This window comes from Marinobacter halophilus (assembly GCF_003007685.1).
Taxonomy (GTDB): Bacteria; Pseudomonadota; Gammaproteobacteria; order Pseudomonadales; family Oleiphilaceae; genus Marinobacter; species Marinobacter halophilus.
Genome location: NZ_PXNN01000017.1, coordinates 661,143 through 718,813, shown reverse-complemented (window position 1 = coordinate 718,813; position 57,671 = coordinate 661,143). Strand labels below are relative to the sequence as shown.

Genomic DNA, 57,671 nt, shown 5'->3' with positions numbered 1-57,671 from the left:
GCACCTTGCTCCCCGGCCCCTACGCCACCATGATGCTGGCCGACATGGGCGCTGAGGTGCTGCGGGTAGAGGCGCCAGACCGGGTCGACCTGGCCAAGGTGATGCCGCCGTTCGACGGCAAGTTCAGCACCACCTTTTCCTACCTGAGTCGGGGCAAGCAGACCCTCCAGCTGAACTTGAAGCAGCCAGGCAGCGTGGACAAGGTTAAAGAGCTGGTCAAAGACTATGACGTCGTGGTGGAACAATTCCGCCCCGGCGTGATGGACCGCCTGGGCATTGGCTATGAAACCCTCAGAGCCATCAATCCCAACCTTATTTATTGCGCCATTACCGGCTACGGCCAGACCGGTCCCTACAAAGACCGCGCCGGCCACGACATCAACTACCTGGCCATTTCCGGCGTTGCCAGCCACTGCGGCCGCGCCGACAGCGGGCCACCGCCCATGGGCATCCAGGTGGCCGACGTTGCCGGCGGCTCCCACCACGCCGTTATGGGCATTCTTGCCGCCGTTATCCAGCGCCAGCAGACCGGGCAGGGTGCCTTCATCGACATCAGCATGACCGATGCCGCCTTCGCCCTCAACGCCATGGCCGGCGCGGCGGCTCTGGCCGGCGGACAGCCCCAGAAGCCCGAAGGCGGCATGCTCAACGGCGGCACTTTCTACGATTATTACCAGACCAGCGACGGTCGCTGGTTGTCGGTGGGCAGCCTGGAGCCGCAATTCTCAGCGCGCTTATGCGACACCCTGGGCCTCAGCGACCTGAAAAGCTTTGCCCTGAGCCAGAATCCGGAGCATCAGCAAAAAATGAAAGCTGCGATTAAAGAAAAGGTGGCGACGAAAACCTTTGCCGAATGGCGCGCCATTTTCGCCGAGGTGGATGCCTGCGTGGAGCCGGTGCTGACCATCGAAGAAGCGGCGGAGCACCCGCAGATGCAGGCCAGAGGTATGGTTATTAACGCTGACCGTGGCGATGACAAGCTGCAAAGCCAGATCGGGTTACCGATCAAATTCCAGGGTGCTGCGCCAGAAACCCCTGAACTGTAAAATTCCTCGACGCGGGCCAGCAGCGCCCGCAGAAAAATCCCGGTACCCGCCCGGTTTTCCTGGTTGAAGGTGTGCGTTCTGCTAGCTTTATTAAAGTCACCATGCCGGTGACTCCGTAGTGAGCTAACACAAGGACAACACTATGAAGACAAGGAAAGAACCGAGCGGCTACAAAGCCCTCAGCCTGATAGTAGCGCTGTTAGGCAGTAACCTTCTGACGGGCTGTTCTGATAGCGAAAGCCTGGATACCAACCTGTTCCCGGCGGATGGCAAGCTTGAGGCAACCATTCGCCGGACTACGGGTGGCGTTCCTCACATTACCGCCGACAACTTGAAGTCAGCAGCGTTCGGCCATGGTTATGCCCAGACCCAGGACAACGTCTGCATGTTAGCCGAGGCAATCGTTAAGGCGAGAAGTGAGTGGGCCAAGTATTTTGGCCCGGGGCCGGATCTGGAGTTCGGGCCCGACGCCAAGGTGGGGCTGAATATCATCAACGATTTCAGCTTCAAGGCCCAGCAAATCTACGCCGGAGCAGAGACTGAATTAGCGACGTTAAGCCCGGAAAGTCGGGCCCTGATCGAGGGCTTCACCGATGGCTATAACCGTTTCGTCAAAGAGACAGACCCGGCGGATTTGCCGGCGGAATGCGCTGGCCAGGAATGGGTCAAGCCCATTACGCCGGTGGATCTGCTAGCCCACTACCGTGTGATTGGTCAGTATGCCAGCGGATCCTTGTTCGCGACCGGCGCTCTGTTTTTGGCGGTTCCCCCCGGACAAAGCCCGGCGCCAACCGTTGTAAGCTTGGGCACCAATGCCGAAGACGTGGACAGGCTCCTCGAAAACGTTGTGGCAACCGCCCGGGCTGAAGCCAGATCAATCACAAACCTCTCGGATATAGGGTTGGCCAGCAACGCCTGGAGCATCGGCAAGACCATGACCGAGCAGGGGCGTGGTGCGCTTTTGGCAAATCCGCACTTCCCGTTCACCGGACATCGCCGTCTTTATGAGGTGCAGATGACCGTGCCGGGGTATCTGAATGTTCATGGCGCCGGGCTGATGGGCACAGGAATACCGTTGATTAATTTCAACGAAAACCTGACATGGTCTCAGACCGTGACGACAAGTCGCCAGTTCACCTGGTATGAACTGGCCCTTAAGGAAGGCGATGCCCTGACCTATGTTAAAGATGGCATTGAGAAGCCGATTACCAGCGAGACTTACCAGATTGAAGTCCGCATGGCCGGGATGGCGGAGCCGCTGGTGCTGGAGCGCACGTTCTACTTCTCCGAGTATGGGCCGATGATTGCGGCAAACGCCTTCCCCGGTAATTTGCCGGCATGGGGCGATCAGGGCGTGCTCAACGATTCGGTACCTGTAGCGCACACCTATCGGGATGCCAACGCCAATAGCGGGGGACTTCTCGATACCTGGCTTCAGATGAGCCGGGCAACCAATCTTGAAGAGTTTCAGGAGGTATTCCGGAGCTGTGGATCCACGCTCTGGACCAACACAACCTATGCTGACGACCAGGGTAATGCCTTCTATATTGACAGCAGTTCGGTGCCGAACCTGTCCGGGCAAGCCATTGTGCAGGTCAATGCCCGACGTGCCGGGAATCCATTATACGCCGGCCTGTTCGATCTGGGCATCACCCTGCTCGATGGAGGATCGTCGCAGGAGGACTGGGTTGAAACCGCCTGTGGCCCGCTGGTGTCCTATGATCAGATGCCGAAACTGGTGCGCTCAGACTGGGTGCAGAACTCCAACAGCAGCCACTGGGCAACCAATCCGGATGAGTTCCTGACCGGCTACTCCCCGTTATTCGGCCCCGAAGAAGTGCCCGTCAACGCCCGAACCCGGCTGGGCATCACGATGCTGCAGAATCCTCTGGATTCGGGCTTTACGGGTGCTCCAGTACCAGCCGGGCAAGACGGCAGATTCAATGCGAAAGAGCTGTTGGGGGTGATCTGGAACAACCGGGGCTGGTACGCCGAGCAGTTTCTGCCGGAGCTTCTTGAACGCTGCGAGGCGATTGCAGACACTCCGGTCAACAGTGTTGATCTTGCCCCCTGGTGCACGGCGTTGAGCTCCTGGGACGGGCTATACAACATGGACAGCATGGGTGCTCACATCTTCCGGGTGTTCATGGCGAACTATCTGCATGACCTGGCCACCGATCTGACCACGCCCTTCAACCCGGCCGATCCGGTGGGTACGCCTGCAGACCCATCTCCGGTGAATGCGGGTACCCCGGACGACACCATGCTGCGGGCGCTTGCCGATGGCGTCAGTGCCTTGCAGTCCCAGGGTATCTCGCCGACGGCTACCCTCGGTGACCTGCAATTCTACCGCCCGTCCGGCGGCGTGGTGCCGGGCACGGGCGGTACGCCGATATTCCAGACTGACCCCATCCCCTGGCATGGTGGCGATGAACTGGTTGACGGTGCCTTCAATGCCATCGGCGTTGCCCCTGACTTGTTTGCGGAAGACACCCGATTTCCACGGCTTGCCCCTGACACCATCCCGAACACCGCTGGCCTCTCAGACGGTTCGGATGGCGTAGAGGGTTGGTTGGTGGCGCGGGGTACTAGCTGGCACTTCGGACTGGAGTTTACCGACAACGGCCCTGAAGCCTATGGCCTTTTGAGTTACTCGCAGTCGACCGATGCCAGGTCGCCGTTCTTCAGTGATCAAAGTGAGCAGTATTCCAGGAAGGCGTATCGCGAGCTGGTATTCACTGAGGAGGATATTGAGGCGAATATTTTGCTTCAGGGGCGGACGGTGATTAGGCAGGAGTGAGAGATCGGCAACTGCTTGTGGACTCTTTGCGGGGCCTGTGATTCACCATAAAAAAAGCCCCGGCATGTGCCGGGGCTATACTCATTAAGCTAATTTACACTGAGCTTTATTGGGCTTTGTCCTGGTCCAAAGCGCGGTCCAGAGTTGGGCTCACGCCAAGAGACAGGCCGATGGCGCCAGCAGCTTGCGGGCCTACCTGTAACGCTGCGTCAGAGCCAAAGGCGAAGCCTGATCCTGATACGGCGCCAACAGTTTGAGCGATCATGGCAGTGAAGGCAGTGCTGGTGATGGCTTTGCCGCCCTCACAGCTTTCATTGTCGACAATCGGTCCCACGAAAGTGCCGTGATTGGCCTCGGTGCAGGGGTTGGTACCGGCAAAGAAGGAAGCCGCGGGCAACGCCTTGGTTCCACTGCTGTCGGAGTCGACAAGCGCCAATCCTTCAGTTCCATCTGCCAGCTTCAATCCGCCTTTGCCAATATCCATCAGGGCCATCATTGGCTCTGTGCCCGCCAGTGGTGCTGGGTAAGCGTTGCCAAGAGGGTTGACGTTTGCCTCGTTCGGAACCGTGCTGTCACCGGTCACTGAGGTGATGAGTAGATTGTCAGTTGAATTTCCAAGCTCCAGTGAGAAGTTTACCGAGTCAGTACCATCAACCACGGACTGGAATACGTAGAAGAAGTTCTCGAAGTTTGAGGTCTTCTGCGTAATGCCGTTGGCAGCTAGGCCGTCAAGCAGATCCCCGGAACGAGTCTCGGAATTTTCCAGCAAGCGGGTGACCTGGCCTCCGGTATTGTGCAACACAACGGAGTCCAGCTTTGGGTAGGTAATGCTCTTACCCGCTGACTGATACAGGCCATTAAGTGTTCCGTTCAGTGCCGTATCATTGCTGAGTGCGGCAAATACGGTACCTGAGATGCCACCGAGAGAATGGCCGATAAAGTTGACTGATGCCACATCTTTAAGGATGGGGTCATTCAATCCATCCGGCTCACCAGTGGGGGCGCCCGCTTGATCGTAACCCGTCACATCAATTATTGGCATCAATTTTACTGTTGCCGCAACGTTGATGAGGTCAACCACGCTCTGACGCAAGTTGTCTCGGCCATTGAGCATGTTGCCAGGGTTAATAAAGAGGCTTCCAGACGACACTGCGGTAATTTCCGCTGCGCTCTTTGCGGCAATGCCAGCTGCCGCCATATCTCTGGTGAAGCCAAAGTGACGTTCCCCGGTATAATCGGCCGCGAGCAGCTTGCTCATGCCGTCAACTTGCAGGCAGGCGAACTGGGTGGTGTCTGAGGTATTTGGATCTGCAAGGTTTGCATCACTGCAAGCTACAGGAACATTTGCTGCGCCACCAAGAGCTGTAACATAGGCTTGGAGTGTTCCTTGGGCATTTGCCAATACGGCACTTTCATCCAAAGGCGTCAAGCCGGGAACCGACCCGACGGTGCTTCCACCAAGGCCGTGAAGTGGCTGGTCAATAGCGACAACAGCCTGGCAACTTTGTTGTGCCAGGAGAATTGCCGGAAGCATAGACACGCTGCGATCGACAGTGATGCCGTGCTGGAAAATAGTGATGCCGTTAGGTGCGACCGGATCATTACAGATCGTTGGACGCTCATTAATATCTGTCGTATCGGGATCATCCAGCGATGGCAGGAATACAACAACCGGCACAGTAGTATTAGCTTGCTTCTCCGGGAATGGGAAGTTGCCGTTTACGTTTAGAGGGCCAACGGAGCCATCAGCGTTCTTGCCATCGCGTAGGAACTGGAATACGTCGTTGCCATCCGGGCTGAGGGCGCTATTCAGGTTTGCTTCCAGAGTAGTGTTGCCCTGCCAGCTACCGTCGGTAAGGCCGCTACCCGAAGTGCCAGGCAGATGCTGGAAGTACGGCAGTTGGATCGCCCCTTCGGCAACAGTGACCTGTTTTGCAGCTTCTACAATCGGGTTTGGTGTTCCGGTTTGACCTGCCTGAAATGCCAGTCCTTGAATGGTCAGCAGGTCAGTTGCTGGCTTGTTGCCCAGGAACAGGTTCGGGCGTGGCTGTGGTAGGTGAATGGTTCCGTTAAGTACTTCATTCGTAACAGCAGCCGTGAGTTTTGCTTCAGTCGTAATGGTAGACAGTTGACCAAGTTTGCCAATGACCTGTTGCTCCTTGAGCGGCAGTGTGCTGATGTCCAGCTGGCCCGCGCCCACTAGTGCGGCCTTAGCTCCCAAATCTTTAAGTTTTGTGGTCAGTTCAGAAAAATTAAGGTCGGTATAGACGTCTCTGACCGCTTTCAGCTGCGCAGTAAAGCCGATCTGTTGCCCCAGTTTTGTTGAAGAGACAAGAGGGGTCATCATCGTCCGCAGAACCTGTGAGTCTGCGTTCGTCGTAAATGTATAGGCAAGTGCCACTTCTTGACCGGCGGCTGTCAGTATCGAGCTTCCCAGATTATTCAGGCCGCTGACAATGGCCTTGACATTAGCGAGAGCTGGGTTGCCCAGCACGCCTTCTGCAAGAGCTCTACCCTGAACAGATTGATCAATACTCTTGTCATTGGCCCCTTTCACGCCATCGCCAATCAGTACAAGGTACTTGCGTCCTTCTTCGAGTGGTTCGAGTGGGGTAATGCGAATGGCATTATTTGAGCCGTTATCAACGTTTACGGCTTCCGCCCGGAACTTGGGCTGACTCGCATCTGGAGCAAGTCCGGCTATATCGGCAGGATTGACCGCAGGAAGAGCCAGTTCTGCCGGTGTGCCTTTGAGGGGTGAGTCTGTTTCAAGCGCAATGAGAAACACAGTTTGCCCAGCCAAGACAGAGCCTGCATTTAACTCACCGTCAAAACGGACGTTAAAGGCGCTGGTTGTAGAAAAACCCGACAAGCTATTTAGTGCACTTCTTACTGGCTCAGGGCCAGATGCGGGTGCGGTGAAGTCGTGGTGTGGGCTCTGGGTCGCACCCAGTAGCAGCAGCAGGTCAAAATGTGTCGGTACGCTGAAGTTTTCTGATAGCGGGTTAGGATCGAATATCGGACGTACTAAACTGCGATCGATGGTCGTGTCGGTGATCTTATAATCCGGATTCGCATTACCCCCATCGTTGGCGCTATCAAAGCAGCCAGTCAACCCAAGGGAAGAAGCCACGGCAAGACTTATTAGAGTTTTCTTGAACATGGGTGAAACCTTTTCCTGTTGTTGTGTCGTTATATCCGGCGTAGACGGAGCCGGTCTTCCCCGGAAATCCGTGCTTTTGCCTGTTCTGCTTGTTTGTCTGAAGTTGTAGCCAGCACGTAAAGCCAATTACTGTATCGTCGACTATAGCGACAGTCTGGCAAGTGTTGATCAGCCAAAAGTGTGATTCTGCTTTTGGAATCCCTCCTCGCACAGTTGGAGTGGCCTCTCAGAAAAATAGTGGGCGGTGGTGGGTTTGTCGAGTTCCGCAGGGCACAGACTACAGGCTTTTAACAATTTGTTTCGAAACAGTCCGATAACTGCCATTCATTCTGTCTTGGCTGATCATGGATTGTTCGCCTTCCGTCGCATCACTCGCGCGCGGGAATTTCTGGTAAACTCTCGCTTCCTTATATAGCAGGGGCTGCTTTGGCGGCTCCGCGCACTTCCGATAATCAGAAAGCTGATGAGGCGACTATGACCACCGTGATCCGCCAGGACGACCTGATCGAAAGCGTAGCCGATGCGCTGCAGTTTATTTCCTACTACCACCCGAAAGATTTTATTCAGGCCGTGTACGAGGCCTATCAGCGGGAAGAGTCCCAGGCAGCCAAAGATGCCATTGCCCAGATTCTGATCAACTCCCGCATGTGCGCCCAGGGCCATCGCCCGATCTGTCAGGACACCGGTATTGTGACCGTGTTCGTGAACATCGGTATGGATGTGAAGTTTGAGTGCGACATGGCGCTGGACGACGTCATCAACGAGGGCGTGCGCCGTGCCTACACCCATCCGGACAATGTGCTGCGCGCCTCCGTGCTGGCCGATCCGGACGGCAAGCGCCAGAACACCAAAGACAACACCCCTGCCATCATTCATTACAAGATGGTGCCTGGTAACACGGTCGAAATCCACGTGGCGGCCAAGGGCGGCGGCTCTGAAGCCAAGTCCAAGTTTGCCATGCTGAACCCGTCGGATTCGGTGGTGGACTGGGTGCTGAAGATGGTGCCGCAGATGGGCGCTGGCTGGTGTCCGCCAGGCATGCTGGGTATCGGCATTGGTGGTACCGCCGAGAAGGCGATGGAGCTGGCCAAGGAAGCCCTGCTGGAGCCGATCGATATTCACGATCTGCAGGCCCGTGGTGCCTCCAACCGTTCGGAAGAGCTGCGCCTGGAGCTGTTCGAGAAGGTCAACGAGCTGGGTATCGGTGCCCAGGGCCTGGGTGGCCTGACCACGGTGCTGGATGTGAAGGTCAAGGATTTCCCGACCCACGCCGCCAACAAGCCGGTGGCAATTATTCCGAACTGTGCGGCTACTCGCCACGCGCACTTTGTGCTGGATGGTACTGGCCCGTCTCTGCAGACTCCGCCGAGCCTTGAAGACTGGCCGGAAATCACCTGGGAAGTGGGCGCTAACGTACGCCGGGTAAACCTGGACACCGTCACCCCGGAAGATGTGAAGGACTGGCAGCCGGGCGAGACGGTTCTGCTGTCCGGCAAGATGCTGACCGGCCGTGATGCGGCCCATAAAAAGATGGTGGACATGATCGAGCGCGGCGAAGAGCTGCCGGTGGATCTGAAAGGCCGCTTCATTTATTACGTGGGCCCGGTGGATCCGATTCGTGAAGAAGTGGTTGGCCCTGCTGGCCCCACTACCGCGACCCGGATGGACAAGTTCACCCGCACCATGCTGGACAAGACCGGCCTGACCGGGATGATCGGCAAGGCTGAGCGTGGCCAGGTCGCCATCGACGCCATTAAGGAGTTCGGTGCGGTGTATCTGATGGCAGTCGGCGGTGCCGCTTACCTGGTATCCAAGGCTATCAAGGGTGCCGAAGTGGTGGCCTTTGAAGAGCTGGGTATGGAAGCCATCTACGAGTTCGAGGTGGAAGACATGCCGGTGACCGTGGCGGTGGATTCTCGCGGCAGCTCTGTACACCAGACCGGTCCGGTTGAGTGGCACGACAAGATCATTGCGGCTAAAGCGTTGTGATCTGACGTTCTGCGGAGCAAAAAAAACGGGCCCTGATTGTGATGATCAGGGCCCGTTTTGTTTTCACTTCACGCCATCAGGCGGGGCTGACTACAGGCGCAGGGCGCCGTCGACTTCGATCATGCGACCGGAGACGTAGTCGTTCTCAAAGATGAAGGCGACGGCGGAGGCGATTTCGTTCGGCTGGCCCATGCGCTTAAGGGGAATGCCGGCGGTCATTTTCTCCAGGGCTTCGGGCTTCATGGAGGCGGTCATTTCGGTTTCGATGAAGCCTGGGGCGATGCCCATGCAGCGGATGCCGTAGCGGGCCAGTTCTTTGGCCCAGACCGGTACCAGGGCGGATACGCCGGCCTTGGCGGCGGAGTAGTTGCTTTGGCCCATGTTGCCGGCGCGGGAGATGGAGGCGATGTTGATGATCACGCCCTGATCGCCGTTGTCGATCATGCGGGTGGCAGCTTCACGGCCGCACAGGAACACGCCGGTGAGGTTGACGTCGATCACCGACTGCCACTGGCTCAGTTCCATGCGCTTGTCGAGTTTGCCATCCTTGAATTTGACCAGCAGGCCGTCGCGTAGGATGCCGGCGTTGTTGACCAGTCCGTTGAGGTGGCCGAAGTCGTTGACGATCGCCTGGAAGGTTTGTTCGACGTCTTCTTCTTTGGCGACGTTGCAGACGTAGGTTTTGGCGTCGCCGCCAGCTTGTTTGCAGGCGTCGGCGGCTTCGGCCAGTTTGTCTTCCATCAGGTCGATGAGGGCGACGTTGGCGCCTTTCGCAGCCAGGTATTCGGCCATGGCGCGGCCCAGGCCCTGACCGGCGCCGGTGATTGCAATTACGGAGTCTTGAAGTTTCATGGTTTGCCCTTAGTTACTCTTACAACGTATTTAGGTTTAACTGTGCGCCCATGGTCTGCCCGGCCTGTGGGTTTGGCTACAGGCCGTTTTTCGTTTTTAGGGCTGGGAGTATACCAGACCTGACTGAACACACCTTCTTGTCCGTGAGGCCGTCATGCCAGTTTTCCTCTTTCTTTTTATCATCATGCCCATCGCCGAGATGGTGGTTCTTATCAAGGTGGGCGGCTTGATCGGGGTGGTGAACACCATCGGGCTGGTGTTGCTGACCGCGGTGATTGGTGCCTGGCTTCTGCGCCAGCAGGGGTTGGCAACGCTGTTGCGGGCGAATCAGCGGTTGAACAGTGGTGAGTTGCCGGCCAGGGAGGTGGCCGAGGGGCTGATTCTGGCTGTCGGCGGTGCCTTGTTGTTGACGCCGGGGTTCATCACCGATGCGGTGGGTTTTGCCTGCTTGCTACCGGGGTCGCGGCATTGGTTGGCGGCCAAGGCGCTGAAGCGGATGACGGTAGCGGGGCAAAGCCGGGGCTTTACCTTCCGTGCAGGTGGCGGTGCCGGACCATTCGGGCAGGGGCCGTTTGACGGGCATGGCCCATTTGGACCGCAGCGGCCGTTCGATCGGGATGCCAATGGCGACATTATCGAGGGTGAGTACCAGGACCAGACCGAATCCGACCGCGACAAGCTCGAAAAAAAGTGAAATTTTTTCGTCTCAGGGTGTTGAAAAGCCTTTGGTGAGCCCCATTTACATTGCACAGATTCGCTACGGGCTGATAGGCACTATCTTCAGTTGCCTGGCAGTCCGGGCAATTTGTCGGGCCGGAGCTTTCCGGTCAGACACTTTTAAACATGTAACTGTCATTGCCGCATTATTGATGTGGCTATTGGAGAAGCAGAGCAATGAAAATTCGTCCGTTACACGATCGAGTTGTCGTACGTCGTAAGGAAGAAGAAGAGAAAACTGCAGGTGGCATCGTGCTGCCGGGTAACGCCAAAGAGAAGCCTTCCCAGGGCGAAGTGATTGCTGTGGGCAACGGTCGCATTCTGGACAACGGCGAAACCCGTGCACTGGCAGTCAATGTTGGTGACACCGTGGTTTTCGGTCAGTATTCCGGCAACACCGTTAAAGTTGACGGTGAAGAGCTGCTCATTATGAGCGAAAGCGACATTTACGGCGTGCTTGAGTGATCGCGTAGGCGACACGCAGTAACGCTCATTAATCCGATGGGTTCAATTTCGGTTTAAAGAAACAGGAACAGAAGACATGGCAGCAAAAGACGTTAAATTCGGTGATAGTGCTCGTAAGCGCATGGTCGCAGGCGTAAACATCCTGGCAGACGCCGTCAAGGTTACGCTGGGTCCCAAGGGCCGTAACGTGGTTCTGGAGAAGTCCTTTGGTTCGCCGACGGTCACTAAAGATGGTGTTTCCGTCGCCAAGGAAATCGAACTGAAAGACAAGTTCGAAAACATGGGCGCACAGATGGTCAAGGAAGTTGCTTCCCAGACCAACGACAGCGCCGGTGACGGCACCACCACCGCGACGGTTCTGGCCCAAGCTATTGTTCGCGAAGGTATCAAGGCCGTCACTGCCGGCATGAACCCGATGGACCTCAAGCGCGGCATCGATAAGGGCACCATCGCTGCTGTCCAGGCGATCCGTGATCTGGCCAGGCCCTGCGATGACAATCGCAACATCGCTCAGGTTGGTACCATCTCCGCCAACGGCGACGAAAGCATCGGCAAAATCATTGCCGACGCCATGGGGCGCGTTGGCAAGGAAGGCGTGATCACCGTTGAGGAAGGTCGCGGCCTGGAAGACGAGCTGGACGTGGTTGAAGGTATGCAGTTCGACCGCGGCTACCTGAGCCCGTACTTCATCAACAATCAAGACAGCATGTCGGTAGAGCTGGATGACCCGTACATCCTGCTGGTTGACAAGAAAGTGTCTAACATCCGCGAATTGCTGCCAGTACTCGAGGCCGTTGCGAAAGCCGGTAAGCCGCTGCAGATCATCGCTGAAGACATCGAAGGCGAAGCGCTGGCGACTCTGGTTGTCAACAACATGCGCGGTATCGTCAAGGTTGCTGCTGTCAAGGCGCCTGGCTTTGGTGACCGTCGCAAGGAAATGCTGCAGGACATCGCCATCCTGACCGGTGGTACTGTGATTTCTGAAGAAGTTGGTCTGACTCTGGAGAACACCACTCTGGACGATCTGGGCACCGCCAAGCGCATCAATATCACCAAGGAAAACACCACGGTGATCAACGGTGCCGGCGCCCAGGGCGACATCGAAGCCCGTGTTGAGCAGATCCGCAAGCAAATCGAAGACAGCTCTTCCGACTACGACAAGGAAAAGCTGCAGGAACGTGTGGCCAAGCTGGCTGGCGGTGTTGCCGTCATCAAGATCGGCGCCGGTTCTGAAGTTGAAATGAAAGAGAAGAAAGCCCGCGTTGAAGATGCGCTGCATTCTACCCGCGCTGCGGTAGAAGAGGGTGTTGTCGCAGGTGGTGGCGTTACCCTGATCCGTGCCATTGCGGCACTGGACAAGGTGGAAACCCTCAACGAAGAGCAGAAAGCCGGTGTTAACATCCTGCGCCGTGCCATGGAAGCTCCTCTGCGCCAGATCGTGCAGAACGCCGGTGGCGAGCCGTCGGTTGTCGTCAACAACATTCGTGCCGGTGAAGGTAGCTACGGCTACAACGCCGCCACCGAAGAGTACGGCGACATGCTGGAAATGGGCATTCTTGACCCAGCTAAAGTCACCCGCTCTGCACTGCAGGCAGCTGCTTCCGTAGCGTCTCTGATCATCACTACTGAGGCGATGATTGCAGATGAGCCGGAAGACGAGAAGTCTGGCGGCATGCCGGATATGGGCGGAATGGGTGGCATGGGAGGCATGGGCGGCATGATGTGATGCCGGCCAGATCCCGACCAGGTCTCAGCTTCTGAGGCTTGGCCTGATCTACCTTGAAAAACCCCGCGCTGGTTCACACTGGCGCGGGGTTTTTCGTTTTTTTGTCATGAACTTGCGCTAAGGCTTTGTTAGACTCGGCTACCGGTTTCATAACGTGCAAAACTCAATGACTGAACCTCGCTCCAAGCCCTTTCTTCGTCCCGGCAAGATCTTGCTGTTGCTGATGCTTGGCCTGCTTGTCTACGGCGTTGTTCTGGTGTTTTGGGTGCCGGCCGGTTGGGTGTGGTTTCAGGCCTCCCGGTATCTGCAGTTGCCGCCCCAGGTTGAAGTGCGCCAGGTGTCTGGTCGGCTCTGGGATGGTGCGGCCGGCGTGGTAGTGGCGGGTTTTCCGGCGCGAGTGGATTGGCAACTGGGCTGGCCCTCTGTGACCGGGTGGCAATTACCGATCGGTTTTTCTCTGGCCTCGTCACAATCCCGGGTAGAGGGAGCTGTTAGCATCGGTTGGCCAGGCAATCTCGATATAAGTGCCCGAGGGCAGGTGGCGGTGGCCGAATTTGAAGACCTGATTCGCCAGAGTGGCGGCGCCATGATTGAGGGCCTGGTGAGTATTGACCGGTTGCACCTGGTCTGGGACGACAATCGGTTGCAGCAGGCGGAGGGCATCGGGCGCTGGGATGGCGGTCTGGTTACCTGGCCCATGGGCAACCAGACCGGGCAGGCAGAGTTTCCGCCGATGCAGGCTAACCTGGATACTACCGATGGCGGTGTCGCGCTGACGGTGGCAGAACAGGGTGCCAATGGCCCGGCCGCCGATGCCAGTATTCTCTGGAATGGCATGATGGAAATGCGGGTTTATAAACGTATGGTGGATCTGGCCCAGCAACCCTGGCCAGACACGGCTAGCCCTGGTGACGTGGTGTTCCGAGTGCGTCAGCCCATATTGCCGGGCGGTTTCTGAGGTGGCCTGGCTGGCGTTGCGTCATCAGGAAAGGTTGTCCCGGGTGTTGGCCAATCTGCTGCTCGTCGTCCTGGTGGTGTATCTGGGCATTGTATTGGCGAAACTGACCTGGCTGTTTGCGTGGTCTGACCGCCCGGTACCGGAGGTGCCGTCTCAGATGGCAGGGCAGTCCGCGGGGCAGAACTGGGTGCCACAGATGTCCATTGCCGGCTATGACTTCTTTGGCCGCACGGAGAGACAGGTCGGCGTGGTCGAAGCCGTGCGCCGCAGCGCCCCGGAAACCGGGCTCAGATTGCGGCTGGAAGGGGTGTTGATAGGGCAGCGACCAGAAGACTCCGGTGCTATAGTTGCCGGAAGCAATGGTGAGACCGAATACTACCGGGTGGGCGAGAGTTTGCCGGGTAATGCCGAGCTGGCTGAGGTAGAGTCAGACCGGATTCTGATTCGCCGGGGTGGTCGTTATGAGTCTCTGGCCTTTGAAGAGCAGCTGGACTCCGCGGTAATGGTTGCAGAGGCCGAGGTTCAGACGGCAGAATCGCCGGACGAGTTTCTGGCCGGCGCCCGACAACAGCTGGATGCTCAAGGTGCGTCTGCTTTGAGGGCCTACGGTTTGCAACCGGCGGATGACAGTGGTTTCTCGGGTTACGTGTACGATGGCTCTAATCCCATGCTGAATGCGGTCAACCTGCGCCAGGGCGATGTCATTACCGCTATTAACGGTCAGCGCCTGGGTGATCTGGAACAAGACAAAGCCCTGCTGGAAGACTGGCGTAGCCAGGCCCAGCTGGATATCGAAATAGAGCGCGACGGATCCATACTCACCGTCAGCTATGCCATACCCGAACAGTGGCGCTGATCGGGAACATTACAACAGGACGATATCGCCAGATGTACAACCACAAGACCAACTTGCTCCGGACGCTCGTGTTTCTTTTGCTGTTGCCGATCCTGTCGGTGGCACAGGCACAGGATGAAACCTGGAGGCTGAACCTCAAAGACGCGGATATCCGGGCATTTGTGACCCAGGTAGCCGATATTACGGGTTACAGCTTTGTGGTAGACCCTCGGGTCAAAGGCAAGGTTACGGTGCTGTCCAGTGCGCCCATGAACAAAGATGAAATTTACGATCTGTTCCTGGCGGTATTGAACGTACACGGCTTTACCGCCATTCCCGGCGAAGAAGTCATCAAGGTGATACAGCAGGTCGACGCCAAACAGTCAGCTGAGGTGCTTGATCGCTTTGAAGTCATCCCTTCTGAGCAGCTGATCACCCGGGTGATTCAGATCGACAACGCCAACGCGCTTGAGCTGGTGCCCATTCTGCGACCGCTGGTAGCCAAGTATGGCCATCTGGCGGGTGTGGCTGCCGCCAACGCGCTGATCGTCAGTGATCATTCGTCCAACATTCAGCGCATCGAGCAGATTGTGCGGGAGCTGGACAGTCCCTCCAAATACGAAGTGGAAGTGATTCAGCTTAAAGAAGCCTGGGTCGGCGACATGGTGACCTTGCTGCAGGAGCTGGCACCGGATGAATTGCGCCGTGCTGGTGGCGACACCTCCACCCGTAAGTACAGCCTGACTGCAGATGAGCGCAGCAACCGGTTGATCCTGCGTGGCGATGAAACCTTCCGGGACAAAATGCGCGGGCTCATCCGGCAACTGGACCAGCCCTCGGCGACCGGCGGCACCACCAAGGTGTTGCGCCTGAAACACGCCGATGCCAAAAGCCTGACCGAAATTCTCAAGGGCGTGATGGGCGAAGTCGTTCGGGAATCCAGCGGTGGCGGTGGCTCAGCGGCTGGTGGTGCGTCAACGGGCCGGGCCGGCAACTTTACGGTGTTTGCTGATGAGGGGCTGAACGCACTGGTGGTGAGAGGCGAGCCGTCCCTGATGCAGGAAGCCGAGCAGATTGTCGCAGCGCTGGATATTCGCCGGGCGCAGGTCATGATTGAAGCGGCCATTGTTGAGATCAGCGATGAGCTGGGTGACCAGCTTGGTGTGCAGCTGGCCGCTGGTGATGAGTCTGCAGGCTCGTTCCCGGTGATGGGCACCAACCTGACCAGTGGCGAGAGTATGTTGGGGCTCAACTCGGTGATTGGTGCGTTGGTGGGCGATACCCTGCCTCAGCTTGGTGGTGGCATCACCCTGGGCGCCGGTGAACGTAACCGCAGCGGCCTGACCTGGGGTGTGTTGATTCAGGCGCTATCTTCGTCTGCGGCAGCCAACCTGCTGTCAACGCCCAGCATCATCACTCTGGATAACCAGGAGTCCGAGATTATTGTCGGCCAGAACGTGCCGTTTCGGACCGGTCAGTCTGCAGTCACCGGAGATGGCCTGAGCAATCCGTTTACCACCATCGAGCGTCGTGATGTCGGTCTGTCCCTGAAAGTGACGCCGACCATCAGTGCCGATGGCCTGGTTCGTCTGGTGGTCGAGCAGACCACTGAGGACATCTCGACCACCACGGTGGCGGGTGCGTCCGATCTGATCACCAACAAGCGTGAGATCAAGACCACGGTGCTGGCCGACGACGGTGAAACCGTAGTGCTGGGCGGCCTGATCAAAGACGATTTCCAGGTCAACAAGAGCAAGGTTCCCCTGTTGGGCGATATTCCCTTTCTGGGCCGCCTGTTCTCCTCTGAGTCCGAGACCCGGGTAAAGCGTAACCTGCTGGTGTTCCTGCGCCCGACCATCATGCTCGACAAAGGCGACAGCATCGCCGCGACCACCGAGAAGTTCAATCAGTTGTGGGATGTGAATCTGGAAGTGCGCCAGAAGCTGGGTCTGCCCGCACCGACGGATCAGCCGTCGGTGGAAATGCTGTTTCAGGGGCGCAGGGAGTAAGGCGGCATCGGGCAGTCCAGCTGGTCGGTTACCAGCCGCATCAGTTCATACTCCCGTACATCCACGCGGCCATCGTGGGTGACGCAGTAACCGCAGGCATCAATAACCGCGGGTTTCAGGAGCGGAGACAGTCGGTTCAGCACTTCCAGAGTCTCTCGTAACTCCCGCATAGAAACCTTCTCTGCCCGGCGTTCCTCGCTGCCGGTAGCAAACCCGGCCATGGCGCCGCGGTACAGCGTGTCGGCTTCCTCAGGCGACCCTGTGCCCGCGCGGGCAAATAGACTGAGCAAACGCCGTATGGCGGGCAACACCTGGCGATAATTGCGGTACTTGACGGGCACCACGCGTTCCGCGTCGGCGCTCAGGTGCCGGTCCAGAAAGGTGGTTAGCGCCAGTTCAAAAAGGCTGATCCGGTTATCCGCAGTCACCAACGTCTGAATATTCACCAGCAAAGCGTCCCGTTCGTCCGGGTCCAGTTTTCGCAGCGCCGGCATGGCCAACTCCAGTATCGGAAATCTTGCCGCCTCGCCGAGTTTGGCCAGGGCCGGCAGCATCTTGTCCAGCAGATCCTGCTGGGCGCCCAGCAACGGGTGGCCGGCTATCATCTGCAGCCGTTCTTTCTGGATCGTCTGGGACAGGTCGTAGATCAGCAAGCCGTAACACAGTTGAATGGCGCCGGCCCGGGTGTACAGCAGGCTGCGAAAAGTTGCGGGTAGCTGATTGAGCAGATCGATGGCAAAGGCTTCGCTTTGTGGGTTGACCGTGCCCACCCGGGTTGACAGCTTTGTTGGTTGGGGTGGTGTGTCGGCAACCAGAGACGAACGTACAGGGGAGGAGCTGCCCCTGCCAATGCCTCTGGCGGGTTCTACGAACTGGTTGGCCAGGTCGCCCAGGCTGGTTCGGCCAGTTGCCTGTGTCGAGCTGCGCTGGCGCAGATTCTGCCCGGGTTCGGTGTCTCTGAGCCGGCTGCGAAGGCGGGCCAGCATACCCGGTTGAATGGCGTTGATGCGCTGATCGACCGGTGGGTGTGAGGCCAGCAGCGAGGAAAACTTCATGCGTGCCGACTCGCCAAAACACATGTGGTTCATATCGCTGGCGTGGCTGGTGGTGTCCAGGTAGCCCCCTTTCATGCCGATCTTGAACAAGGCGCCGCCAATACCTTCGGGGTTGCGTGTGAACTGAACAGATGAGGCGTCTGCCAGCATTTCCCGCTGCCGGGACACTGCAGCCTGAATCAGTCGACCAAAAAACACCCCGACATAACCGATGATCAGCAGGGCCAGACCAATCAGCCCCATCGCAGCCTGGGCCCGGCCATCCCGGTTGCGGCTGCGGCCGCCACTGTAGAAGCCGACCCTGATCATGAAGTGACCGATCTGGCCGAGCATCAGAATACCGGCGAGCAGGGCAATCAGTCTGATGTTGATGCGCATGTCGCCGTTCAGAATATGGCTGAATTCATGGGCGACAACACCCTGAAGTTCGTCTCGGGTCAGGTGGGTGAGTGCACCATGGGTGACCACCATGACCGCCTCACCAGGGGTGTAACCGGCCACAAAGGCATTTATGCTGGTTTCGCTGTCCATCACATACAGCACCGGCACCGGGACGCCACTGGCGATGGCCATTTCTTCAACGATGTTGCGCAGTTTGCGCTCTTCGGCGTCGGTGGTGTCTGGCTCGATCAGCCGCGCGCCGACCATCTTGGCGACGCGGCTGCCACCGCCGGCCAGATCAGCCCAGCGTACCAGCGAACCTACACCGATCAGTAACACCACGGTGATTGCCGTGGTGAAACCGTGACTGGACACCAGCCAGTGATGAAAGGGCAGGGCGGAGCTTTGACTGCGGGTGACCAGGTAGCCCACCAGGCACACGGCCAGGGTGATCAGGGTCACAGCGGTCAGGAAAAGTAAGACTAACAGACCGGTATTGCGTCGGGCATGGGCCTGGCGCTGAAAGAAACCGGGGTTTGCCATGGTTCAGGCCTCAGAAGCTGACTTTCGGGGCCTGACGAGCTTCCGGTGTTTCCAGTTGCAGCTGCGCGGTTTCTTTGAACGCAAACAATCCGGCCACGAGGTTGTTGGGGAATTTCTCGCGAAAGATGTTGTAGCTCATCACGCCGTCGTTATAGGCCTGGCGTGCAAACGCGACGCGATTTTCGGTGCTGGACAGCTCTTCCATCAGTTGCTGGATGGTTTCATTAGCCTTCAGCTCAGGATAATTTTCCGAGACCGCGTAGAAGTTGGCCAGGGCTTTGGTGAGAAGATTCTCGGCGCTGCCAAGACGCTGGATTTTGGTGCCGTCGCCGGGGTCTTTGGCGGCATCTTTCTGGGCGCTGACCGCGTTGTTACGGGCGTCCATGACCTGGGTGAGCGTGGACTTCTCGTGTTCGAGATAGCCCTTGGCCGCTTCGACCAGGTTTGGGATCAAGTCGTGACGGCGCTGCAGCTGCACATCAATCTGGGCAAAGCCGTTTCTGAACTGATTACGCAGCGATACCAGGTTGTTGTAGATAACTACCAGGTAAATAATGACAACGGCAACTACGATTAGGCCGATGACAGTGGTTCCCATGACAATTCCTCAGAGCTGAAGGTTCAAGCGTCATTTTCCACGATTCGGGCATGGAAAGTCTGTACAAAAATCTCAAAATCTCTAGGTAGCAACGGTTTGCTGAAAAAGTAGCCCTGCGCCAGTTTGCAGCCCCGCTGGCTGAGATAGTATTCCTGCTCGGCGGTTTCGACGCCCTCGGCCACCACGGTCAGATTCAGGCTCTTGCCCAGATCGATAATGGTATTGGCGATGCGGGTATCTTCTTCGTTGACCAACAGGTCACGGATGAACTGTTTATCGATCTTCAGGTGCTGAACCGGCATCTTTTTAAGGTAAGTCAGTGATGAGTAGCCGGTACCAAAATCATCCACGGCAATGCTGATGCCGGCCCTGTGTAGCCGGTGCAGTTTGGCGACGGCATCGGTAAGGTTGGTCATAAAGCTGGTTTCAGTCACTTCCAGCTCAAGGCGGCCGGCAGGTATGTTATGGCGCTTAAGGGTGTCCAGGATATCGTCGACAATGGACTCCTGACGAAGCTGAACCGCTGACAGGTTCACGGCAATCCGTAACGGTGAGCCTTCTCCGGCCCATCGCGCGGCCTGCCAACAGGCCTGATCCAGAACCCACTGGCCAATCTCGACAATGGCGCCGTTGCCTTCCGCCACCGGGATGAAATCGTCCGGCGGAATCAGGCCATGTTCGGGATGGTTCCAGCGCAACAATGCTTCGGCACCAATGACGCGCTTGGTCTCGAGGTTGATCTGGGGCTGGTAAACCAGATAGAACTCATGGTTGATCAGAGCGTTGCCCAGGTCACGTTCCATCTGCTTTCTTTCGCGGATTTCCTGATCGATGCTGGCCACGTAGAACTGGAAATGGTTGTGCCCGTTCTGCTTGGCCAGAACCATGGTTTGTTCCGCGCTTTGCAGCAGGCGGTCTGCCTGGTCGGCATCGGAAGGGTACAGTGCAATGCCGAGGGTGGCCGTCATGGAAATCCGGTGGTTACCGGCATTTAACGGTGTGGCAAAACTGGTGAGCAGCTTCTCTGCCGTTTCTGCCGCCTGGAAGCCATCACGAAGTCGCTTTTCGAGAATGACGAACTGGTCGCTACCCAGCCGGGCAATGCTGAACCGCTCGGTTGGCAGGTGCGCGGTAAGCCGGCTAGCCACGGTTTGCAGGATGGTATCACCGGTACGGAAGCCGCATTGTTCGTTGACTGATTTGAAATCGTCAATGCCGCACACCATCAAGGCCAACGTGCTGTGATGGTCTCGGGCACCGACGATTTCGGCCTGCAGGTCTTCCATAAAGGCATCCCGGCTAGGCAGGCCGGTCAAGGTATCGTAGCGGGCGAGTCGGCTGACGCGATCTTCGGCTTCCCGGTGTTTTTTCTGGCTTTCGCCAATCGACACTAACAGGTTATTGGTGGCGTTCACCCAAAGACCGAGTTCATCAGCGCGGTGGCCATCAGGAACGGCGATCAAACGGTCATCGGGTCGGTCGGGATCAACTTTCCGAACAGACTGAACAATGCGCAACAGCGGGCGGGTCATCAGCAAATAGAATACAACAAACAGAACAACGCCGAGTATCAGTGCCAGGGCAATGCCGGAGCCAAAGGTGACCAGCGCGCGACTGAGCCAGCTTTCGGCAATCGGAGCGGTGTCGTAATGCACTTCCAGATAGCCGTAAATGGTGCCAGGGTTAGTACTCCGGTTAAGGCTTTGACGGTATTCCCGGATGCTGCCAAAAATGGGGTCGGTGATCGGGCGAAACTCTTTGTCTTGAAGCGGCCGCAGACGGCTGCCGAGTTGATCTCCGTCTGGATGAGTTATTCGAGCCAGATGAATGGGTTCGAGCGCGAATAAACCATCGACGACCTGTTGGGCCAAGGTGTCGTCGATACTGAATACCGCCTGTGTGGCCGCATCACGAACCATCGCCATGGTCTGGGAGGCCTGACGTTCCAGCTCGGTGGATACCCGGTTTGCATCAAGCACAACCTGAACCGTGCTGACCAGTATGCCAGTCAATAAGGCGACAAGCAGTACCCATCGCAGTATTCGGTATCCAAGTTGGTTTTCAACTTCGAAGGCTTTTCGCATTTCGGTGTCTGGCGGCTCGTTTGTCCGAATTGTTTTTTGGGGTAGCCTCAATGCTTCCCTCGTATATGCCAAGATACTTCAGGTTATCCGCAACTATAGGGAGTATGGCTGATTTTTTCAGAGAATCATGGCGCGGCATGTTTCGATTTGTAGTGGTTTCGTCGCTTTCAGATACACAAACGCCCACCAGGTTTCCCAGGCGGGCGTTTGCTCGGGTGGCGACGACTGTCACCACCAGATACTGGACTGTAATCAGGCCAGGTTTTTGTTTACGAAATCCCAGTTGACCAGATTCCAGAACGCTTCCAGATAGTTCGGACGGCTGTTCCGGTAATCGATGTAGTAGGCATGTTCCCATACGTCGACGGTCAGTACTGGCTCGTCAGCGCCAGTCAGAGGAGTTTCTGCATTGCTGGTGTTGGCGATGGCAACGCTGCCGTCGGCCTTTTTCACCAGCCAGGTCCAGCCTGAGCCAAAGTTGTTGGCGGCTTTATCGTTGAATTCTTTTTTGAACTCTTCAAACGAGCCGAACGCTTTGTCGATGGCTTCTTTGGCTGCGCCAGTGGGCTCGCCGCCACCGTTCGGGCTCAGACAGTGCCAGTAGAAAGTGTGGTTCCACACCTGAGCGGCGTTGTTAAACAGCGGGCCGCTGGCACTCTTGATGATATCTTCCAGAGACTTGTTGGCGTTGTCGGTGCCATCAACCAGGCCGTTCAGCTTGGTGACGTAAGTCTGGTGGTGTTTGCCGTAATGGAACTCCAGGGTTTCCTGGGAAATGTGGGGTTCCAGTGCGTTCTTTTCATAAGGCAGTGCGGGAAGTTCAAATGCCATGAGGTCGTTCTCCCTGTCTCTCGATTTATATGAATGTACGTAACAGCAATATAGGGGCGATTTGAGCTAAATCAACCCTCTGTTGTGAGAGTACTTTTAAACTCGGGACTGCCGGGCAGGAATTGCACGCAGTTCCGGACTCGCCACACCAGTTCTTCGTAGCTGTCTGCCAGAATGTTTACATGCCCCAGTTTTCGCCCAGGGCGTTCGCTTTTGTTGTAAAGATGAACATGGGTGTAGGGCAATTCCAGTACCCGTTCAATATCGCCATGCTCGCCAATGATGTTGATCATGCAGCTGAGCCCGCGCGCCTGAACGTTGCCCAGAGCATGGCCGCTGACCGCTCGAATGTGATTTTCGAACTGGCTGGTCATAGCGCCTTCGATAGTCCAGTGGCCCGAGTTGTGCACCCGCGGTGCCATTTCGTTGGCGATCAGGCCTTCGGCGGTTTCAAACAGCTCAAGGGTCAGTACGCCGACGTAGTTCAATTCGTTCAGTAGCGATTTGATGTATTTTTCGGCGTCTTGCTGAACGTGAGGCTCCAGCCCGGGTGCCGGCGCGATGGAGTAGCGCAGGATACCCTCATGGTGGGTGTTTTCCGCCATTGGGTAGAAAGCAACGTCGCCGTCTTCTGCGCGCACGGCGATAATGGAGACTTCGCGCCGGAAGTTGACGAATTTTTCGACGATGACCCGTGGGTGGCCGATGCTGGCCCAAGCGGTTTCTGCCTCTTCCGGCGTTTTGAGGACTGCCTGGCCTTTGCCGTCGTAGCCTTCGGTGATGGATTTAGCGACAACCGGGCAGCCCAGCGCTTCAGCGGCGGCTTTCAGAGTGTCGGCGCTGTCTGCGACTTGCCATTCGGGTGTGGGGATGCCGAGGCGTCCGAACAGGGTTTTTTCGGCTTCCCGGTTTTGGCAGACTTCCAGTGCGCGAGGGCAGGGGTGGACGGTGGTGTGTTCGGCCAGTTTTTCGGCGATGGTTACGGGCAGGTGTTCGAATTCGTAAGTTACGCGGTCCACACGAGACAGGAAGTCGTCGAGATATTGGCCGTCGCGGTCGATGATCACTTCACCGAGGCCGGCGCTGGGGCTGCCGGACATGTCGTAGAAGACGAAGTCTTTCGCCAGCGGGTATCCGGCGAGGGCGAGCATACGGCCGAGTTGGCCTGCGCCTAGTACACCAATTCTCATATGATTTCTCCTGCCACTGTTTCGGCTCTGACATTGGTGGTGTGAGCAGTTCGGGGAAGGCTTTCCAAAACACGCTCAAGCCCATCCATGGGGTGCTTGGGCTCCGCCATCCATGGCTCCGCACAGTTTTGGAAAGCCTTCCCCGAACTGCTCATCCAGCCTTGGGAGTTGGCTTCACTGATCTCTGGGATCAGGGTTATCCAGAATTGTTTGTGTCTGTGTTGCCCTGAACTCATCAACGGCCTTGCGGACGTTGTCATCAAACGTGCCAATAATCTGTGCCGCCAACAGGCCGGCGTTGGTTGCGCCGGCTTTGCCGATAGCCAGAGTGCCGACGGCGATGCCGCCTGGCATCTGGACGATGGACAGCAGTGAGTCCAGGCCGTTCAGGGCTTTGGATTGAACAGGAACGCCCAGTACCGGCAGTGAGGTCTGGGAGGCCACCATGCCCGGCAGGTGTGCGGCGCCGCCGGCGCCTGCGATGACGACTTTCAGGCCGCGGTCGGCGGCGGTTTTGGCGTAGTCGAAGAGCAGGTCGGGTGTGCGGTGGGCGGAGACGACCTGGGTTTCGTAGGGTACGCCGAGTTTGTCGAGCATGTCGGCAGCATGTTCCATGGTGGGCCAGTCGGATTTCGAGCCCATGATCAGTCCTACAAGCGGCTGCATATGCAACTGTCCTGAGATAATTGGAAAGCCGGGCATTGTATGTTTTGCCCACTGGCCATGCAACACAGAGCATAGTGCGGTTTGGCCAATCTTTATAAGCCTTCATTTTAACCAGTCGTCAAGTGCGGGTATTATCGCAGGTAACGTTTTTACCATCCCTGTGCAGGAGCTGTAATGGAACCCATCCGTCCGGACGACGACGAGCTGAGAGCTGACCCACCCATTGGTGGTGTGGAGCGTAAAAAGCCCGAAGGGCACAAAAAAGCGTCACCGGTAAAAGATGACGCACCATCGAAACCACCAAAACCACCCAAAACGCCCAAGCCACCGAGGGGGGCAGGTGGTCATAGCGGTGGTGGTTCTGCGTTGGTTTGGCTGCTGTTTCTGGTCGTGGCCGCAGGTGCGGGTGCTGGCTGGTACCTTCAGGAAAAGCGGATTCAGGTTTTGGAGGGGCAGCTGGAGGAGGCTGATTACGGGGCACGGCAAAGCAAGCTGGCGCTGGCGCGATTTGAAGGGGAGTTGTCGGAGACCGGCGAGTCGTTGCAGGAGCGGGGGGCTTCGCTGGAGGAGAGGATTGCAGGCAATGATAAGCGGCTGGATGAGGCGGACAGTGAGATTCGCAAGTTGTGGGTGATTGCCAACGAGCGTAACAAGAAGCGTCTTGATGAACATCAGCAGCTGCTGTCCGGCTTGGATGGACAGCTCGCGGAAACGGTTAAATCGGTGTCTGATCTGAACACGACGATTGAGCAGGCACGTTCATCGCTGGCGGCGGATGTGGCTCAGCTCAAGCAGCAACTCGAAGGGTCTGTGGCGGCTCTGGAGCGGGCGAATCAGGAGGCGAACGCTCAGTTGACAAGTGTCAGCCAGCAGGTTGGCGATGTCGATCAGGTGGTTGAGAGCCAGATCCGGCGCTTTGAGCGGGAGCAGCAACTGACGATCAGTGGGCTGGAGAGTCAGATTTCTGCATTGCAGCGCGATCTGAGTGCGATGGCCGGCGGCGGGGATGTGCAGGCCTTGCGTACCCAGCTGACCGACCTGAAGAGAACGGTGGATTCCGTGGATTCGTCCCGGTCGCAGCTCACCTCCCGGCTTATCCGGTTGTCTGAGGAGGTGAATCAGCTGCGCTCTGAGGTCTCCGCCCGGTAGGGTACGGCATTGACTGCGGGGCTGAATGTAACGGTTTGTATTCAGCCCTTGCGGTAGCTCTCATTTCTGCGAGTGGGCAGTTGTTATCATCAGCCCACTCGATAGGGATGAAGAGCATACAACAATGAAAATCCGAGTGCCTTTCTTGAAGAACGCTATCGCCCTGATCTGTGTGATGGCGTTATCTGGCTGCACCATTTACCAATCGATTGGCAAGAGTGTGGGGTCGTTCCTGCATCCGGTGTCAGGCCATGACTTTGTGCACATTGATTCTGGTAGCTGGGATCAGCGCAATGCGATTCTGTATTTTTACCGTACCCATTCGCAGTGGGCGGCAGATGAAATCGAAGCACCCAGCGTGTACATCGACGATAAGCATTACTTCAATATCCGCAATAACAGTTTCACCTGGCTGGAGGTGAAGCCGGGTGAACGCCATATCGCGATGCGCCGGCCGCTGCTGGGGCTTGAGGGTCTTAACTCGTTCAGTCTCAGCCTGATTGTGGACGCCACTCTGAGCGTCGAGCCCGGCAAAATTTACTATCTCCGTTACAACGAACTGATCGAACCGGAGCGCCGCCATCCGGATCTGGATCCGGATCACCCGCTGGCTTCCGGTGATTTACAGCTGGTGGCCCGGGGTTACGCCATGCAGGCAGACCAGATCGTTTCAACCTTGTTTCTGAACAGTGACCTGTTGGCGCCAAATCATGCGGCAACCTCGATTGTGGAAATTAATGAAGATATGGATTATGAGAACCGCAAGGCGGAGTTGGCGGAAGAGCGTGAGTTGGAGCTCGAAAGGCTCAAGCAGCAAGGCCAATATGAGTCAGCCTCGTGGTTCTGGCCTTTCGGTGGCGGCCCCACGGTGCCGCTTGAGAGTGATCAGGAACTGGAGGTTCTGGAGCGGGATTACGCCGAGCTGGAGTTGGAGCGAGAGCGGCGCCGTGAGGCGGAATCTGGCGGTGGGTGGTGGATTTTCTGAGGCAGGGTTGACTACACTGGAAGTGACGGACTGCAGTGAGATAAAAACAATGTCGATTAAAGATGATTTAGTGCTTCGGTTAGAGAAGATTGCGGGCAGGCTGACGCCTTACCTTGAGGAGTCCTGGCAGGACGTCAGGTCACGTCTGGATAATATCAATCGATCGCTGGCTGATCAGTCCATACCGGGTGAACGCAAGGCTCACGTTAGTGAGCTGGCCTTGCGCAGTAAGGGTAAGCAAGCTGGCCAGAAACGCGGCGTGGTGCGGGCTTTCCCCGGAAACAAAAAAACGGGCTCAAGCTCCTGATTTTGATTAATAAATGTTCAGTTTTGAGTGTGTCAGAGAAAAATCAGAAAATTTCCGAAAAACATTTGACACTGTGGGCGAAATGCTTAGAATGCGCGTCTCACTTGGTTGATGCAGCAACGCTGAATCAGCAAGCGCCAGAGGCGCAACAAGTGGCTGCTTTGAGCTTGAAGAATAGTAAAGCGCGAAGTGGGTGGTTAGCTCAGCTGGGAGAGCATCGCCCTTACAAGGCGAGGGTCGCAGGTTCGATCCCTGCACCACCCACCATTTTTAAAGCAGTAGGCCAGAGAAGTTTTCTGGTTCGGGTTTAACGTAAGTTGAGCCAATGCGGAGCGGTAGTTCAGTTGGTTAGAATACCGGCCTGTCACGCCGGGGGTCGCGGGTTCGAGTCCCGTCCGCTCCGCCACTTTTTCTGGGTGGTTAGCTCAGCTGGGAGAGCATCGCCCTTACAAGGCGAGGGTCGCAGGTTCGATCCCTGCACCACCCACCAGATATGAAAAAAAGCAGATCCATCTGGATCTGCTTTTTTTTTGCCTGCCAGAAAGTGATCGACTTTTAAAGCTCCCCAAAAAAGACCGAGGACATCTGCCCCCGGCCTCCGCGTTTGCGCAACTGTGGCTACTTGCCGATCAGAGACTGACCGCAAACACGGACCACGTTGCCGTTTACGCCGGCAGACGCCGGGCTGCAATACCAGGCAATGGCTTCGGCCACATCCACCGGTTGTCCGCCTTGCGACAGGCTATTCATGCGCCGACCAGCCTCGCGAATGGTAAAGGGCATGGCTGCGGTCATCTGGGTTTCAATAAAACCCGGGGCTATAGCGTTGATGGTGACGCCGTTCTTCAGCTGTTTCGCCATGGCTTCGACATAGCCGATCACGCCACTCTTGGCGCAGGAGTAGTTGGTCTGGCCAAAATTGCCGGCAATACCGCTGATAGACGAAATGCACACGATACGGCCGTTGTTCCGCAGCAGCTCCCGGCTCATCAGCTCTTCGTCGATCAGCTCTTCCGCGGTCAGGTTGACCGCGATGGTCATGTCCCAGAAATGCTCTGGCATGTTGCCGAGCGTTTTGTCGCGAGTAATGCCGGCGTTGTGAATCACTAGATCCACACCGCTGGTTTCCTTCGCAATAAAATCTGCAATCAGTTTCGGTGCTTTCTCATCCGTGATATCGCAGGCGAGAGCCTTGCCTTTGATGGCATCGGTAACCTTGTGGAGTTCTTCCATGGCCGGCGGTATGTCCAGGCCGATGACGGTGGCGCCGTCCCGGGCCAGGGTTTCCGCGATCGAGGCGCCAATGCCACGGGATGCGCCGGTCACCAGTGCGACCTTGCCGGCCAGCGGTGCCACCGGGTTGCCCGCTTTGGCTTTGTCTGCTTTTCCGATGCGAACCACCTGACCAGACACATAAGCCGAGCGGGCCGACAGGAAGAAACGAACGCTGGAGTCCAGCTGGTTTTCCGCGTTCGGAGCTATCCAGATCAGGTTGGCGGTTGAGCCTTTCTTGCCGACTTCTTTACCCACGCTGCGAACAAAGCCCTCCAGAGCCTGTTGAGCGGCAGCCTGGGGAGCCTTCCGACAGGTATGTGGGTCCTGGCCGATCACCAGTACACGGCCGTTGGCGGCAAGCTTGCGGATGGTCGGATGGAAAAAGTCGTACAGAGCCCGCAAGTCCTGTGGGCCTTTCAGACCCGTCGCATCAAACACCAGGGCAGAAAACTTGCCGTTAACGTCGCTGGTCAGGTCCAGTGCTTTGGCCTTGTTGCCGGCCAGTGCAGAATCGGCCAGGGTGGTCTGGCCGCTGGCGTGCAGCATCGTTGCCGGGCTGGCACCGATGATGGCACCCACGGTGGCAACGGCTTTGGCGCCCGGGCCGGCGCCGATCAGAACATCGCCTTCAATAAAGGGCTGATCCACGCGCTTCAGGCGTTTCAGCGGAGCGGGGGAGGGTAGGCCCAAGGATTGCGCGGCGGTTTTGCCGACGGGCGTATTGACCAGTTTCAGGTAGATGTCAGACATGGTTTTTTCCTTGTGAGTGCAGTGGAGTAGGCAATAGCCTAAAGGTTAAAGACTTTGCCGGTTATTGGATTGACTCAACGCAGTCATGGCGTTGTCAGAGTTGCCAATGAGAGACTGGCGTTAAGCGCTAGACTTTGTGATAACGACAGCTAATCCACATAAGATAATCACCAAAGGGACAATCTGCTATGGCACAAGCATCTAAAGCTACCCGGTCTGGAACAAAAGCAGCGCCCGGCTCTGCTAAAACCGCCTCTGGCGTCCGCCGCGTCGCGGTCATTGGCGGCAACCGTACGCCATTTGCCCGCTCCAACACGGCCTACAGTAAGATCAGCAATCAGGAGCTATTGACGTCAACTCTGCGTGGTCTGGTTGATCGTTACAACCTGCAGGGTATGCGGCTGGGTGAAGTGGTTGCCGGGGCGGTCATCAAACATTCCCGGGACTTTAACCTGACCCGGGAATCCGTGCTCAGCTCCGGGCTGGCCCCGGAAACCCCCGCTTACGATATTCAGCAGGCCTGCGGTACTGGTCTGGAAGCGGCTATTCTGGTGGGCAACAAAATTGCGTTGGGCCAGATCGAGTGTGGCATTGCTGGCGGTACAGACACCACGTCGGATGCCCCGATTGGTGTTGGCGAAGGCCTGCGGCAAATCCTGCTGGACCTGAACCGTGCCAAAACCACTACCGAGCGTCTGAAAATCCTGGGCCGTTTCCGCCCTGGCCATCTGATGCCGGAAATTCCGGAAAATGGTGAGCCTCGCACCGGCATGTCGATGGGTGAGCACTGTCAGGTAACCGCCAAAGAGTGGAGCATTGCTCGTGAAGACCAGGATCGTCTGGCGTGGGACAGTCACCAGAAACTGGCGCAAGCATACGAGGACGGCTTTTTCGAGGACTTGATCACGCCGATGGCAGGCCTTGAGAAAGACAACATCCTGCGCCCGGACACCACCCTGGAAAAACTGGCCACCCTCAAACCGGCGTTTGACCGTGAAAACGGTACCATGACGGCCGCCAACAGTACCGCGTTGACCGACGGCGCCTCGTGCGTGCTGCTGGCCAGTGAAGACTGGGCCAAGGCTAATAATATGGAGGTCAAAGCCTGGCTGACGTTCTCCGAAGTGGCTGCCGTCGATTTTGTCGACAAGAAAGAAGGCCTGCTGATGGCGCCGGCCTACGCGGTACCGCGCATGCTGGAAAAGGCCGGTCTGACCCTGCAAGATTTCGATTTCTACGAAATTCACGAAGCCTTTGCGGCGCAGGTTTTGTCTACTCTGAAGGCGTGGGAAGACCCTGGCTTCTGCAAAGAACGCTTGGGGCTGGACAAGCCTCTGGGCAGTATCGACCGCGCCAAAATGAACGTGAAAGGCTCCAGCCTGGCCACCGGTCATCCGTTTGCCGCCACCGGCGGGCGTATTGTTGCGACATTGGCGAAACTGTTGGAAGAGAAGGGCGGCGGCCGTGGCCTGATTTCTATCTGCGCCGCCGGCGGGCAAGGGGTAGCGGCCATTCTGGAGCGGTAAGTTACAGGAAGTTCGTAATATCCTTTGACAGAATCAAATCCGCACCGTATTATGCGCACCTCGTTGATCGGGGTCACCCGGTAAACAACCAGTTTGATGCGGGGTGGAGCAGTCTGGTAGCTCGTCGGGCTCATAACCCGAAGGTCGTAGGTTCGAATCCTGCCCCCGCTACCAATATAAAGGCAGATCAGTTAGTTACTGGTCTGCCTTTTCTTTTTGTACTCGAAAAATACACGATTTGCCGATCTGAAAGTCGCCGATAGGTGTGCCCGCCTGATGGACGGCCCATTAGTCAACTAATCAGGAGCTTGTACATGTCCAGCCGGCTGACCGTTTTCCTCCGCCCGTTGCTTCAAATGGGGCTGATTCCCCAGATTACCATTGGCATTATTGCTGGCGTACTGCTGGCCTTGATCTCGCCACAGGCCGCCGGGTCTGTGTCACTGCTTGGCCAGTTGTTTATCACGGCTCTAACAGCGGTAGCGCCGATTCTTGTGTTTGTGCTGGTGGCGGCGGCCATTGCCATCTCGGTGATTACCCTGGCCGCAGCCAATACGCTGGGTATACCGGTAGACTTCCCTACCGCCCTGTTGCTGTGTGTGATTTCTGCTGTGGCGGCCTGCGGTGTTTCAGGGGTGGCCATGCAGGTGGTGGCGATCGGTTTCGTGATCAGTGTGGTGCAGGATTCCACCGAAACCGCGCTTAATTCCTCAACCGACGTACTGTTCACCGCAGCCGCATGTCATGCCGCAGAGGATCGCGCGGGATGACAGTGCAACAGTCCCGCAATCTGGTTTTTACAGGTATGCCAGGCAGTGGTAAAAGCACTATCGGGGTGCTGGTTGCCAAACGTCTTGGTATGGGGTTTATCGACACCGACCTGCTGATACAGGAGCGGTCGGGCCGCACACTTCAGGACATAGTTGATCACGACGGATACGTTGCGTTGCGCCAGGTAGAAGAACAGGTGCTGCTGGGGCTGAATGTTCAGAACCAGGTCATCAGCACCGGCGGAAGCGCGGTCTACAGCGATTCGGCGATGAACCACCTTAAGCAGAATGGTACTGTGGTGTTTCTTGATATCTCTCTGGATGTGGTGGTGCAACGCATTGGTGATTACAGCCTCAGGGGCATTTCCCGGCGGCCAAACCAGACCATGGAGGAGTTGTACGAGGAGCGTTTTGCGCTCTACACCCGCTATGCTGACCTGACCATAAAAGGGGAAGGGTTCAATCAGGATCAGTTGTGTGAGGCAATTATCCGGAAGCTCTGAGTGGTCCCGGGGCCCGAGCGCGCTCTGTGCCGCGGTGTCAAATTACGGAAGCGCCTCCCGCCACCGCTTCACCCGCACCTGATCTTTGACCGCATCGATCACCTCAAGGGTCAGGTTGATCAAGGCCTGAGTTTCCGCGTCATCTGCGACTTCCTCGCCGGGTTCTGGCAGGAACACGTTCACAATATCCTCGATAAACGCGTGGTTGGTGGAAGACGCCAGATCTTCCAGAATCTGATGGATCACGTTGGCGACAATGTCACCTACCGCATTTTCCAGGGTGTCCTGAATGGTGGGGCCTACCACCGGCAGATATTTCAGCCGCGACAGTTCAAGGTTCTGCTTCAGGGCATGGTCCACCCGATTCTCAAGATACGCCCGCAACGCGCCCCGATTCGGCACATACCCTTGCTGGGCCGCCTGTGCGACCCGTTCCGAGAGCCAGTCGGACAGCATGCCGCGTCTCGGATACAGGATGTCCTGCTGGATTTTTTCCAGCAACGGTGAGCCACGCTTCACCTCGTCCTGCAGGCCACTCAGGACCTTCAGCACGATACGGTCAGATAACTCCTCCATAAAGGCGTCATAGTAAAACATCACGAATCGGTACAAACGGGTACTGGTAAAGTCGATGATTTTGTACTGGTGCAAGCGGTAGATGATCGAAATGATCCGCAGAACACGCAGGAAGCGCAGGCTGCCAACGGGAATGCAGCCCACCAGGTCGTACCAGTGAATGAACGGATAGAAATACCAGCGGTCATAGACGTTGGCTTTGACGGAATAGCCCCACCGCAAAAAGAACTCGGTGAGGAAGATCGATACGAAAACAAGGTCGTAGAAAATGAAGTTTTCATGCACCGGTCGGTAGACCGAGTTCACGGCGGGCAGGTGCTGTTCCAGCAGATTCTGGATCGCCACGAAGTTGTAGATCGAGTCCCAGATGATGAAGGCGAGGTTGATGATCAGGAGGCCCAGCATCATAAAATCGATGAGCAGCCAGATCATTTGATGGCTGGACCTGAGGTTTTCGCGGTTAATCCTGAGCATCCGGGCTACCTGTCAATGGGTCGGGGAATACCATAAGTCTCTGACAGGTTAGCCTATTTTTGTTCAGAGAACGACTGTCAGGACAACTGGAGGTCAAGGATGATTCAACGGATTGCCTCGTCAGCCGTAGAACGCCATACGGGCTATCGGTAAACTCTTAATTCTGTCTCAAGGATCCATTACTCAACCCGGTAGGAAATCAATACATCACATGCTGTTACCCGGAAACCACATTATAAAAAGCTTGAAGTGTATCGGGTTTGTGGCGCTTGTATACGCCTCTGGCAGTTACGGCAGTCAGGTACGGGTGAACGTTGAAGGTGACCACAGTGAACTTCAGCAGAATGCCCGAATCTTTGTGGGTGAGGTAGAGGGACGAACTGCCGACGGCTTGCGGCGGTACGCGTCGACGGCGATTGCTCAAGTGGAGCGGGCCATTCGGGCGCTAGGCTATTACAATCCCGTGATCAGCTGGGAGGTGGACGAGTCTGCCGAGGGGCTGGCAGAGTTGATCCTGACTGTTGAGCCGGGAGAGCCTGTGACCGTCCGTTCCCGGAATGTCCGGATTGAGGGCGCGGGGGGTGATGACCCGGAATTTGTGGACAAGATACCCGCGCAACCGACCGAGGGAGACGTGCTTCATCATGGTTTCTATAACTCCCTGAGACAGGCCATTCAGAACAGGGCCAGTCTTCTGGGTTATTTCGATGGTGAGTTTTTAACTCGCAGGCTGGAAGTCGACCCGTCTGAAAACCTGGCGGACATTACCTTGCACTACCGAACCGGTGAGCGTTATCGGCTGGGTTCTGTCACCTTTCTGGAAGGTCATGAATTTGAACAGGATTTGCTCGACCGATTCGTGACCTTTGAGCCTGGCATTCCTTTTCACGCCGATGAAGTGGCCAAACTGAACAGCGATCTCTCCAACAGTGGGTATTTTACGGGCGTTGACATCGATGCCTCACCCAACCGTGCGGAGGATGGCGTGATTCCGGTCGATATCGGTCTGACACCCCGACCACCGCGTTCCATTGGCGCCGGTGTGGGTTTCTCGACAGACGTTGGCCCAAGGCTTCGGGGTAATTGGCGTGAGCACTACACCAACCCCATGGGGCACCGGCGTGGCGCTGACGCTGAGCTTTCAGAGCTTCGCCAGAATATCAGCGGTTGGTACGAATTGCCTCTGGACCCGCCCATGACGGATTCGTTGCGGCTCGGGATGGGTTACCAGCGGGAGAACATCGAGGACGTCGACTCTGAACGGTTGACCCTGGGACAGCAGTGGCGGCATCAACTGGATACTGGCTGGATGCAGGTGCTGTCGATTCGATGGGAGGGGGAGCGTTTCCGTATTGGCGAGGACGAGCGCAGCAATTCCAGTTTGTTGTTGCCAGGGCTCAGTTATTCGAAGCTACAGGCCAACTCGCCCCTGGACCCGTCCCGGGGTTACCGTCTTCAGTTGGACCTGACGGGTGCCCATCGGGCCATCATCTCAGACGCGGATATTCTCCATATCAATGTTCTGGCTCGAGGTCTGTACACCCTGGCAGACAACCACCGTTTTCTGACTCGTTTCAATTTTGGCGGCGTGGCTACCAACAACTTTTCCGATGTGCCGCCATCCCTGAGATTCTTTTCCGGTGGTGATCAAAGCGTCAGGGGTTACGGTTATGAAACCTTATCTCCGCGTGACGATAACAATGTCGCGATCGGTGGTCGTTATCAGTTGGTGGCCGGCATCGAGTACCAGTACGAGTTTGTCAGAAACTGGCGTATAGCCGCCTTTGTCGACGAAGGTAATGCCGTTGATGACGTTTTTGACCGGCTTGCCACCGGCGTTGGCATGGGTATTCGCTGGGTGAGCCCGGTCGGGCCACTGAGGCTGGATATCGCCAAGGGGCTGGACGAAGAGTTTGGTGGCGGCTGGCGCATTCACTTTTCTATGGGGCCTGAGCTGTGACCGATCAATCCCACGAGTCCCCCGAGAACACTCAAGACGTGCCGCAGCGGCATAAAAAGCCACTGCGCAGACGGTGGTGGTTCTGGCTTCTGATCCTGCTGGCAGTTGTCCTGCTGCTGCCGCTGGTGCTCATCGGGCTGATTCTGGCGGCCTTGCACACCGAGACGGGCACCGCCTGGACCATTGACCAGGTTCCGGGTTTACAGACCGAGTCAGGCCAGGGTTCGTTACTCGGGCAGTGGCGCGCCGAGCGCCTGATCTGGCAGGGCTACGGTGTCGGCGTTGTGGTTGAGGCTCCGGAAGTGGATTGGTCGCCCACCTGCCTGTTCGAGAAAACCCTGTGCCTCGACACGCTCAAGGCCGATCGCATTGCGGTAACGATCCAGCCCTCGGATGGCGACGACGAGACGGGCAGCGATATCAGCCTGCCCCGGGTGAATCTGCCCATTGCGGTGGTAGTTGGTGATGTTGCCCTCGGACCGCTGACGGTTAATGGCAGCGCGATCTGGGATCGTTTTGAGCTGAGGTCTCGCGCCTCGGGATCAAGCCTGAATCTCGAGCATGTACTGTTTCAGCTGGACGACATTCGGGCAACCGCAACCGGCCGCACTGATATGCGTGGTGACTGGCCTCTTGATATCGATGTGGATATCTGGCTGCCACCGCCGTCCGGCGATGACTGGCACCTGACAGTCAATCTGGGCGGCAGCGCCAGGGATCTGCGGCTCAGAGGTAACAGCGATGGCTATCTGGATGCACAGATACAGGGTGAAGTGCAGCCACTAGACAGTCGGTTGCCGGCGACCATTCGGCTCGAATCCTCCCGTTTTCTGGCGCACCCGGTCTTGCCGGAAACCCTGACGTTGCAGGACTGGACTCTAAGCCTGGATGGCTCCCTGGCGAACGGGTTCCGGACAACGACCAGGGCGATGCTGCCGGGTACTCAAGGCGATATTGAGGCCTCCGTGCGTGGCTTAGTGACCACAGAACGGGTGACCGGCCTGGTGCTTTCCATGACCGGGCCGGAGCAGCAACCGAACACCACCCGAGGCACGCTGGAAGTGCAAGGGATGGCGTCTTGGGCGGATGGCCTGGCCGCAGATGTCAACCTGTCACTGGAGCGGTTCCCCTGGTATAGCCTGATGCCCGGGCTTGATTCGCCCCCGGTTTCGCTGGAGCGGTTGCAGGGGCAGGCAAGTTATCAGGATGAACGCTATCAGGCGGATTTGGAGGCCGCAGTGGCAGGTCCGTTGGGCGAGGCTGAGCTGAGTGCCCGGCTGGATGGAAACAGTCAGGCGGTCCGGATCACCCAGCTGGACATGACCACGGGCGCCGGATCGCTCTCCGGTGAGGCGGAGCTTGATTTTACCACTGAGTTGGCCTGGACAGCGGCTCTGGTGCTTGATCAGTTCAACCCCGGCTATTGGGCGCCGATGCTTGAGGCCAGTCTCAATGGCAGGGTAAACAGTGAAGGGCAGCTTCAGGCAGAGGGTTTGCCCCGAATGACGGCAGACTGGGATCTACGGGGCCAGTGGCAAGATCAGGATGCCCTTGCCCGCGGCGAGGTCACCAGTGATGGTAGCGACTGGGCAGTTGCTAACCTCGTGCTGGCCATCGGTGAAAATCGCGTGGAGGGTGAAGGCCGTTATGGCAGCGAGTTAGCGGGAGAGCTTTCGGTTCTGCTTCCGGATCCCGGTATTTTCGTGACCGGCCTGGCGGGCGAGCTGACCGCTGAACTGCAGTTTGGCGGCACGGTGCAGGATCCAACCGCAGACCTCACCCTGAACGGCCGGGGCCTGGCTTGGCAGGAGTTGTTGCAGATCGAAACGGTTGATCTGCAGGCCAACCTGGCCAGTGGGGGGGGTATTGATGCGGTGCTGGCGGTGCAGGACATCCGCGCTGCAGAGCAGCAGCTTGAGGCGGTCACTCTTCGGCTGGACGGGACACGTGATGACCACGAGCTGTCAGTAAGCGCGAATCACAGTGAAGCAACCGTGCTGATGGTGTTTGCTGGCCAGCTTGCTGACGGCTGGAACGCCTGGCAAGGCGCCTTGACGGAAGGGGCAATCGATGTGCCTGGGCCGGGCCAGACCTGGCGACTCGAGTCGCCCGCGAATCTTTCCTACAACGAAAACGGTGCCGTGAGCTTTGGCGCCCATTGCTGGCGCTGGCAGGACAGCTCAGTGTGTGCCGGTGATCAACAGCTGTGGCCAGACACCCGTGTCGCCTATCAGATGCGCCAGTTTCCAACGGCGGCGCTGGAGCCGCTGTTTCCTGAAACCTTCCGTTGGAATGCCTATCTGGATGCAGACGTCGACCTGTCGCTGACGGACTCGGGGCCGGATGGCCGGATCACGCTGGACGCCGGCAGCGGCACCTTTGAATTTTTGGTTATTGATGACTGGGAAAGCCTGGCCCACGAAAGTCTGACCCTCGATGCGCGCCTGAAACCCGACATCGCCGAGTTCTCGGTATCACTGCGGGGACCGGAACTGGGCACGTTTACCACGGAGCTTTCGGTGGATCCTGTGGCCGAAGATCGTACGGTACAGGGCAGCTTTAGTCTGCAGTCTCTGGATCTGGCGTTCGCTTCGGCGTTTGCGGGGCTTGAGGAGGTAAGCGGGCAGGTTAATGGCGAAGGAGTGTTGTCCGGGCCGTTGTTAAGGCCACAGGTCAACGGCGAGCTTGCTCTCACCGGCGGGCGTTTTTACGATCCGGGCTTGCCCTTGCCGATGAATGATGTGGTGTTGGTGCTCGAGTTCCTGGGTGAGTCTGCCGACATCAGTGGCCGCTGGAAAAGTAATGACCGCAGCAGTGGCAAGCTGTCCGGCAGGCTGAGTTGGCAGCAGGAGCCTGAGCTGGAACTGTCGATTACCGGCAACCGATTACCGGTGAACTTTGAGCCCTATGCTCGAGTAGAAATCGGCCCGGACCTGATCATAGCTTTCCGGGAGGGTGAGCTCTCCGTCTCTGGAAGGGTCGACGTGCCGAGAGGAAACATTGAAATTAAGGGCCTTCCGGAATCCGCCGTGTCGATTTCAGAGGATGAAGTCATCGTTGGTGTAGAAGTGGAAGAGCCGGTAATCCGGCGTATGTTAATGGACGTAACCGTCGTGGTCGGCGAAGACGAGGTGACTTTTGATGCCTTTGGCGTGACCGGTAACTTGCAGGGCACCTTGAGGATTGGTAATAACATGGATACCCGGGGTTCGTTGCAGCTGGTCAATGGCCAGTATCAGGCTTTTGGTCAGGAACTGGAGTTGCGCCGGGCACGAATTATATTTGTTGGTGTACTGACCGAACCATACCTGGATATTGAAGCTGTCCGCAGAGTAAATTCAGTGGTTGCCGGGATCCGGCTGAGCGGGCCGGCCAGTATGCCGGAAACCAAAGTGTTTTCAGAGCCTTCGATGCCCCAAGCAGACGCCCTGTCTTACGTGATTTTGGGGCGACCACCGCAGGGTAGGGGTGACGACGGTCAGATGAGTCAGGCGGCACTGTCGTTAGGGTTGACCCAAGCCAGCAAATTGACCCAGGGGATCGGTGACGAGCTGGGTATCCGGAACCTGACGCTGGAAGCTGAGGGCTCGGGTGATGGTGCGGCGGTGGTGGCCAGTGGCTATATTACCGACGAGTTGAGCCTGCGCTACGGCGTTGGGATTTTTGAGCCCATTACCACCGTTGCGCTGCGCTATGATCTTGGCCGTTACTTTTATCTGGAGGCTGCCAGTGGCCTGGCATCCTCACTCGATATCTTTTATACCCGGGATTTCTGAAGTCAGTCCAACTTGAAGGTGGCGCTCACGCTGGCCCGGATTTCCCGCGGGCCGACGCTCGACACGGTGTCGCTGCTGGCTCTCGCTTCTGCCATCATCATCGGCACCGGGCGGTGGCCGCCATTGATGTTGATGGTGACGATCTCGCCGCAGGCCTTGTCCAGTTGCTGCGCGACAAATGCGCAGCGACTGCGGGCATCCTCGATGGCTCCGGCCAGCGCCTGTCTCTGCAAGTTTTCTTCATCTGAATGGAAGAACTGATGTTCTCCCAAGTGGTACTGAAGCCCGATTTTCTGGGCTTGCTCAAGTAACGGATTCAGGAGCTCAAGGTCGTTAATTGAAAAACTGACGGTCTGGCTGGCCACGGCTACCCGCTCGGGCTTCTGGCCACGTTCCTGAACAGGTAATGTGCGGGTGTACAGGTTAACGTTGGCGTCAGAGTAATCCTCAAGGCGGTCGCGCAGGCTCCGTACCGCCTTTCGCCACTGTGCCATAGTTTCCGTCAGTTGCTCAGAGGCTTTTTCTGGCAGGTTATGCTCGGCGTTTGCAGTGAACTGAAGTCGGGCACTGTCCGGTGCATACTTCACGCTAGCTTCCCCGTCCAGACTGACTTCACCGGCCAGGGCGGTCATCGGTATCGCCGATACCGTCAGGACTGTGGCGGCCAGAGCCATCGCGTATTTTTGTGGTGACATGATCATTCTCCTTGAGGATTGAGCGCCGTCGTCCGGCTCTCCAACCGTTCCAGTTTCCGAGCCCGGGCGGCATGCACAAAGTGGCTGAATATCCGCCGGTGCCCGGAGTGATACAACAAGTATTCCGGGTGCCACTGAACGCCCATCAGCCATTGCTCTCCAGTGTTCTCAATGGCCTGGACAAACAGGTCGTTGTCCACAGCCGTTACCTTCAGGTTTCGCCCTAACTGCTTGATGGCCTGGCTGTGAATGCGGTTAGCGCCGATGATCGTGCTGTGCATCAGGCGGCCCAGTCGGCTGGTGTGCACCAGCTGGACGGTTTGCAGTGGCAGTAGCAGCGGGCGGTGACGGGTTTTCATTCTTAACGGGGTGACATTTTGACACAATGAACCGCCGTGAAAGATATTGATAAACTGGGCGCCGCGGCAAATCCCGAGCACCGGAAGCGCAAGGTGCTCTGCCTGCTCCAACAGGCGGTGATCGGTTTCGTCTCGTTTCAGGTCGTATCTCGCGGTCACCTGAGGCTGCTGGCCATAACGGTTGGGGTGGACGTGGGTGCCGCCCGACAGCACCAGCCCATCCAGCAGTGACACATCGGTTTTTGAGCCGGGTCGGATGTAGTGGGTGTGGGCACCGTGCAGCCTTAATCCGAAGCTTATCAGCCGATGGGTCGTGCTGCGGCGCACCGGACCGCTAATGCCAATGGTCAGCCCGGGCGTTTCCGGGGCGTCGTGATGATCAGACATAACCGTGTTGTTTCAGCCATTGGTTGGAGGTCTCACGCCAGGAATGGGTCAGGTTATGAAGGCTGAGTTTCTTGGCTGCCCGAAACGATTCCCTGAGCGCCTTCAGGTCATTTGGGTTATTGGCGAGTTGTTCGAGCACCACCCAGTCATTCCAGACGGTTGAGAAGTGCCACCGGGGATTATCAATGTCACAGTCGGGCAGCCGATAATGCAAGGTTGGTCGGCTCTTGATTCTCGGGTCGTTGACGTACTCTGCCAGCAACTGCGGATCGAGATGCGCGAACAGCGGCAACAGATCCAGTGCCTTGTTTCTGGTCGGGTTGTCGTGAAGGTAGTCCTTCATCAACGTTTTGATGTCCGGGTGGTAATCATCAGCCATGAGCTTTTCAGTATACCGGCTGCTCCAGGGTTCAATATAGGTGGTGAACTTTCGGCTGATATCGATCTGGTGCCGTGACTTGAGCCAGTCATACAGTGCCGCAAAGGCCTGCAGATAACGCACAAGGGTCGCAGGCTCAAGATCTGGCAGCTCAGGATTGAGCTGCAGGCCAAAGGCAAAATAGATGGCTTCACGGCTGCCTTCGGCGCCAGCTTCTCTGAGCTGGTCCACCAGGTGTTCAATGATGCTCACTTTAGAAAAGGCAAGCGGCGGCCCTACGATCTCCAGCGGAACGATTCTTTCCGCTGCAAAATCGATCACATCCATGGCGTGGTTGCCCAGGTCCCGAATAGATTGCGGCAGTCGATCATCATCGAGGTCAAGATCCTTGATCGGGTCTGAATCCAGTTCAATGGTAAAGGTGCCGGCCTGTGTCTCAAGCTTGGTGACGTATCTGGAGGTGAGCTCCGGGGTGCCATCGAGCAACCGTGACGCAAGGCCAATCAGCTCATCGTAGCTGAGCCCGGAGAGTTCAATCTCGACCCCGACCTTTCTTTCTTCACCTTGATGATTCTTCAGTTGATCCGGCATCTTACAGCGATCGTTTGAGTTCATAGGTTATTGGCGTCCTTATAGCTCGAAGGGCTTCACCTTAACATAAGGATTCGCAGCCTCCTGTTAACTGGCAGAAAAAAACACAGTGGGCTTTACACTGGATAAAACACTGTATATAGTCAAATTACTGTATATAAAACCAGGATGCTCAGACCGGAGTAATTGCATGAAGCTGACCGCGCGACAGTCCCAGGTGCTGGATATTATCCGGCGCTCGATAGATGAAACCGGCTACCCCCCGACAAGGGCGGAGATTGCGACTGAGCTGGGCTTTCGCTCGGCAAACGCGGCGGAAGAGCATCTGCGGGCACTGGCCAGAAAGGGGGCTATTGAAATGGTGCCGGGGGCCAGTCGCGGCATACGCCTGCCGGAAGTCGAGCCGGATCCGGGATTGCCTGTTATCGGCCAGGTGGCCGCAGGTAGCCCAATTCTGGCCCAAGAGCACATCGAAGACCATTGTTCGTTACTGCCGGGCTTCTTTTCGCCCTCGGCCGATTACCTGCTCCGGGTCCGGGGCATGAGTATGAAAGATATCGGCATTCTTGATGGTGATCTGCTGGCGGTGCACAGCACTCAAGATGTTCATAACGGGCAGGTTGTGGTCGCCCGGGTCGGTGACGAGGTCACGGTAAAGCGGTTTCGGCGTGAAGGTTCCAAAGTCTGGCTGATCGCTGAAAACGAAGAGTTTGCACCGATTGAAATCGATCTAACAGAACAAGAGTTGTTTATCGAAGGTCTTGGCGTAGGTGTGATCCGTCGATCAGATCTGCACTGAGCACCAGACATCAGATACGCGTAATGCAGGAAGGTGAGTAATGGAACAGTTGAGCTTCAATCAGAACATGGCGTTCCAGCCGGCGGCCGTCATTCCGGCGCACGGGGTTTCTGCTGGTCAAGGGCGAGCCAAGGTTCGCCGCTCACCCTCAGGCAGTGCCGGGCAAGCGAAACCCGTCAGCGGAAACGTGACGGAGATTATCCTTCCGGAAGGTCAGGTCGACAACGTTCAGTTATTGCTGCCAATGTTGACCCAGTTGAATCAGGAAAAACGCTGGCTGGCCCTGATCGATCCACCACAATCCCTGGTGGGTAAATGGCAGAAGATGAACAGCATTGTGGCCACCGAAATATTGGTGTTGCGTTCAACCCCGGACTTTTCCGCGCAGCAACTGGCTGAGCGTGCTCTTTGTGCAGGTACCTGTCACGCGGTTGTGCTCTGGACAAACAAGCTTGGTCGGCCAGCCTTTGAGTCCCTTCAAAAGGCTTCGGCACAAGGTGACAGTCACGGTGTGGTGTTGCGTCACCGGTAAGGCTGGTCAGTGCAGGGTGTATTGGGGGCGAGACTCGGTCATTTCGTTATCGTCATCGTCCCAGTCAATATCGTGGGCAATAGTTCCTGCAGCTTCGATGCCTGTAGCAATCATGGCTTTGGCAACATTCAGGTCGCGATTATCCATCATCTCCCGGGCTTCTTCCGAAAAAGAGATGCGAACCAGAGGTGCTGCGTCGTCGTCAGTGCGGCGTAGAGCGTAATCGCCATCGGCCAGTTGTATGATTTCAAAAAACGATGGTGACATTCGTTCAACCTTTGTCTTGGTAAATTCGGTATTGCGTAATGGGATGGCTTACCACTCGCCGTGCTGGTCTTCAATGCTTCGGGCAAGCCTGGTGATTGCCGCAAGTGTATGTTTCAGGGCCGCGGGGGAACGGTCCGGACCCTGCTCAACGGAAATCGCAATAATATTCTCGGTGGTAACGTTCTTGCGCGTCACGTGCGGCTGACTCAGTGCCTCCTCAAGCTGGTCCAGGTGATGCCACCAACTCCCCGCTGTGTCGGACAGCGCTTTTAAAAGCTGAACCTCGTGCACTTCATACGGAAACAAGGCTTCCAGCTCGGTCAGTGAGTCTGGTTTTCCCGCTTTGTGCTGGTGGCAGCGCGCGATCATGATCAACAGCAACTTACGCGCCCTCAAGAGCAGTTCTGTTGCCCCCTGGGATAGCGCTTCTTTGTCTGCTGCGGGATTTCGACTCGTGTTTTCGTTACCCCCGTCTGATTCGAGTCTGGTCAGTAAGGTGCTGGCCAGAAAAAGCTTTTGGGAGACCAGAGAGTACCATTGTGATGCCATACGCCACCCGCACCTCATAAACTCGTTGAAGATCATTCAGAACAGCCGCCGAACTCTATCATTTTTGCTCGGATATTTCTTGCCCTGTTAATGAGTACCTGATTTGGTCGTGTCACAAGAAAATACAAACAATCACTTGAAACGACCGTTTGAAAGTGGCAAAAAGGCGTGCAGTTTGGACAAGTTTTGATCGTCTTGTGATCCATTTGGAGGTTTTAAGGATGCGGAACCGGCTAATTGCTGCAATAGCGGCGGCGGTAATGGGGTTTTCCGCCCCGGTTATGGCAAAGGTGTCTTCGGCTGAGGCAGAGCGCCTGAAGAACGATCTGACACCTGTAGGTGCCGAGCGCGCAGGCAACGAGGCGGGCACCATTCCGGCATGGACCGGCGGACAGGCCACGCCTCCGGCCAACTGGCGGGAGGGCACGATTGAAACCAGTCCGTTCCCTGAGGATAAAGCGCTGTACGTGATTACCCGGAATAATCTGGATCAATACCGTGACAAGCTGTCTGACGGACATATCCAGATGCTCGAGCAGTACGGGCCGGAATTCTTTATGCCGGTATATCAGACCCGGCGCACTGCAGCGTTTCCGGAGCATGTTTACGACAAGTTCCATGAGAATGCATTGTCGGCTGAGCTACTTGATAACGGTAATGGGGTTCGGAACACTATCATGACAAGCCCATTCCCCATTCCACAGAATGGACTTGAGGCGATCTGGAACCACATTCTTCGTTATCGCGGCGAAGAGCTGTCGTTCCGCAGTGCTTCCGCCACCCCGCAGCGGGATGGCTCATTCAACGCGGTGGTTAATAATTACGACTACTTCTTTGCCTATAGCCGCCCCGGTGCCGAACTTGAAGATATCGATAACAAGATCTTCTACCTGAAGACCGAAACGAATGCGCCGTCGACACTGGCCGGCACCATCACCCTGGTACACGAAACGCTGGATCAGGTCCGCTCACCCCGTCTGGCCTGGCGATACGATGCCGGTTCTCGCCGCCTGCGGCGCTCACCGAACCTGGCCTACGAGACCGACTTGCCGAACTCATCGTCACTGCGGTCAGTGGATCAGAAAGATATGTATAACGGTGCGCCGAACCAGTACGACTGGGAATTGAAGGGTAAGCGAGAGCTGATTGTGCCTTACAACGCTTACAAGCTGCACAGTGAGGCTGTGCGTCCCGAGGATGTCCTTAGAGCGAACCATATCGATCAGAGCCTGGCCCGTTATGAATTGCATCGTGTCTGGGTAGTTGAGGCCACGCGTCGTACCGGTATCAGCCACATTTACGATCGTCGTGTGTATTATATTGACGAAGACAGCTGGCAGATCCTGGCCACTGAGGAATACAGCGACGACGGTGAGCTTTGGCGCGTGTCCGAAGCTCACAACATCGTTTATTACAGTGTGCCGGTCTTCTGGACCACCATGGAAATGACGTATGATCTGAAAGCACAGCGCTATTACATTGATGGTCTGGATAATGGTTACCCGGCTTACAACTTTAAGCCCGGCTATCGTGGCAACGAGTTTACCGCAGCAGCAGCTCGTCGGGCAGCCCGCCGGTAAACTGCAAGTCAGGGGTGTTTGCCCGTTCAGGGAAACGCCCCGGCTTGACGTGTCTGCCAGGCCGGTAATATCCCGTCTACCCCTGGAGAAAACAGCATGGCAGACTCTCACGCCCTCCTTGAAAGTCTTGACCAACTCAGGTCAGAACTGAATCAGGCCCTTGCCGATCAAAACTGGGAGCAGCTTGCAGAGCTGAACGCCCGGGTGAAGCCCACGATCGAGCCGTTAATGCTTGAGTTGGAAGCAGGGCGCATTGATCCGGCGCTGATACGTGACCGGCTTGAAGCCTTGAACGAGTTTGTGGAATCGGCTAATCAAGTTGCCGTCAAGGCCCGCGATGAAGCCCGGGAATCCCTCAAGGGCGTCAATCAAAATCGAAAAGCCTCCCGCGCTTACGAGAATGTATCAACTACCCCCCGAAGATAGCGTCATTAAATTGACTCTGGCGCCCAGACAGTCTTAAATACCGCACAAATTCCCAAAGAGATTGCTGTGAATGTCCAAAAACAACAAGGTGCTGGTACTGAGTGAAGATGAGTCCAGACGCAAGGACCTGATCACCATTCTCGAGTTTGTCGGCGAAGAAAAGGTCTTGGCTGGCGACGACGCATTGGCACTTCTGGAAAGTGGCGACGAACAGGCCAGGAACGAGATTAGTGTCGCGGTCATCAACGGCGAAGATGCCGCCTGTGCCCGGCACGTGACCGGTATCTGCAAACTCACGAAGGGCTTGCCGATTTTATTGGTAGGTGATCCTCAATTTAAGGGCGTGTCGGAAGATGACGGTGCCCGCATCATTGCCAGAATGGAATGGCCACTGAATTACAACAAGTTTGTCGATTCGCTGTATCGCGCCCAGATCTACCGTGATCAGTTCAGCCGCAGCAAGGAGCGTGGTCAGCAGCGCAGCGTTCAATTGTTCCGCAGTCTGGTCGGCACCAGCCGCAAGGTGCAACAGGTCCGTCAATTGATGGAACAGGTGGCAGACAAAGACGTCAGTGTGTTGATTACGGGCGAGTCGGGTACAGGCAAAGAAGTCGTTGCCCGCAATCTGCATTATCACTCGTCTCGTCGTGACAAACCCTTTGTTCCGGTTAACTGTGGCGCGATTCCCGCTGAGCTGCTTGAGAGTGAGCTTTTCGGACATGAAAAGGGCGCGTTTACCGGCGCGATCACGGCTCGGGTGGGGCGTTTTGAACTGGCTGAAGGCGGCACTTTGTTTCTCGATGAAATCGGGGATATGCCGTTGAATATGCAGGTCAAGATTCTCCGGGTTTTGCAGGAGCGCACTTTTGAGCGGGTTGGCAGTAATCGCACTCAGTCGGCCGACGTTCGGGTTATTGCGGCGACCCACAAACATCTTGAAGAGATGATTGAATCCGGCGATTTCCGGGAAGATCTGTATTACCGGCTCAACGTTTTCCCCATTGAAATGCCGGCATTGCGCGAGCGGGTTGAAGACATTCCGCTGCTGATCAATGAGCTGATCTCCCGAATGGAGAAAGAAAAGCGGGGCTCTTTGCGCATGAACTCCGCGGCCATCATGAGCCTGTGCCGCCATGACTGGCACGGCAACGTGCGAGAGCTGGCGAATCTGGTTGAGCGCCTGGCCATCATGCATCCTTTCGGGGTGATTGGTGTACAGGAGCTGCCCAAGAAATTTCGTTACGTGGACGACTACGACGAGAACCGGCCGGTGGAAGACAATGGCATGCCTTCCATTCCGGGTTTGATTGGGCTGGATGCCCCGGCACTGCTACCGGTCAACGGTATCGATCTGAAAGACTATCTTTCCAATCTGGAAAAACAGCTGATCCAGCAAGCTCTGGACGAAGCCGGCGGGGTTGTCGCTCGCGCCGCTGAAAAGCTGCGAATCCGGCGTACCACGCTGGTGGAAAAAGTGCGCAAGTACGGCCTTCGGGACGACACCGAAGAAGCCTGATAAGTGAGTTCTAGCGGCGTCAAAGGTTTGTAACCTGTGACGCCACTCTTGTTTTTGAATGACGGAAAGTCGTCATCCCCGCTTTTCAGAATATTCCTACCCATTGAAAGTTATCAGAAAACTCAAGTTGGCACGGTGTTGGCTTAACCTAACCTGAACGAAAGTCCGAAGGTCCGTTCCGGATCCGTCAGGGGGAAGGTTATGAATCACGCACACGTTGTCATGGAATCTGCGCACCAGAAGGCCGACGCCAATGCCGCCGCTGATGTGAACGACAAAGTGACGGCTTTGTTTCCGCAGCAGGATGACGAGGCGGTCGATTCCGCGCTTGAACTGTTCAATCGCATGTCCCGGCAGATTACCGACTCATACCGAACCCTGGAATCCCGAGTTAACCAACTTTCCGGAGAATTGACTCACGAGACCCATCAGCGTCAGCAGGAGCTGGAAGCGAAAGAGCAATTGGCCGATCGCCTGTCTACTTTGCTTAATGCGCTACCTGCCGGTGTGGTGGTGCTCGACAAGCAGGGCGTGGTCAGTCAGTGCAATCCGGCCGCGACCGCCCTTCTGGGTGAACCATTGGATGGCGAACGCTGGGTAGACGTGATTCGGCGCTGTTTCTCGCCTCGTAGCGATGACGGCCACGAAGTATCCCTGAAAGATGGCCGGCGCGTCAGTATTGAAATTCGCACCATGGAAAATCAGCCCGGCCAGCTCATCCTGCTGACCGACCTGACCGAAACCCGGCAGCTGCAATCCCAATTGGCCCACGCACAACGGTTGTCTGCCATGGGCCGGATGGTAGCCTCGCTGGCGCACCAGATCCGTACCCCGCTGTCCGCGGCCATCCTGTACGGTGGTCACCTGAGCCAGCCCGACCTGGATGAAGAATTACGCCAGCGCTGTGCCTCACGACTCATGTCACGACTGACCCATCTTGAACAGCAGGTCAGGGACATGTTGATTTTTGCGCGGGGTGAGACCCGGCTGGCGGAAGAGTTATCGGCCAGTAAGCTGGCGGCTTCGCTTGAGGCGGCCGTTGAAGGCCTGAATCCCGCGGCCGGGGCATCTGTGACGCTGGAAAACCGAATCGATCAGCGATGTCGCCTTATGTGCAACCGCGACGCCCTGGTAGGTGCCTGCATGAACCTGGTGAACAACAGCCTGGAAGCCGGTGCAACAGACGTCCTGGTGAAGCTTGAGTCTTCTGCTCGAGGTCTGGAGGTTCAGGTGCTGGACAACGGTCCGGGATTTTCATCGGAACAGGCCAGCAGAATCACGGAAGCCTTCTACACCACCAAATCCCATGGCACCGGGCTTGGCCTGGCGGTCGTGCAGGCGGTGGTCAAGGCCCACAAAGGTCAGTTTTCCATTTTCTCGCCGACGCAGGGTGGGGCGGTGGCAACACTGCAAATGCCAACCCTGATTGGCAGAGCATAACGAATAGCAGTAGGAGGCAGATAGCATGGCTAAGGCCCAGATTCTGATAGTTGAAGACGACCGCGACCTGCGGGATGCGCTGGTGACCACGCTGGAGCTTGCGAAATTCCAGGTGTATGAAGCCGCCAACGGTAAAGAAGCTCTGGTCAGCCTGGCCCGAAACCCCGTAGACATGGTGGTTAGCGACGTCAATATGCCGGGCATGTCTGGCCACGAATTGCTGGCCGAAGTGCAGCGTCACTATCCGGGTTTGCCAATGATGCTGATTACGGCTTATGGCCAGATCAGTCATGCGGTGTCAGCCATGCAATCGGGTGCGATTGATTATCTGGTTAAACCGTTTGAGCCCCAGGTACTGGTGGATGCGGTCACCAAGGTGGTGGGCGGTAGCCGTCAGAAATCCAGTGACGAGGCGATCGCTGAAGACCCCATCAGCAAACGCATGTTCCAGCTGGCGGCAAAAGTTGCTGGAAGTGATTCGACCGTGATGATTTCCGGCGAAAGCGGCACCGGCAAAGAAGTGCTGGCCCGCTACATTCATCAGCAGTCACCGCGCGCGGATCAGCCCTTTGTGGCCATCAATTGCGCGGCGATTCCCGAGAACATGCTCGAAGCCATTCTGTTCGGCCATGAAAAAGGCGCTTTCACCGGGGCGGTTGCGTCTTCACCGGGCAAATTTGAGCAGGCCAATGGCGGCACCATCCTGCTGGATGAGATTTCTGAGATGGATCTTGGCTTGCAGTCCAAGTTGTTGAGGGTACTGCAGGAGCGGGAAGTTGAGCGAGTCGGCGGTCGCAAGACCATCTCCCTGGATGTGCGGGTGATTGCCACCACCAACCGGGATCTGGGCCATTATGTGCGTGAAGGCAAGTTCCGGGAAGATCTGTACTATCGATTGACGGTGTTCCCGATGCATTGGCAGCCGTTGCGGGAGCGCCCGCTGGATATTCTGCCACTGGCCAAATACCTACTCAAAAAACACTGTCGGAAAATGAAGCTGACCGGGCTCACGCTGGCCGAGGATGCCCGCAAGGCGATGATCAGTCATGGTTGGCCAGGCAATGTCCGGGAGTTGGACAATGCGATCCAGCGCGCCCTGGTGCTGCAGCAAGGTAATGTTATTCACGAAGGGGATCTGTGCCTGGAGCTTGGCATCACCGGCCGCTCAGAGTTGAGCAGTCCGGCTGTGCAAGCATCACCAGCACCGGTTCAGTCTCAAAATGCCGAGTTTGTTGAGCCACTGGACACCTCGGTGGAGTCGCTTGCCATGTCGGCCGCGGAAGAATGCCCTGAGGCAAGTTCGCTGGGTGATGATCTGCGCCAGCAAGAGTTCCGTATCATCATTCAGACCCTCAGGAAAGAGCGTGGGCGTCGCAACCGGGCCGCAGAGCAGTTGGGTATCAGTCCCAGAACACTGCGTTATAAGCTGGCTCAAATGCGCGATGCCGGAATCGATCTTGAGTCTGAACTCGCTATGGCATAGTTCTTGTCTGTTATCGTGCAACTGTACTCCTTCGGGCACCCTTCGGGGTGCCTTTTTTTCTGCCTGAACGCCGCTCCTGCTGCCGTCAAATGTCTGGCGGTCATTGTCAGAGTTGAAAGTTTTTTTACTGCAATACACTGAAAAATATCAATATAAAAATTATGGCCTGCTGTTTGCTTTATCTCAAGAAAGTGAAGATCAAGTGACACCCCGTGGGGTTAGCCTGGAGAGAGATATGGTTCAGCGTGCCGACATCAACAGCGTTTTGTCAGACATTCGTTCTCTGCGTTCCCAGATGATGCAGAATCAGCGTGTCGAGCAGGATCAATCGGTTCGTGGCCGGATCGACGGTCCTCGCAGTGTTCAGGAACCCCGGGAAGTTTCCAGCTTCAGCGACATGCTGGGCAATGCGGTCAACAGCGTCAACGACACGCAAAAGCAGGCCAATGAGCTGCGCACCGCCTACGATATGGGTGACCCGAATGTGGACATCACCCGCGTGATGATTGCAGCCCAGAAATCGTCTGTGTCCTTCGAGGCCCTCACCCAGGTGCGTAACCGGGTGGTCAGGGCTTATGAAGACATTATGAACATGCCGATCTGATAACGGAGTACCCGCATGGCAAGCGTACCTGCACAAACTACTGCTTCTGACGTGCCGGCAACCCAGGACACAGGCGCACCGGAAAGCCGCAGCAATTTGCTGCTCGGGTTTAATCGCTTGCACCTGCTGCGTCAGGTCGGGTTAATGGTTGGACTGGCAGCCAGTGTGGCGTTGGGATTTGCTGTGGTGCTCTGGGCCCAGGAGCCCAACTATCAGCCGGTAGTGGGGGACTTGTCTGCCTACAACCCGCAGGACGTTACCAGCATTCTCGACAGCAACGGCATCAAATACCGGATGGATCCACGTACCGGTGCGTTGTTGGTACCTTCAGAAGAAGTCCACAATGCCCGGCTGAAACTCGCTGCCGAGGGCGTTACTGATCGCAAAACGATCGGGTATGAGCTGCTGGATCAGGATCGTGGTCTGGGCACTTCCCAGTTTATGGAAACCATCAGTTATCGCCGAGGTCTGGAAGGCGAGTTGGCCCGCACCATTGCGACCATGCGTGGTGTCCGCAACGCCCGAGTGCACCTTGCTATTCCTGAGCGTTCGGTATTTATTCGTGATGCCCGAGAGCCGACTGCGTCGGTATTTCTTGAAGTGTTTGCCGGGCGCCGACCGGAGCAGGAGCAGATCCGCGCCATTGTCAATCTTGTGGCCGGCAGCGTCCCGATGATGAACCGGGAGCAGGTGACCGTGGTGGATCAGAATGGCAACTTGCTGACCGGCGACGAAGCCCGCGGTGATGTGGATCGGATGAAAGATCAGTACGAGTACACCTCAAGAGTAGAAGAGCGGCTTAGCCGTCGTGTGGCGTCGATGATTTCACCCATTGTAGGCAACGGCCGGTATCGTGCCGAAGTGAGTGCCGATCTGGATTTCTCTGCGGTCGAGCGTGCCGAGGAGTTGTACAACCCGGAACAGCAGGCGGTTCGCAGCGAGCGTGAATTGAGTGAGCAGCGCGGCGCCGGCGCCAACGGCGGTATTCCGGGTGCACTCGCTAATCAGCCTCCGGGCAATGCCACAGTGCCTGAGCAGGTTGATGCGGAGAATGGCGACGGCGCTCCGGCGGCGCCAGTCAATGTGCGCAGGGAATCCACGCGCAACTATGAAATTGACCGCACTGTCAGTTACACCCGCCAGGAAATGGGCGGCGTCAAGCGTGTCACCGTCGCTCTGGCCGTTGACGACATGCGAGTGGTTAACCCGGAAACCGGCGCAGTCACCTTCGAACCCTGGCCGGAAGTAGAGCTTCAGCGCCTGAGCATGCTGGTGCGTGATGCCGTTGGCTATTCGGCGGCTCGCGGCGACAGTGTCACGGTGATGAACACCGCTTTCGCCCAGGAAGAAACCATGGAGTTCGATACACCGGGTTTCTGGGAGCAACCCTGGTTCTGGGATCTGATGAAGCAGGTGTTGGCTGGCCTGGTCATTCTGATCCTGGTGCTCGGGTTACTGCGGCCGACCCTGAAAAGCCTGTCCGGTGCCGGGAGTAAAGAGCGTGGCGACGATTCGGATGGTAGTTACGGCGGCGGGCTTGACGGCATTGAAGGAGGTGACGCCCTCAGAGAAGCGATGTCCTCACAGGATGACTTGCTGTTGCCCGGAGCCACAGACAGCTATGATAGGCAGGTAAATGCTCTCAAGGGCCTGATTGCAGAAGATCCCGCCAGGGTTGCACAGGTTATGCGTCAGTGGGTGAACGTTGATGACTGAAGAAAACGGCCAGTTACAGGGGGATAATACCCCCCGGAAACAGCAACGCAAGATTCCGCGCGTGGAGCAGGCGGCCATCCTGTTGATGTCGCTGGGTGAGACAGACGCGGCCGAAATACTGAAGCACATGGGCCCGAAAGAGGTGCAGCGTGTTGGCGTTGCCATGGCCCAGATGAAAGACGTCAGCAAAGACGACGTCACTTTTGTGCTTAACCAGTTTGTTGAGGCGGTGGGCGGGCAAACCGGGTTGGGTGTTGGCAACGACGACTACATCCGGGCCATGCTGACCCAGGCCCTGGGCGACGACAAAGCCGCCAGCCTGATCGACCGTATTCTGGTCGGTGGCAATACCACCGGTCTCGATACCCTGAAGTGGATGGAGCCGAGGGCTGTCGGCGATATCATCCGTTACGAACACCCTCAGATTCAGGCAATCGTTATCTCTTACCTTGACCCGGACCAGGCCGCCGAAATTTTGGCAACCCTGGACGAAAAGGTCCGGCTCGACGTGATGATGCGGGTTGCCTCACTCGAAAGTATCCAGCCCCAGGCCTTGCAGGAACTCAACGATATTCTTGAAAAACAGTTCTCAGGAGGCTCTGCAGCCCAGACCAGTCGCATTGGCGGCATCAAACGGGCGGCCGACATCATGAACTTCATGGATCGCGGTATTGAGGGCAACCTGATGGACTCCATCAAAGACATGGACCCGGATCTTGCCTCTACCATCGAAGATCTGATGTTTGTTTTTGATAATCTCAAAGAAGTCGACGATCGCGGCATACAGGCGTTGCTCAGAGAAGTGTCTTCCGAAGTATTGGTGGTGGCGCTCAAGGGCTCCGACGAAGCCGTCAAAGACAAGATCTTCAAGAATATGTCCAAGCGGGCGGCGGAATTGCTGCAGGATGACCTGGAAGCCAAAGGCCCGGTCAAGGTCAGCGAAGTGGAGTCTGCCCAGAAAGACATCATCAGTGTGGCCCGACGCATGGCAGAGGCCGGCGAGATTTCGCTTGGCGGTGCCGGTGAAGAAATGATGTGATGAAAGATTCCGATCAGGACACCAAGCGTATCCCGAAAGAACAGCTGACCGCCTGGGAGCGGTGGGAGTTGCCCCTGCTTGACGAGCGTGGCAACCAGGTGATTCACGAGCAAGAGGTCAAACCGTTGACCGCCGGTGATCTGGAAGAAATCCGACAGGCCGCCAGAGAAGATGGTTTTCAGGAGGGCCGGCAAGCGGGCTATAAAGATGGCTTTGAGGAAGGTCGTGCAGAAGGCCACCAGGAAGGTTACGGTGCCGGCGAAGCGGAAGGGCGAGAGCAGGGCAGTCAACGGGCGGCCGAGGAAACCCGCAAAGAAGTGGAGTCGCGCACAGACCGTCTTGAGCACCTGCTGGGAGAGTTGATGCTACCGATACAGCGCCACGAAGAAGAGCTTGAGACGGTGCTGGTTAATCTGACCACCGTGTTGGCTCGGGCCGTGGTATACCGCGAACTGAGCATGGACTCTTCCCAGATCCGACAGGTCGTGCGCAAAGCTCTGGCCGCGTTACCCTCGACCGCTGACAACCTGCGAATCCATATTCATCCGGATGATCTGGAGCCGGTTCGGGAAGTGGCCGAGCGGCTGGAAGTCAGCCCGTCTATCGTAGAAGACGATACAGTGCTGCCCGGAGGCTGTCGGGTCGAGTCTCGGCACAGCCTGGTGGACTATACCGTTGAGAAACGCTTTCAGCGTGCGGTGCAAGGCATGCTGGAAGAACAGTTAAGTGACAACCCCGGCGCAGAAAAGGAAGAACTGAACACCTTGATGGGCGAGCTGAGCGATTTTCATCGCGATGTTCTGAGCGAGTCCGGCATGAACACTCCGGACACCGCACACCTTGCCTCTGAAGCGCCTGACACCAGTCCTCAACATGCACCAAGCACACAGGATGAGGACGATGACCTCGCGCCTGGCTGATCGGTTGCGCCAGCTGCAGGGCGCGATTGCGGCCGAACCGGCACCGGAATTGTCCGGCCGCCTGACCCGTATGGTGGGCCTCACCCTTGAGTGCGTTGGCTGCCCCATGGTGGTGGGTGATCGTTGCGTGATCGAAGGCGAGGGCACTGGCAGTGTCGAGGCCGAAGTGGTCGGTTTCGAAGATGACAAAGTCTACCTGATGCCGCTGACCGCCATCGAGGGTCTGAAACCTGGTGCCCGGGTGGTGCCGTTGTCTTCGGCCAGCCGGGTGCCGGTGGGACCGCAAATGCTCGGGCGCGTGGTTAATGGTGCCGGCGATCCGCTGGACGGCAAAGGACCGTTGCAGGCCGAGGCCCGGGTTCAGCTGACCGGAGACATTATTAACCCGCTCAACCGTGCTCCGGTGCGACAGTCCATGGACGTCGGTATCCGGGCCATCAATGCCTTGCTGACGGTTGGCCAGGGCCAGCGTCTGGGCCTGTTCGCCGGCAGTGGTGTTGGTAAGAGTATGCTGCTGGGCATGATGACCCGGTTTACCGATGCCGACATCACCGTTGTCGGGCTGATTGGTGAGCGGGGCCGAGAGGTCAAGGAATTTATCGAGGACATTCTGGGTGATGAGGGCCTGGCCAGATCGGTGGTGGTGGCGTCTCCGGCGGACGATTCACCTCTGATGCGCCTGCGTGCAGCTATGCTGACCACGCGTATTGCCGAATATTACCGTGATCAGGGCAAGCGGGTGCTGCTGTTGATGGATTCCCTCACCCGTTATGCCCAGGCCCAGCGGGAAATTGCCCTGGCGGTGGGCGAGCCGCCGGCGACCAAAGGCTATCCGCCCTCGGTGTTTGCCAAGCTGCCGCAACTGGTTGAGCGCACGGGGAATGGCCGCCCGGGGGGTGGCTCCATCACCGCATTCTACACCGTATTAACCGAAGGCGACGATCAGCAGGATCCGATCGCCGATGCGGCCCGGGCCATTCTGGACGGCCATATCGTGCTGTCACGACGGCTGGCGGAAGAAGGGCACTACCCCGCCATTGATGTGGAGGCTTCGATCAGCCGGGTGATGCCTCAGGTCACCAGCCCCGAGCATTTTTCCCGGGCACAGCGCTTCAAGCAGGTTTATTCCCGTTACCAGCAGGCCCGTGACCTGATCAGCGTGGGTGCTTACGTTAAAGGCTCGGATCCGGAAACCGATTTTGCCATTCAGCACATTAGCAACATGCGGCAGTTTCTGCAGCAAGACCTCAATGCCAGTTCGCCGTTGATCGAAAGCATAGAGCAGCTTCTGGCGGTGGTGCCCGAACGGCGTTCCCCTGACCGTATCAAGACGGCGGTACCTGGCGCTCCCGCCGAGCGGGGTGATGGCTGATGCTGCGCTCAAAGCGGCTTGAGACGGTGCTGAACCTTGAGCAACGCAAAGAAAAAGAAGCCATGGAGCGCTTAGGGGAGGCCAGGAAGCAGGTTGAAGCCCATCGCGAGCAGGTGGCCAACCTTGAGCGCTATCAGCAGGAATACCGGGATCAGATTCGGGCCAGTCAGCAAGGTGTGGTACCGGTTACCCGCCTGCAGGCCTGGGCAGCCTTTATCGCCCAGCTGGACCAAGTGATCGTTCAGCAGAATCGCCAGTTACAACAGGCTGAACAGATGTTCGAGGCCCGCCGCTTAGAATGGCTGCAGGCCTGGGAGCGCCGCCGGGGCATGGAGAAATTTATAGAGACGTGTCGGCAGCAAGAGCAGCGAGAGCGCGACCTGAGCGAGCAAAAGCTGGCGGACGAGGCCGCAGGCAGAGCCTTCGCCCGCAAGCACCGTTAACGGTTGTTGATGAACTGAATCAGATGCAACAGATGCATTTTTTGGTAACTTGTCTATGCTTAGTCAGGTAAGGCTGCAACCGGAACAAGGAGAATCGCAATGCTCGTTGATGCACAGCGCACGGAGGTCAGGCAATGCCGATAGAAGCGCGCCGGAGTGATGACGGTCAGACTCTGACAATCCGGGTCGAGGGCCGGTTCGACTTCAGTACTCACCAGGCCTTTCGCGATGCCTACGAGCACAGTGATCCAGCCGTTACCCGTTACGTTGTTGATCTTTCCGATACTACCTACCTCGATAGCTCCGCGCTTGGCATGCTGCTGTTGTTAAGGGATCACGCTGGTGGCGACAGCGCGTGTATTTCCGTCGAGAACTGCAACAGTGATGTCCGCCGCATCCTCGCTATCTCCAATTTTGAGCAGCTTTTCAGCATCCGCTGAGGCTAGCGCCTTGAAGGTACTGATCGCTGAAGACAGCGACAGTGACCGTCTGATCCTTTCTGCGTTTGTTCGGAAGCTGGGCCATGAGGTGTTCGAAGCCAGCGACGGCATTGAGGCCGTGGCGCTGTTCGCCGATGTTCAACCGGATATCGTTCTGCTTGATGCGCTGATGCCGAGAATGGACGGAATGGAAGCGGCCCGGCAGATCAAGGCGCTGGCCGGTGAGCAGCTGGTTCCTTTGATCTTCCTGAGTTCACTCTCAGATGCCAGTGAATTGGCCCGCTGCCTGGAGGCCGGGGGCGATGATTTTCTGGTAAAGCCCTACAACCGCGTCATTCTGGAAGCCAAGATCAACGCGTTCAACCGGATGCGGACGATGCACCGGGTGCTCTCCGCTCAACGGGATCAGATCCGCCGACAGAATGAAACGATGGTTGAAGAGCAGAAGGTTGCCCGGCGTGTTTTTGACAACGTCGCTCATACCGGTTGCCTGAACGCCGATAACATCCGTCACCACGCATCGCCCTTGTCTGTGTTCAATGGCGATGTGTTATTTGCCGCTGACCGACCTGGCGGCGGCACCCTGATTTTTTTGGGAGATTTCACCGGGCATGGTCTGCCGGCGGCTATTGGTGCCATGCCCGTGGCCGAGATTTTCTATGGCATGGCATTCAAGGGGTTCAGCGCAGCCGACATCCTCCGGGAAATTAACCGGAAATTACGAATCATTCTGCCCCCGGGCATGTTCTGTTGTGGCGCGATGCTGGATGCTGATTTCAAACTTGGCCAGTTGCGGACCTGGAACGGCGGGCTGCCCGATGGCTGGTTGGTGCGAGCCGATGGCGAGCGTACTGTCATTGCCTCTAAACATCTGCCGCTGGGTGTTCATCCACCCGAGCAGTTCAGCGCGTCGATGACGGTGCTGCCGGTGGTTCCGGGTGATCAGGTGATTGTCATGACCGACGGTTTCCCGGAATCCAGCAACGAGCAGGGGCAGCAGTTTGGTGAGGCCGGCGTTCGGCAGGTGCTGGACCAACTTCAGCCGGGTGAAACCCCGTTTCATGCCTTGATGGCTCACATCCGTCAGTTCACCGGAAAGCCGGAAGCGGCCGATGATCTCACTCTGTGTGCGTTGGAAATCATTCATCAGGAACAATATCAGGCGCAGAATGACCGCCCGCCGGAATCGGCGCTGTTCGGACCGGTAGACTGGCACTGTGTCTATGAAGTCAGAGAGCGAACGCTGGCGGACTTCAATCCACTGCCATTGCTGTTGCACATCTGTATGGAAGTGCCAGGGCTGCGCCGAAAAAGCGGCGAGGTCTACACCCTGCTGTCTGAACTCTACAACAACGCCCTGGAACACGGCGTGCTGGAATTGCCATCAGAGTGGAAAGCCTCGCCCGATGGCTTTGGCCACTATTATCAGGAACGAAAACGGCGACTCACCGAAACCGGTGGTCACTACATACGGTTTTCTCTGAGTCACCAACCCACCGCCACCGGTGGTCAGTTACAGGTAGTGTGTGAAGATAGCGGGAAGGGCTTTGATTTTGCCCGTTATTTTGAGAAGGTGTCTGAGATGCAGCTGCCGTCAGGCCCTCGATATGCCGGTCGCGGCCTTGAAATGTTAAAACGAATGGCACGGCAACTGCGAGTGCACGGTCGCGGCAACCACGTTGAACTTGTCTATGATTGGGAAACGACCGAGACCAATGACGGTGTAGAGCCTGGTCATAACGAAACGCTGAGGATCGCTGATGACTGACAAAACACATCTTGACGAAGAAGCGTTGGCTGAATTGCAGGATGTCATGGAAGATGAGTTTGACGTGCTGATTCAGACCTATCTGGCAGATTCACGAACCCGCCTGGACAGTCTCCGACAGACTCTGGAGGCCGCAGACGCGGATGCGTTTGCCAAATCCGCCCACAGCTTCAAAGGTAGTTGTGTCAACATCGGGGCACCGTATCTGGGGGTATTGTGCATGGAAGCCGAGCAGCTGGGTAAAGCCGGTAATCTGGCAGCGGCTCCCGCCATCGTTGACGCCATCGAAAGTGAGTTTGCTGAGGTCAGTGCACGCCTTGCAGTGTTTGGTGGCGCCTCCTGAGCGTTGTCCTGGCATTGCTTTTGCTAATACCTGTAAAGGAGCCCGAAAGTGGCTAACACAGGAT

47 protein-coding genes, 4 tRNA genes and 1 pseudogene (1 of these 52 only partly in view) are annotated in these 57,671 nt (G+C 57.0%); 37 read left to right on the top strand and 15 right to left on the bottom strand.

What is annotated here, in order from left to right; translation table 11 throughout:
* Positions 1-1,046 carry the 3' portion of a CaiB/BaiF CoA transferase family protein gene (locus C7H08_RS17205; protein ID WP_106673439.1) on the top strand. It extends 40 nt beyond the left edge of the window, so 1,046 of the gene's 1,086 nt are visible here — the last part of the coding sequence; the start codon falls outside the window, past its left edge; it ends in the stop codon at positions 1,044-1,046.
* A 142-nt stretch (positions 1,047-1,188) separates the two neighbouring features.
* Positions 1,189-3,846: a penicillin acylase family protein gene (locus tag C7H08_RS17200; protein WP_106673438.1), complete on the top strand. Its 2,658-nt coding sequence runs from the start codon at positions 1,189-1,191 to the stop codon at positions 3,844-3,846.
* Positions 3,847-3,952: 106 nt separating this feature from the next.
* On the opposite strand, the gene C7H08_RS17195 is transcribed toward C7H08_RS17200, so the two are convergent.
* Positions 3,953-7,009 (bottom strand): MECDP-synthase, encoded by a 3,057-nt coding sequence (locus C7H08_RS17195; RefSeq protein ID WP_106673437.1) that lies wholly within the window; start codon positions 7,007-7,009, stop codon positions 3,953-3,955.
* Between the two features lie 474 nt (positions 7,010-7,483).
* Between C7H08_RS17195 and C7H08_RS17190 the strand changes: the two genes are divergently transcribed.
* Positions 7,484-8,998: a fumarate hydratase gene (locus tag C7H08_RS17190; RefSeq protein WP_106673436.1), complete on the top strand. Its 1,515-nt coding sequence runs from the start codon at positions 7,484-7,486 to the stop codon at positions 8,996-8,998.
* Between the two features lie 90 nt (positions 8,999-9,088).
* Here C7H08_RS17190 and C7H08_RS17185 read toward each other — a convergent pair whose 3' ends face one another.
* Entirely contained in the window at positions 9,089-9,850 is a 762-nt protein-coding gene (locus C7H08_RS17185; protein ID WP_106673435.1) for an SDR family oxidoreductase, read from the bottom strand.
* 154 nt (positions 9,851-10,004) lie between these two features.
* Between C7H08_RS17185 and C7H08_RS17180 the strand changes: the two genes are divergently transcribed.
* The 6 genes from C7H08_RS17180 to gspD all read left to right on the top strand — a co-directional run bounded on the left by C7H08_RS17180 (position 10,005) and on the right by gspD (position 16,560).
* Positions 10,005-10,544 (top strand): FxsA family protein, encoded by a 540-nt coding sequence (locus C7H08_RS17180; RefSeq protein WP_106673434.1) that lies wholly within the window; start codon positions 10,005-10,007, stop codon positions 10,542-10,544.
* 200 nt (positions 10,545-10,744) lie between these two features.
* Positions 10,745-11,032, top strand: coding sequence for a co-chaperone GroES (gene groES / locus C7H08_RS17175; protein ID WP_106673433.1), 288 nt, complete (start codon positions 10,745-10,747; stop codon positions 11,030-11,032).
* 76 nt (positions 11,033-11,108) lie between these two features.
* On the top strand, positions 11,109-12,758 hold the full coding sequence (gene groL, locus C7H08_RS17170) for a chaperonin GroEL (protein ID WP_106673432.1): 1,650 nt from the start codon (positions 11,109-11,111) through the stop codon (positions 12,756-12,758).
* Between the two features lie 166 nt (positions 12,759-12,924).
* Positions 12,925-13,716: a type II secretion system protein N gene (gene gspN / locus C7H08_RS17165; RefSeq protein ID WP_106673431.1), complete on the top strand. Its 792-nt coding sequence runs from the start codon at positions 12,925-12,927 to the stop codon at positions 13,714-13,716.
* Between the two features lies 1 nt (position 13,717).
* Positions 13,718-14,572, top strand: a complete 855-nt coding sequence (locus tag C7H08_RS17160) for a type II secretion system protein N (RefSeq protein WP_106673430.1) — start codon at positions 13,718-13,720, stop codon at positions 14,570-14,572.
* Between the two features lie 32 nt (positions 14,573-14,604).
* Positions 14,605-16,560, top strand: a complete 1,956-nt coding sequence (gene gspD / locus C7H08_RS17155; RefSeq protein ID WP_106673429.1) for a type II secretion system secretin GspD — start codon at positions 14,605-14,607, stop codon at positions 16,558-16,560.
* On the opposite strand, the gene C7H08_RS17150 is transcribed toward gspD, so the two are convergent.
* The 6 genes from C7H08_RS17150 to purE form a co-directional block, all read right to left on the bottom strand.
* Positions 16,542-18,539 carry a M48 family metallopeptidase gene (locus C7H08_RS17150; RefSeq protein ID WP_106673428.1) on the bottom strand — a complete coding sequence of 666 codons (1,998 nt, stop codon included), beginning with the start codon at positions 18,537-18,539 and terminating at the stop codon, positions 16,542-16,544. The genes gspD and C7H08_RS17150 overlap by 19 nt on opposite strands.
* 10 nt (positions 18,540-18,549) lie before the next feature.
* Positions 18,550-19,137, bottom strand: coding sequence for a LemA family protein (locus C7H08_RS17145; RefSeq protein ID WP_106673427.1), 588 nt, complete (start codon positions 19,135-19,137; stop codon positions 18,550-18,552).
* A 23-nt stretch (positions 19,138-19,160) separates the two neighbouring features.
* Positions 19,161-21,221 carry a putative bifunctional diguanylate cyclase/phosphodiesterase gene (locus C7H08_RS17140; protein WP_106673426.1) on the bottom strand — a complete coding sequence of 687 codons (2,061 nt, stop codon included), beginning with the start codon at positions 21,219-21,221 and terminating at the stop codon, positions 19,161-19,163.
* A gap of 252 nt (positions 21,222-21,473) precedes the next feature.
* Positions 21,474-22,052, bottom strand: coding sequence for a superoxide dismutase [Fe] (gene sodB, locus C7H08_RS17135; protein ID WP_106673425.1), 579 nt, complete (start codon positions 22,050-22,052; stop codon positions 21,474-21,476).
* A 71-nt stretch (positions 22,053-22,123) separates the two neighbouring features.
* Positions 22,124-23,242: a 5-(carboxyamino)imidazole ribonucleotide synthase gene (locus tag C7H08_RS17130; protein ID WP_106673424.1), complete on the bottom strand. Its 1,119-nt coding sequence runs from the start codon at positions 23,240-23,242 to the stop codon at positions 22,124-22,126.
* 174 nt (positions 23,243-23,416) lie between these two features.
* On the bottom strand, positions 23,417-23,908 hold the full coding sequence (gene purE, locus C7H08_RS17125; protein ID WP_106673423.1) for a 5-(carboxyamino)imidazole ribonucleotide mutase: 492 nt from the start codon (positions 23,906-23,908) through the stop codon (positions 23,417-23,419).
* A 174-nt stretch (positions 23,909-24,082) separates the two neighbouring features.
* On the opposite strand from purE, the gene C7H08_RS17120 reads away from it, so the two are divergent.
* From C7H08_RS17120 to C7H08_RS17095, 6 genes are all read left to right on the top strand, one after another.
* On the top strand, positions 24,083-25,057 hold the full coding sequence (locus C7H08_RS17120) for a hypothetical protein (protein ID WP_106673422.1): 975 nt from the start codon (positions 24,083-24,085) through the stop codon (positions 25,055-25,057).
* Positions 25,058-25,181: 124 nt separating this feature from the next.
* Positions 25,182-26,042, top strand: a complete 861-nt coding sequence (locus tag C7H08_RS17115) for a DUF2846 domain-containing protein (RefSeq protein ID WP_106673421.1) — start codon at positions 25,182-25,184, stop codon at positions 26,040-26,042.
* A 49-nt stretch (positions 26,043-26,091) separates the two neighbouring features.
* The gene (locus tag C7H08_RS17110) at positions 26,092-26,349 is read left to right on the top strand and encodes a hypothetical protein (RefSeq protein WP_106673420.1); all 258 of its coding nucleotides are present in this window, start codon (positions 26,092-26,094) and stop codon (positions 26,347-26,349) included.
* 191 nt (positions 26,350-26,540) lie between these two features.
* Positions 26,541-26,616 (top strand) — tRNA-Val (locus tag C7H08_RS17105).
* Between the two features lie 62 nt (positions 26,617-26,678).
* Positions 26,679-26,755 (top strand) — tRNA-Asp (locus C7H08_RS17100).
* An 8-nt stretch (positions 26,756-26,763) separates the two neighbouring features.
* Positions 26,764-26,839, top strand: a tRNA-Val gene (locus tag C7H08_RS17095).
* A 128-nt stretch (positions 26,840-26,967) separates the two neighbouring features.
* On the opposite strand, the gene C7H08_RS17090 is transcribed toward C7H08_RS17095, so the two are convergent.
* Positions 26,968-28,374, bottom strand: coding sequence for a 3-oxoacyl-ACP reductase (locus tag C7H08_RS17090; RefSeq protein WP_106673419.1), 1,407 nt, complete (start codon positions 28,372-28,374; stop codon positions 26,968-26,970).
* Positions 28,375-28,562: 188 nt separating this feature from the next.
* Here C7H08_RS17090 and C7H08_RS17085 point away from each other — a divergent pair, with 188 nt between their 5' ends.
* The 4 genes and pseudogenes from C7H08_RS17085 (at position 28,563) to C7H08_RS17070 (ending at position 31,173) form a co-directional block, all read left to right on the top strand.
* Positions 28,563-29,900 (top strand): acetyl-CoA C-acetyltransferase, encoded by a 1,338-nt coding sequence (locus C7H08_RS17085; RefSeq protein ID WP_106673418.1) that lies wholly within the window; start codon positions 28,563-28,565, stop codon positions 29,898-29,900.
* Positions 29,901-29,997: 97 nt separating this feature from the next.
* Positions 29,998-30,074 (top strand) — tRNA-Met (locus C7H08_RS17080).
* Between the two features lie 329 nt (positions 30,075-30,403).
* Positions 30,404-30,670, top strand: a pseudogene (locus C7H08_RS18440) (serine/threonine transporter SstT); the annotation flags it as partial.
* Entirely contained in the window at positions 30,667-31,173 is a 507-nt protein-coding gene (locus tag C7H08_RS17070; protein WP_106673416.1) for a shikimate kinase, read from the top strand. The pseudogene C7H08_RS18440 and the gene C7H08_RS17070, both read left to right, overlap by 4 nt.
* Positions 31,174-31,215: 42 nt before the next feature.
* Here the strand turns inward: C7H08_RS17070 and C7H08_RS17065 are convergent, their stop codons facing one another.
* Complete coding sequence (locus C7H08_RS17065) at positions 31,216-32,223, bottom strand: hypothetical protein (protein WP_106673415.1); 1,008 nt, start codon at positions 32,221-32,223, stop codon at positions 31,216-31,218.
* Positions 32,224-32,485: 262 nt separating this feature from the next.
* Between C7H08_RS17065 and C7H08_RS17060 the strand changes: the two genes are divergently transcribed.
* On the top strand, positions 32,486-34,183 hold the full coding sequence (locus C7H08_RS17060) for an autotransporter assembly complex protein TamA (RefSeq protein WP_227663324.1): 1,698 nt from the start codon (positions 32,486-32,488) through the stop codon (positions 34,181-34,183).
* Positions 34,180-37,959: a translocation/assembly module TamB domain-containing protein gene (locus tag C7H08_RS17055; protein ID WP_227663323.1), complete on the top strand. Its 3,780-nt coding sequence runs from the start codon at positions 34,180-34,182 to the stop codon at positions 37,957-37,959. Before C7H08_RS17060 ends, C7H08_RS17055 begins: the two co-directional genes overlap by 4 nt.
* Positions 37,960-37,961: 2 nt before the next feature.
* Here the strand turns inward: C7H08_RS17055 and C7H08_RS17050 are convergent, their stop codons facing one another.
* Genes C7H08_RS17050 through C7H08_RS17040 form a run of 3 tightly spaced genes read right to left on the bottom strand, consistent with a single transcriptional unit; the run spans position 37,962 to position 40,394 of the window.
* Positions 37,962-38,654, bottom strand: a complete 693-nt coding sequence (locus tag C7H08_RS17050; RefSeq protein WP_106673413.1) for an SIMPL domain-containing protein — start codon at positions 38,652-38,654, stop codon at positions 37,962-37,964.
* Positions 38,655-38,656: 2 nt separating this feature from the next.
* A complete protein-coding gene (locus tag C7H08_RS17045; RefSeq protein WP_106673412.1) occupies positions 38,657-39,400 on the bottom strand; it encodes a gamma-glutamyl-gamma-aminobutyrate hydrolase family protein in 744 nt (247 codons plus the stop codon).
* Positions 39,393-40,394, bottom strand: a complete 1,002-nt coding sequence (locus C7H08_RS17040; RefSeq protein ID WP_106673411.1) for an amidoligase family protein — start codon at positions 40,392-40,394, stop codon at positions 39,393-39,395. The genes C7H08_RS17045 and C7H08_RS17040 overlap by 8 nt, the downstream gene beginning before the upstream one ends.
* Positions 40,395-40,560: 166 nt before the next feature.
* On the opposite strand from C7H08_RS17040, the gene lexA reads away from it, so the two are divergent.
* Both lexA and C7H08_RS17030 read left to right on the top strand, forming a co-directional pair.
* A complete protein-coding gene (gene lexA, locus C7H08_RS17035) occupies positions 40,561-41,169 on the top strand; it encodes a transcriptional repressor LexA (protein ID WP_106673410.1) in 609 nt (202 codons plus the stop codon).
* 40 nt (positions 41,170-41,209) lie between these two features.
* Positions 41,210-41,701 (top strand): cell division inhibitor SulA, encoded by a 492-nt coding sequence (locus tag C7H08_RS17030; RefSeq protein WP_106673409.1) that lies wholly within the window; start codon positions 41,210-41,212, stop codon positions 41,699-41,701.
* A 6-nt stretch (positions 41,702-41,707) separates the two neighbouring features.
* On the opposite strand, the gene C7H08_RS17025 is transcribed toward C7H08_RS17030, so the two are convergent.
* Together C7H08_RS17025 and C7H08_RS17020 are read right to left on the bottom strand one after the other, a co-directional pair.
* Positions 41,708-41,968: a hypothetical protein gene (locus tag C7H08_RS17025; RefSeq protein ID WP_106673408.1), complete on the bottom strand. Its 261-nt coding sequence runs from the start codon at positions 41,966-41,968 to the stop codon at positions 41,708-41,710.
* A 48-nt stretch (positions 41,969-42,016) separates the two neighbouring features.
* A complete protein-coding gene (locus C7H08_RS17020; RefSeq protein ID WP_106673638.1) occupies positions 42,017-42,517 on the bottom strand; it encodes a DUF6586 family protein in 501 nt (166 codons plus the stop codon).
* Between the two features lie 221 nt (positions 42,518-42,738).
* Between C7H08_RS17020 and C7H08_RS17015 the strand changes: the two genes are divergently transcribed.
* The 14 genes from C7H08_RS17015 to C7H08_RS16950 all read left to right on the top strand — a co-directional run bounded on the left by C7H08_RS17015 (position 42,739) and on the right by C7H08_RS16950 (position 57,607).
* Complete coding sequence (locus C7H08_RS17015) at positions 42,739-44,097, top strand: DUF1329 domain-containing protein (RefSeq protein WP_106673407.1); 1,359 nt, start codon at positions 42,739-42,741, stop codon at positions 44,095-44,097.
* Positions 44,098-44,193: 96 nt separating this feature from the next.
* Positions 44,194-44,523 carry an SOS cell division inhibitor gene (locus C7H08_RS17010; protein WP_106673406.1) on the top strand — a complete coding sequence of 110 codons (330 nt, stop codon included), beginning with the start codon at positions 44,194-44,196 and terminating at the stop codon, positions 44,521-44,523.
* A gap of 70 nt (positions 44,524-44,593) precedes the next feature.
* Positions 44,594-46,039: a sigma-54 dependent transcriptional regulator gene (locus C7H08_RS17005; protein WP_106673405.1), complete on the top strand. Its 1,446-nt coding sequence runs from the start codon at positions 44,594-44,596 to the stop codon at positions 46,037-46,039.
* A gap of 201 nt (positions 46,040-46,240) precedes the next feature.
* Positions 46,241-47,479 (top strand): sensor histidine kinase, encoded by a 1,239-nt coding sequence (locus C7H08_RS17000; RefSeq protein ID WP_106673404.1) that lies wholly within the window; start codon positions 46,241-46,243, stop codon positions 47,477-47,479.
* Between the two features lie 25 nt (positions 47,480-47,504).
* Positions 47,505-48,962 carry a sigma-54-dependent transcriptional regulator gene (locus tag C7H08_RS16995; RefSeq protein ID WP_106673403.1) on the top strand — a complete coding sequence of 486 codons (1,458 nt, stop codon included), beginning with the start codon at positions 47,505-47,507 and terminating at the stop codon, positions 48,960-48,962.
* Positions 48,963-49,197: 235 nt separating this feature from the next.
* Positions 49,198-49,566, top strand: a complete 369-nt coding sequence (fliE, locus tag C7H08_RS16990; protein WP_106673402.1) for a flagellar hook-basal body complex protein FliE — start codon at positions 49,198-49,200, stop codon at positions 49,564-49,566.
* 15 nt (positions 49,567-49,581) lie between these two features.
* Positions 49,582-51,282 carry a flagellar basal-body MS-ring/collar protein FliF gene (gene fliF / locus C7H08_RS16985; protein WP_106673401.1) on the top strand — a complete coding sequence of 567 codons (1,701 nt, stop codon included), beginning with the start codon at positions 49,582-49,584 and terminating at the stop codon, positions 51,280-51,282.
* Positions 51,275-52,321 carry a flagellar motor switch protein FliG gene (fliG, locus tag C7H08_RS16980; RefSeq protein WP_106673400.1) on the top strand — a complete coding sequence of 349 codons (1,047 nt, stop codon included), beginning with the start codon at positions 51,275-51,277 and terminating at the stop codon, positions 52,319-52,321. Before fliF ends, fliG begins: the two co-directional genes overlap by 8 nt.
* Positions 52,321-53,241, top strand: coding sequence for a flagellar assembly protein FliH (locus C7H08_RS16975; protein WP_106673399.1), 921 nt, complete (start codon positions 52,321-52,323; stop codon positions 53,239-53,241). Before fliG ends, C7H08_RS16975 begins: the two co-directional genes overlap by 1 nt.
* Entirely contained in the window at positions 53,222-54,613 is a 1,392-nt protein-coding gene (gene fliI / locus C7H08_RS16970; protein WP_106673398.1) for a flagellar protein export ATPase FliI, read from the top strand. Before C7H08_RS16975 ends, fliI begins: the two co-directional genes overlap by 20 nt.
* Complete coding sequence (fliJ, locus tag C7H08_RS16965; protein ID WP_106673397.1) at positions 54,613-55,056, top strand: flagellar export protein FliJ; 444 nt, start codon at positions 54,613-54,615, stop codon at positions 55,054-55,056. The genes fliI and fliJ overlap by 1 nt, the downstream gene beginning before the upstream one ends.
* A gap of 134 nt (positions 55,057-55,190) precedes the next feature.
* Positions 55,191-55,496 (top strand): STAS domain-containing protein, encoded by a 306-nt coding sequence (locus C7H08_RS16960; protein WP_106673396.1) that lies wholly within the window; start codon positions 55,191-55,193, stop codon positions 55,494-55,496.
* A gap of 10 nt (positions 55,497-55,506) precedes the next feature.
* Positions 55,507-57,264 carry an ATP-binding SpoIIE family protein phosphatase gene (locus C7H08_RS16955; RefSeq protein WP_227663320.1) on the top strand — a complete coding sequence of 586 codons (1,758 nt, stop codon included), beginning with the start codon at positions 55,507-55,509 and terminating at the stop codon, positions 57,262-57,264.
* Positions 57,257-57,607 (top strand): Hpt domain-containing protein, encoded by a 351-nt coding sequence (locus C7H08_RS16950; RefSeq protein ID WP_106673394.1) that lies wholly within the window; start codon positions 57,257-57,259, stop codon positions 57,605-57,607. Before C7H08_RS16955 ends, C7H08_RS16950 begins: the two co-directional genes overlap by 8 nt.
* Positions 57,608-57,671: the final 64 nt, after the last annotated feature.

What these genes read in the sequence shown, in the direction of transcription:
- sodB (WP_106673425.1), bottom strand. Translation starts at nt 22,052, where the DNA reads ATGGCATTTGAACTTCCCGCACTGCCTTATGAAAAGAACGCACTGGAA.
- groL (WP_106673432.1), top strand. Translation starts at nt 11,109, where the DNA reads ATGGCAGCAAAAGACGTTAAATTCGGTGATAGTGCTCGTAAGCGCATG.
- C7H08_RS17020 (WP_106673638.1), bottom strand. Translation starts at nt 42,517, where the DNA reads ATGGCATCACAATGGTACTCTCTGGTCTCCCAAAAGCTTTTTCTGGCC.
- fliJ (WP_106673397.1), top strand. Translation starts at nt 54,613, where the DNA reads ATGCTGCGCTCAAAGCGGCTTGAGACGGTGCTGAACCTTGAGCAACGC.
- C7H08_RS17190 (WP_106673436.1), top strand. Translation starts at nt 7,484, where the DNA reads ATGACCACCGTGATCCGCCAGGACGACCTGATCGAAAGCGTAGCCGAT.
- C7H08_RS16975 (WP_106673399.1), top strand. Translation starts at nt 52,321, where the DNA reads ATGAAAGATTCCGATCAGGACACCAAGCGTATCCCGAAAGAACAGCTG.
- fliG (WP_106673400.1), top strand. Translation starts at nt 51,275, where the DNA reads ATGACTGAAGAAAACGGCCAGTTACAGGGGGATAATACCCCCCGGAAA.
- groES (WP_106673433.1), top strand. Translation starts at nt 10,745, where the DNA reads ATGAAAATTCGTCCGTTACACGATCGAGTTGTCGTACGTCGTAAGGAA.
- C7H08_RS17140 (WP_106673426.1), bottom strand. Translation starts at nt 21,221, where the DNA reads ATGCGAAAAGCCTTCGAAGTTGAAAACCAACTTGGATACCGAATACTG.
- C7H08_RS17085 (WP_106673418.1), top strand. Translation starts at nt 28,563, where the DNA reads ATGGCACAAGCATCTAAAGCTACCCGGTCTGGAACAAAAGCAGCGCCC.
- C7H08_RS17150 (WP_106673428.1), bottom strand. Translation starts at nt 18,539, where the DNA reads ATGGCAAACCCCGGTTTCTTTCAGCGCCAGGCCCATGCCCGACGCAAT.
- purE (WP_106673423.1), bottom strand. Translation starts at nt 23,908, where the DNA reads ATGCAGCCGCTTGTAGGACTGATCATGGGCTCGAAATCCGACTGGCCC.
- C7H08_RS17050 (WP_106673413.1), bottom strand. Translation starts at nt 38,654, where the DNA reads ATGTCACCACAAAAATACGCGATGGCTCTGGCCGCCACAGTCCTGACG.
- C7H08_RS17025 (WP_106673408.1), bottom strand. Translation starts at nt 41,968, where the DNA reads ATGTCACCATCGTTTTTTGAAATCATACAACTGGCCGATGGCGATTAC.
- C7H08_RS17110 (WP_106673420.1), top strand. Translation starts at nt 26,092, where the DNA reads ATGTCGATTAAAGATGATTTAGTGCTTCGGTTAGAGAAGATTGCGGGC.
- C7H08_RS17005 (WP_106673405.1), top strand. Translation starts at nt 44,594, where the DNA reads ATGTCCAAAAACAACAAGGTGCTGGTACTGAGTGAAGATGAGTCCAGA.
- C7H08_RS17065 (WP_106673415.1), bottom strand. Translation starts at nt 32,223, where the DNA reads ATGCTCAGGATTAACCGCGAAAACCTCAGGTCCAGCCATCAAATGATC.
- gspN (WP_106673431.1), top strand. Translation starts at nt 12,925, where the DNA reads ATGACTGAACCTCGCTCCAAGCCCTTTCTTCGTCCCGGCAAGATCTTG.
- C7H08_RS17070 (WP_106673416.1), top strand. Translation starts at nt 30,667, where the DNA reads ATGACAGTGCAACAGTCCCGCAATCTGGTTTTTACAGGTATGCCAGGC.
- C7H08_RS17040 (WP_106673411.1), bottom strand. Translation starts at nt 40,394, where the DNA reads ATGAACTCAAACGATCGCTGTAAGATGCCGGATCAACTGAAGAATCAT.
- fliI (WP_106673398.1), top strand. Translation starts at nt 53,222, where the DNA reads ATGACCTCGCGCCTGGCTGATCGGTTGCGCCAGCTGCAGGGCGCGATT.
- C7H08_RS17045 (WP_106673412.1), bottom strand. Translation starts at nt 39,400, where the DNA reads ATGTCTGATCATCACGACGCCCCGGAAACGCCCGGGCTGACCATTGGC.
- C7H08_RS17030 (WP_106673409.1), top strand. Translation starts at nt 41,210, where the DNA reads ATGGAACAGTTGAGCTTCAATCAGAACATGGCGTTCCAGCCGGCGGCC.
- C7H08_RS16960 (WP_106673396.1), top strand. Translation starts at nt 55,191, where the DNA reads ATGCCGATAGAAGCGCGCCGGAGTGATGACGGTCAGACTCTGACAATC.
- C7H08_RS17200 (WP_106673438.1), top strand. Translation starts at nt 1,189, where the DNA reads ATGAAGACAAGGAAAGAACCGAGCGGCTACAAAGCCCTCAGCCTGATA.
- lexA (WP_106673410.1), top strand. Translation starts at nt 40,561, where the DNA reads ATGAAGCTGACCGCGCGACAGTCCCAGGTGCTGGATATTATCCGGCGC.
- fliF (WP_106673401.1), top strand. Translation starts at nt 49,582, where the DNA reads ATGGCAAGCGTACCTGCACAAACTACTGCTTCTGACGTGCCGGCAACC.
- C7H08_RS17090 (WP_106673419.1), bottom strand. Translation starts at nt 28,374, where the DNA reads ATGTCTGACATCTACCTGAAACTGGTCAATACGCCCGTCGGCAAAACC.
- C7H08_RS17145 (WP_106673427.1), bottom strand. Translation starts at nt 19,137, where the DNA reads ATGGGAACCACTGTCATCGGCCTAATCGTAGTTGCCGTTGTCATTATT.
- C7H08_RS17000 (WP_106673404.1), top strand. Translation starts at nt 46,241, where the DNA reads ATGAATCACGCACACGTTGTCATGGAATCTGCGCACCAGAAGGCCGAC.
- C7H08_RS17010 (WP_106673406.1), top strand. Translation starts at nt 44,194, where the DNA reads ATGGCAGACTCTCACGCCCTCCTTGAAAGTCTTGACCAACTCAGGTCA.
- C7H08_RS17120 (WP_106673422.1), top strand. Translation starts at nt 24,083, where the DNA reads ATGGAACCCATCCGTCCGGACGACGACGAGCTGAGAGCTGACCCACCC.
- C7H08_RS17015 (WP_106673407.1), top strand. Translation starts at nt 42,739, where the DNA reads ATGCGGAACCGGCTAATTGCTGCAATAGCGGCGGCGGTAATGGGGTTT.
- C7H08_RS16995 (WP_106673403.1), top strand. Translation starts at nt 47,505, where the DNA reads ATGGCTAAGGCCCAGATTCTGATAGTTGAAGACGACCGCGACCTGCGG.
- C7H08_RS17185 (WP_106673435.1), bottom strand. Translation starts at nt 9,850, where the DNA reads ATGAAACTTCAAGACTCCGTAATTGCAATCACCGGCGCCGGTCAGGGC.
- C7H08_RS17195 (WP_106673437.1), bottom strand. Translation starts at nt 7,009, where the DNA reads ATGTTCAAGAAAACTCTAATAAGTCTTGCCGTGGCTTCTTCCCTTGGG.
- C7H08_RS17115 (WP_106673421.1), top strand. Translation starts at nt 25,182, where the DNA reads ATGAAAATCCGAGTGCCTTTCTTGAAGAACGCTATCGCCCTGATCTGT.
- C7H08_RS17130 (WP_106673424.1), bottom strand. Translation starts at nt 23,242, where the DNA reads ATGAGAATTGGTGTACTAGGCGCAGGCCAACTCGGCCGTATGCTCGCC.
- C7H08_RS16950 (WP_106673394.1), top strand. Translation starts at nt 57,257, where the DNA reads ATGACTGACAAAACACATCTTGACGAAGAAGCGTTGGCTGAATTGCAG.
- gspD (WP_106673429.1), top strand. Translation starts at nt 14,605, where the DNA reads ATGTACAACCACAAGACCAACTTGCTCCGGACGCTCGTGTTTCTTTTG.
- C7H08_RS17180 (WP_106673434.1), top strand. Translation starts at nt 10,005, where the DNA reads ATGCCAGTTTTCCTCTTTCTTTTTATCATCATGCCCATCGCCGAGATG.
- fliE (WP_106673402.1), top strand. Translation starts at nt 49,198, where the DNA reads ATGGTTCAGCGTGCCGACATCAACAGCGTTTTGTCAGACATTCGTTCT.